Here is a 40,841-nt window from a genome sequence, read left to right as displayed (position 1 = left end):
CCCTGCCCGCTCCCGGTCCCCGCGCTCACGATACAGCCGCACTAGCCCAGCCCACTCCCGGCCCCCGCGCCATGCCAGCCGCACTAGCTCTGCCCACTCCCCGCCCGCCCGCTAAGGCGGTACTGGCGGGGGGCCATGCCGATCTTGCGTCTGAACAGCTGGTGAAAAAACTTCAGATCGGCGTACCCGACGGCGGCGGCGACCTCGGCTACGCTGCGGCTGGTGTCTGCAAGCAGGCGGCAGGCAGCGGCCATGCGGGTATTGTGCAGGTAGCCGGTGAAGCTCATACCGGTCTGCTGCCGGAACAGCCTGCTGAACTGGCGCTCACTGAGATTGGCAGCGGCGGCCAGCCCGCTGAGCGTCAGGCCGCCTGCATAATTACCTTGTATGCAGGCGATTGCTTCATCAACTGCGGTCCATTGCGGTCTGGCGCCTGCAGACGCCCCCGACTGCAGCTGCTGCCTGTAGAGGCCGGTCAGCATCCGTACGATGAGCGATGCGATTACAGCCAAATAGCCCGGGGGTCTGGCTGAGAACTCGGTGTACAGCTCCCGGAACAGCGTATGGTAGGTACCGGCGGTATCTTTTACGGAGAACCAGGACATTTGCTCTACAGTGAAATAATCACAGATTTCAGCAGCCTGCGGGTAGGCTCCGCGAAGCCCGGACATATAGCTGAGCGGAAACAGGCAGTTATACACAACCAGCGGGCGGTCCTTCTTGGTTGTTCCGGGCCGGAACACATGGCTGCGCCCGACGGGAATAAAGAACAGGGTGCCATGCTCTACCGGGACGGCCTCATCATCAATATAATGCATGCCCGAGCCTTCACTGACATAAGTAATCTCGATGAACGCATGGGAGTGCTCATGCAGCTCAAAGTTTTCGTAGGCGCGGTTCACAAACACGGGAATATCGGGTGCGAAAAACTCCTCGCCTGACATTACAAAGCTGCTGCGTCTGACTGTCATACGGATTTCACCTCTGGGGCAATGGTTAACTGACTCCATCCTACGTAATCAGACTGTGAATGTCCAGATTCCCCTCCAACAATGTCCGGAATAGCCCCCATAAGCTATTGATTTGCCCCATACAATAGACGTAGATCTGCCGGTGATGGAAGGTTCAGGAAGTTAAGGCAGTCCGGTACCGGCACGAGGTGTACATCTTAAGTTAAGGAGCGGCTGAAATGACCCAATCTACAGTGTTAAACAACCTGATGGTGAATTACAGAAAAAATCCCGAGGGGATAGACGATCCCAGCCCGCGGCTCAGCTGGCAGATTCAGGCGCAGGCAAGAGGATTCATGCAGTCTGCGTATCAGATTCAGGTAAGCGCTAATCCGGCGTTTGCGGCAGAGGAAGAGGCAGAGCTGGAATGGGATACCGGGAAAGTCATATCAGATGCCAGTGTGCACATCGAATACGAGGGCCGGTCCTTGCGCCCGCGCACCCGTTATTATTATAGAGTGCGCATATGGGATTCCGAAGATAACGCAACAGTCTGGAGTGAAGCTGCATATTGGGAAACCGGATTGCTCTCAGCCCGCAATTGGCATGCAAAATGGATAACAGCCTCTGCCCCGGGCCGGTCCGTTGAGAACAGCGGCAGCGACCCCTGCGATTATTTCCGCACAGCCTTCGAGCTTCCTGCCGGAGCCGTTTCAGCGCGGATCTACGCGACCTCCCTTGGATTGTACCGTCTATATATAAACGGGAAGCCGGCTGATGATACTCAATTTAACCCGGGCTGGACGAGCTACAACAAAAGGCTGCAGTATCAGACTTATGATGTAACACAGCTGCTCACTGCGGGTGAAAATGCCCTTGGCTGTATCGTGGGCAACGGGTGGTACAAAGGTTATCTGTCCTGGGACGGAAGCAAGGACCATTATGGTAAACAGCGCGCTGTACTCATTCAGCTGCATGTGACGCTAGCAGACGGAACAGAACAAATGCTGATCTCAGACGGCAGCTGGCGCACCTCATCTGGACCGCTGCTCATGTCAGAGCTGTATCACGGGGAAACCTATGATGCACGGCTTGAGCTGGACGGCTGGTCTTCTCCGGGCTTTGCGGTTCACCAATGGCTGCCAGCTGAACTTACGGATGCTCCGCCAGCCGGGCTGGCCGCCCAGGAGAACGAGCCGTCACGGATTGTTGAGACTATCCAGCCTGTCGCGGTTATAATCACCCCTGCCGGCGAAACGGTGCTTGATATGGGCCAGAATATGGTCGGCTGGGTCAGGTTCACGGTTGACGCCGGAGCCGGTACAGTAATCACCTTGCAGCATGCCGAGGTGCTGGACCGTGACGGGAATTTCTATACAGGCAACCTGCGCTCGGCGAAGCAGACCGTAACGTATATCTGCCGGGGCGGCGGGCCGGAGACGTTTGAGCCGCATTTTACCTTCCAGGGCTTCCGCTATGTGCAAGTAACAGGTGTGCCGCAGGATCAGCTGCTGGAGCAGTTCACCGGCTGTGTGATCCATTCGGATCTGGAGCAGACCGGCAGCTTCCGCTGCTCGGATGAACTGGTGAATCAGCTCCAGCATAATATTCTATGGGGGCAAAAGGGGAATTTCCTCGATGTGCCGACCGACTGCCCGCAGCGTGATGAAAGACTGGGATGGACGGGGGATGCCCAGGTATTTATCCGCACGGCTGCTTTTAACATGAATGTCGTGCCTTTTTTTGAAAAATGGCTGAAGGATCTCGCAGCGGATCAGGAGGCGGATGGCAGAGTACCGCATGTTATTCCCGACATCCCGGCAGCGGGCTACGGCTCCTCGGCCTGGGGGGATGCTGCCGTTATCTGTCCGTGGACGCTGTATCAGTGTTATGGGGATGTCCGCGTGCTGAAGGAGCAATATCCAAGCATGAAGGCGTGGGTGGAATACATCCGGGCCCAGGGCGATCATGAGTTTCTGTGGAACACCGGCCATCATTTTGGAGACTGGCTCGGTCTGGATGCGAAGGAGAACAGCTACATTGGAGCGACGCCCAAGGATCTGATCGCTACCGCTTTTTTTGCCTATTCGACAGAGCTGCTGGTCAAGACGGCAGAGGTAACCGGGCAGCCGGAGGAAGCGGAGAGGTACCGCCAGCTGCACAGCAATATTATACGCGCATTCCGCGAGGAATTCGTAACACCAGGCGGGCGGGTCGCCTCTCCGACACAGACTGCCTACGCAGTGGCGCTGATGTTCGATCTTTTGGAGGAAAAAGACCGCCCGCGTACGGCTGCGATGCTGGCTGAGCATGTACAAGAGAACGGGAACCACCTGACGACCGGTTTTGTCGGAACGCCTTATCTGTGCCTGGTTCTGTCCCGTTTCGGTTACACCGGCCTGGCCTATGAGCTGGTGCTTCAAAAGGAATATCCGTCCTGGCTGTACTCTGTTCTTCAGGGAGCAACAACGATCTGGGAGCATTGGGACGGAATCAAGCAGGACGGCTCCTTCTGGAGCGACGATATGAACTCCTATAATCATTATGCTTACGGGGCTGTCGGGGACTGGCTCTACCGGATTGCCGGAGGGATTGAGCTTATCGAGCCCGGCTACAAGAAAATCCGCATCCAGCCGCAGCCGGGTGAACAGCTATCCTGGGCGGAAGCTGCATACAGCTCCATTTACGGGACGATCAAGTCTGGCTGGAGCAGGCAGGCGGACGGCTCCCTGGAGCTGAACGTGGAGATCCCGGCCAATACTACGGCTGAGGTGATTGTGCCGGACGGCTATCAGGGACGGATTACAGAGAAGGGTGAGAGGCTGGACCAGGTGACGGGGATTCTAACGGTGGAAGAGAATGCCGGAGACCGGAAGCTGACCGTGGGATCGGGAGTCTACCGGTTCACACTCTATAATGGAATAGACTGACCTTACAAACAGTAAAAAAAGCGGCAGCTGAGGACTAGAGATGTAGTCTGCAGCTGCCTTTTTTGATCTAACCTGCTTTGGCGAGCTTCGCGCCGCGAACCGAAGAGGCGGCGTAGACCGCTAGTGCTGTCCAGATGAGCGCAAAGCCGGTGAGCAGAACCGGCGATACCGTTTCTTTGAACACAAATACGCTCAATATCAGCATGATTGTCGGCCCGATATATTGCACGAAGCCGAGTGTGGTCAGCGGCATCCGGGCGGCAGCCCGTGCAAAGAAGAGCAGCGGCAGGGCCGTCACCGCACCGGAGAGAAGCAATCCGGTAACCATAGGCCAGGACAGTGTCCAGGCTGTGGACTCTCCTGTGGCTGCCAGATAGATCCAGTAGATTAGCGCAATAGGCAGAACGACAGCCGTCTCCGACAGCAGGCCTACAGAAGCCTCTTGCCTGGTCTTTTTCTTGGCAAGGCCGTACAAGCCAAATGACGCAGCGAGCGAGATTGCGATCCATGGAAAACGTCCGTAGTTGACGGCGATGAGCAGCACTGCGGCGCCGGCAATCGCAATGGCGAGCCATTGGCCGCGGTTTGGCTTTTCACGGAGAAAGACGACTGCCAGTAACACGTTAAACAAAGGATTTAAATAATAGCCGAGACTTGTCTCGACGACATGCCCGTTGTTCACCGCCCAGATGAAGATGAGCCAATTCGCTGCAATCAGCAGTCCGCTGGCTGTGAGCGATAACAGCTGTGAGCGGTTGGCCGCAATCCGCTTCATGTCGCTCCAGCGGTGCTGGATGGCAACTAGAACAGCCATGAATACAAACGACCAGACAACCCGGTGTGACAGAATCTCGCCCGCAGGCACATCATTGAACAGCTTCCAGTATAGCGGCAGGACACCCCACATAATATAAGCGATAATAGCGTTGACGAGCCCGTTGTTCATGCTCACTTCTCCCTTACAATTGAAATTCCTCTTTAATTCTCTGTGCTGTCTCATCCGCAGACAGATTGGTGTTATCAATTCTTATGTAACGCTCTCTGGTGATCTCCCCTTCATGTGAGTTCAGCCGGTGCTGCTCCATTGTGGTTAACAAATTCTGCTCAGAGCGTGCGGTATCCCGTTTGGAAGGCTTGTGCTGAAGCCGGTGCGGTGTTTTGTTCCGTTCAAGCCGCTCTTCAAGGGCAGTCTCAAGCTCCACAAAGTACACTTCCCCGCCGCGTTCCTCGATGATTGTAGAGACGGAATCTATATAGTCCCAATCATTCTGCAGGTCAAAGGCCCATACGTAGGTAAAAATCATTCCGTACAGCCCGCTATCGGCAGCCGCTACGAATATCTCCTGGCGAAACTTGGTGGCAAGCCTCCACATCTCCGCACTAAATCCGAAATAAGGAGCCAGCAGCTCGATTGTAATATGGTTGTGGAACAGCTTCAGCTCCGTGGTTTTTTCCAGTGCATGCCCGATTGTCATTTTCCCGGATGCCTGCGGGCCGAATATAATGACTAGCTTCATCTTTTCATCCTCCCGGAATCGTCTGGATACATAATAGCATAAGCGAATGGACCGGGCAGTATTATTTCAGGCAAGGGGCCAGAGGGTAATGAACAGTAATATGTACTGATAATAGAAAGAACAAGGAGGCTGAAGCATGCTTATTCTCCGGATATTGGCAGGATTGGCCCTGTTTATATCAGGGCTGTTATACCTTGTACAGAGTACGGTGACCGTGAATATTGCCAGGCCCGGCACAGCGGAGACCCGAAAGTATACGAAGGGCTTTCCGCTGATCCTCTCCCGGATTGCCGGTGTTGTGCTGATGATTATTGGTGCAGTGATCTGGATCTTCGGATTTCCGCACTTTTGGTGAATGATAGTTTTATCCAAAAGAAAGATAAGATCGGACATTCATCCGGCTGTCCGCTGCTGCTACGATTAAACGGTGAGAGCAGTAACATCAGCCGCATAATGGAGGTCTGTAACAAGTGAACATTCAATTTGCTACCCCTGCTGTATATTGGACAGAAGCACTGCCTGCTGGTAATGGTAACCTTGGCGCTATGGTATTCGGCGGAATTGAACAGGAAAAGATTGCTTTAAACGAAGATACGCTCTGGTCAGGATATCCCCGTGAATGGAATAATCCGGAGGCGAAGGAGGTATTGCCGGAGGTACGGGCATTGATTGCAGAGGGGCGCTACAGTGAAGCGGACCGGCTCTGCCGGAAAATGCTCGGGCCCTACACCCAGTCGTATTTGCCGCTCGGTAACCTGAACATTATGATGGAGCACGGTAAGCCGGTTCGCCGGGGAAGCTACAGCCGCAAGCTGGATCTGTCGTCTGGTGTAATAAGCATTAAATATGAAATCGGCGGTGTCCGGTATACGCGTGAGGTATTTGCTTCGCACCCGGATCAGGTCATTGCTGTCAGGCTGACCGCCAGCCGGGAAGGGGCGCTGAGCTTCCGTGCGGGGCTTGACAGCCAGCTCCGTTACAGGGCTCTGCCGGAGCAGGATGAGTACACCATATCAGGATATGCACCGGAGCATGTGGATCCGAATTATTATGACAGTGCTGAACCCGTGCATTACGGCGAACCTGAAACAGCCAAAAGCCTGCGGTTCCATGGAAGACTGGCCGCCGTGCTTGACGGCGGAAGCCTGCGGGCTGGAGCAGCAGGGCTGCATGTAAGCGGGGCAACCTCGGTTACCCTGTACTTCAGTGCAGCGACAAGCTTCGATCCGCTGCTGCGGGCCGGCAGCCCGGACCGGAATCCCGGGGAAGTGACGGCCGGGATAATCCGGGCTGTCTGCAGGAAGGCATATGCCGGGGTTCTGGAAGGCCATGTGCTTGATCACCGCTCGCTTTTTGATAGAGTGAAGCTGCATCTGGGAGCAAGCACAGCCCCGGCTGATCTGCCGACTGACCGGAGAATTGCTGAATATGGAAGCAGTGATCCGGGACTAGTGGAGCTGCTGTTCCACTATGGCCGATACCTGCTTATTGCCAGCTCCCGCCCGGGTACACAGCCGGCCAATCTGCAGGGGATCTGGAACGAGGAGACGAGAGCGCCATGGAGCTCCAATTATACGCTGAACATTAACGCCGAGATGAATTACTGGCCGGCAGAGGTCTGCAACCTGGCGGAGCTGCACGAGCCGTTTATCGATTATATCGGCGCGCTTGCTGTTAACGGACGCAAGACAGCGGAGGTTAACTACGGCGCCAGAGGCTGGGTAGCCCATCACAATTCCGATCTGTGGGCCCAGACGGGACCGGCCGGCGCTTACGGGGATGGAGATCCGGTATGGGCATTCTGGCCGATGGGGGCGGTATGGCTGACCCAGCATTTATGGGAGCACTATCTGTTCGGCGGTGACGGGGATTATCTGCGCAATACGGCTTATCCGGTTATGAAGGATGCTGCACTGTTCTGCCTGGACTATCTGATTGAGAACGAAGCTGGTGAACTGATAACTTCGCCGTCCACCTCACCTGAGCACAAGTTCCATGCCGGAGGAGGGCTGCATGCTGTAACAGCCGCCCCCGCGATGGATCTGTCACTGATTGCCGAATTGTTCGGCAACTGCCAGGAGGCAGCTCTGCTGCTGGAGACTGATGAGGAGTTCGCAGCCCTGCTGCAGCGTACGAAGGAGCATCTGCAGCCGCTGCGCATCGGAGAGCAGGGCCGGCTGCAGGAATGGTCGGAGGATTACCGGGAGGAGGATGTCCATCACCGCCATGTCTCCCATCTAGTCGGCGTGTATCCGGGCCGGTTAATCTCCGAGAAGTCATCACCGGAGCTGTTCCAGGCTGCAAGAACCGCGCTTGAGATTAGGGGGGACGGCGGAACGGGCTGGAGCCTGGGCTGGAAAATTAGCCTGTGGGCCCGTTTTAAGGACGGCAACCGGGCGGAACGTCTGGTCTCCAATCTGCTGAATCTGGTCAGGGAAAATGAGACGGATCATCACCGCGCTGCTGAGGGCGGCGTCTATGCGAACCTGTTCGATGCCCATCCGCCATTTCAGATTGACGGGAATTTTGCGGCGACCTCCGGTATAGCCGAGATGCTGCTTCAGTCCCATCAGGGCTTCCTGGAGCTGCTGCCGGCGCTGCCGGATTCCTGGCCTGAAGGGTTCGTGAAAGGGCTGCGGGGCAGAGGCGGATTTGAAGTCGATATCGACTGGAATAACGGAAGCCTGTCAGGCGCGGCTGTTACAGCTTCGGTTACCCGGACCTGCGGCGTGCTTACCCGCTGTAATATTAGAATTACCGGAGCGGGGAATGCGGCAGTGAAGGCTGTTGTTAAGGAAGGGATAACCGAATTTACGGCTGAGGCTGGCACGCGGTATATTATCTCTGTTAAGAAATAGTCAGACACATGCAAAAAAACCTCATTGCTGAGGTTTTTTTGCGTGTTCAAGCCGCTGCTCCGGACTGAAGGTCAGCCGGTAGGCTGTCGGCGAAAAGCCTGTAGCGGTTTTGAATGTTCTTGACAGGTAAGAGATGTCGGGAATCCCTACCCGTTCGCCGATTTCTGCGAGCATAAGATTCGTGGTCACAAGCAGCAGCTTGGCTTCCTCGAGTCTTTTTTTGTTGATGTACTGGATCGGAGAGGTTCCGAACTGTCTTTTAAATACACGGATGAAGTAGTTGGGCTGCAGGTGTGCCTGCTCCGCCAGTTCTTCGATCGTCAGATTCCGGTGGTAGAAGCGCTGAATATGCGAGATGACCTGCTGAAGCGGCTCAGATACTGCTGCCGTACTGAGGCCTTGCGGGGTTACCGCGCTCCGTTCCAGATAGTATGAGATAAGCCTCAGCATAGCGGATTTGACCAGCAGGGGACCGGTGATAGAAGAATCCCTATGGTATTTCAGCAGCTCACGGAAAAGCTCAATGGGCGTGCTGTCCTGCTCCTTGCCGATCCATACCGGCGTGTGCAGCAGATCAAACAGATTACGTTCCCCGATCCGTGCGGTGAAATGGCACCAGTACTTGGTGTACCGCGGCCCGGAAGTATATGAAAAAGACTGCTTGACCCCCTCCGGCATCAGGAACCACTCACCAGGCTGCGGAGTGAATTCCGTATCACCGATTTTCAGCCAGCCCTCCCCTTCGCAGATCAGGTAGAACTTGTTGTAGTCAGGCGTGTAGTCCAGCTCCCGCCAATCGGTCCATACCTGATTGTATCCGGCAGCCGTTACATGTACCTCCACATTCTCCATATACATCCGGATCAGTTGCTGGTTATTCACAGTGTACGCTCCGTTTCTTACAGTAGTGGATTGTCTAGCCATTGTTAATGATTTTATCATGCATTGACGGAATTCATTCATTTTTTTGACGAAAAGGCTTACAGCCCTGAAACTTCCATAAATCCAATATTTACAAAAATGACTATACGTCGTACAGTTCAAATAGGGTTCCAATAACATGAAGGTGGATAAAAATGGCATACAATGAAAATGAATTGCGTGCATCATTAATTTCTACGGTTCCTGTCATTCTGGACAGGCATTATCGGTCTATAACCGGCAGAAGTTCAGATTTTGCCATGTTTATTGCAGCGAATAAGGAAATACTGGATTCAAGCTTCAAGGAGATCCTTTTACATATGATCGGGGCCTTGTTCATGAATCCCGGGAATTATACGCAGTATCTTGAGGTGCAGCGGCACGAAGGCGCCCAGCAGGGGGTGTTCATGGCGGATATATTCGGTAAGCACTTTGATCTGATGCTGGAAATGAGCAAGGATCTGAATCTGACAGCCCAGAATGTGATGTTCCGGGTGATTGAGGACGGGGTGGGCGATTCAGCGGAACGACTGCATATTAACGGCCGTCTGATGGAATGCAACTGGGTCCGGTTTACCGGTTTCGCCCAAGGCTATCTATCCAACAAGAACCAGGAGATTGACAGCCTGCATGAACAAAAGATAGCCGTTATGGGGCAGATGGCAGCAGGCATGGCTCATGAAATCCGTAATCCGTTAGCTTCTATAAAAGGCTTCGCCCAGCTGGTCAACAACCGGCTGAAGGAGCCTGTAATCAAGGCGGCAGAGCTTCGCACCTACATGGATATTACAATTAAGGAAATCGACAATCTGAATAAGCTGGTTACCGATTTTCTGGTGCTGTCCCGCAAAGGGGATATCGTAAAGAGTGACGGTGAGATTTTTAACGTTATCGAGGTTGTACACAGAGTGATCAATATCGTGAATCAGCTGATCCTCAGCGATAATATCATTCTCAATGTAGACTACTCCGCAGAGCAAGTGCTGACACTGGGAAGCGCCTCCCAGCTGGAGCAGGTTTTCCTGAATATTTTAAAAAATAGCATCGACTCCTTCACGGCCTTCAGCGGCAGAATTGACGTTACGATTACGGCACAGGCGGAGCCAAACCTGATTGTGCTGATTTTTGCCGACAATGGCGCAGGAATTCCGAGGGATAAGCTGGACCGGATATTTGACCCCTTCTTTACCACGAAGCAAAAGGGGACGGGGATCGGGTTATCCATCTGCAAGCAGTTGATCGAAACGTATGGCGGACAGATCAGGGTCGACTCCGAGATTAAGGTGGGTACAACGGTGAGGGTCAGCCTGCCCTTGGTAAACGACCCGGTCTACATGAATGAGCCTGTCCTGTAGGAGTAAGCAGGATGTGCGATAGATAGGAGAAAGAGGGAGGGGGAGATCTGCCGGAAGGCGGGTCTTTTTTAGTTGCGGTTTTACTGCGATTCCCTTGATCTGTTTGCTGCTCGGTCAAAGATTTGTACAAAAGGTCACTGGAGTCTGTTAAGAGTAGTATGAAATTTAATTAATGTATATGTTAATTGAATGGGGTGAATAGGCCCCTGTTAACCATTTATTCTTTAAATAGTTCAATCATTTCTATAACTATGGATTGACTCCATACCATTCATCTGACTATAATATTTTTGTAATTATAAATGTATTAATATATATATTAACTAAATAAAGGCTTTATAAGAGAGGAACAGGATCAATGAATAACCAGACCAAGCTGAAGGTGTACACGCAAAAGACTGGAGCAGCGCTGGGCGATATGTTCGGTATTTTCTTTGAGGACCTTAATCATGCGGCCGACGGGGGATTGTATGCTGAGCTGGTCCAGAACCGCTCGTTCGAATTCGACCCGATTGACCATCCCGGCTACCATGCGTTGACTGCCTGGGACAAGGTGGAACGCGGCGGCGGGCGGGCGCAGCTGACGGTAGAGAGCGAATCGCCGTTCCACTCCAAAAACCCGCATTATGCGGTTATTGAAATTAACGAGCCGGGTGAGGGTGTCGGCTTGTCTAATGCTGGCTTTAACACCGGTATTCCTGTAAAGGAAGGCGGGAAATACCTCTTCTCTGTCTATGCCCGGCGCACGGATAGCTTCAATGTGCCTGTACGTGTTCTTATTGAGGACCGGAACGGCGCGGTATGCGCATCGGCTGAGCTTGCTGTGGATTCTGCTGACTGGGGGAAATATGAAGCGGTATTGACCTCAGACTGCACTGATAACGCTTGCAGACTGGTTATTCTCACCGGCGGGCAGGGCAGGCTGGAGCTTGATCTGGTATCCCTGTTCCCTGAGAAGACCTATCTTGGACGCCGCAACGGACTGCGTGAGGACATTGCCGTCCTGCTGGCGGATATGAAGCCGAAATTCATGAGATTCCCCGGCGGCTGCCTTGTTCATGACGGCTCGCTGAATCCGGATGACCGGAATTCAATGTACCGCTGGAAGAATACGATCGGAGAGCTGGCTGCCCGTCCGGCAAGACGTAATAACTGGCAGTATAATCAGACACTGGGCCTCGGCTACTATGAGTACTTCCAGTTCTGCGAAGACATCGGTGCCAAGGCTATTCCCGTATTGCCGGGCGGCTATGACCCGCACCACAAGCGCATCGTTCCGCTGGACGAGCTGGGGCCGTGGATTCAGGATGCCCTGGACGTTATTGAATTCGCCATTGGCGATGCCTCCACAGAGTGGGGCGCAATCCGCAGCTCCCTTGGCCATCCCGAGCCGTTCGGGCTGGAATATATTGCAATCGGCAACGAGGAGGTCGGCGAGCCGTTCTTTGAGCGGTACCCGTATTTCCATAAGGCGATTAAAGAGCAGTACCCGGATATGCAAGTGATTAACAGCAGCGGTCCGTTCGCTGCCGGCGGCGAGTATGAGCGGGGCTGGGCTTCGGCCAGAGAACACGGCTCTGATCTTGTTGACGAGCATTACTACCAGTCCCCGGAGTGGTTCCTGGCCAATATGGACCGGTACGACAGCTTCAAGGCTGATGAGCCTAAGGTGTTCCTGGGTGAATATGCATCCTGGGGCAATACCTACTATAATGCCCTGGTGGAAGCCGCATTTATGACCCGGCTGGAACGCAATGCCCATGCCATCGGTCTCGCCTGTTATGCGCCGATGCTGTGCAATGTCGACTATGTTAACTGGAAGCCGGATATGATCTGGTTCAATAATCATGAGGTATTCGGCACACCGAATTACTATGTCCAGAAGCTGTTCATGAACCATCAGGGAGACCGGCTGCTGCAGATTGCTGCCGAGAATCTGCCGGAGCAGCCGGAGCCTGTTCAAGAGCCGGTGAAGGGAAGTATTGTCCTGGCTGCCGAGAAATCGGCTGTAACGTACAGCAACATTACGCTGACCAACAATCTGACAGGCGAGCAAAAGGTGATAGAAGCACCGGTGGAGCTCAATGACACAGAAGGAACAGTAAGCAAAGAGGAGGAGCTGCGCTCCTTCACACTGGGAGAAACGGACTGGAGTGACTACACGCTCAGACTGACTGCCCGCAAAACCGGCGGCGTCCGCGCCTTCCTGATCTTCTATGGCATGCAGGATACTAAGAACAGGCTCAACTGGGAGCTGGGCGGCTGGCAGAATCAGGACAGTACGCTGAGTGCGGTAACTGAAGGCCGGGGCTCCTGCCTGACCCAGAGCCTGTTCACGGTGGAGAATGATACCGATTATGAGCTGGAGCTGCATGTCAGCGGCCGGCAGATCACAGCCTCGATTGACGGTGCTGTGATCAACTCGGCGGAAGACCGCCAGCCGGACATCCAGCCGCTGTATTATACGGCAAGTGTGGAGGATAGTACCGGTGATGTGATCGTCAAGGCGGTAAATGTCCTTGATACTCCGCTTCCGGTTACGGTAGAGCTGCAGGAGCTGGCAGCTGCTTCATACCTGGCTGAGATTCATGAGCTGTCCGGAGTCAGTCTGGATGCCGAGAACAGCTTTGAGGAGCCGCTGAAGGTCAGCCCGTCCAGCGGGACGATTGCTTTTGAAGGCAGCAGCTTTGCTTATGAATTCCCGGGACATTCCGTTACTGTATTCCGAATCCAAGCTAAATAATCCAACATTCCTGTAAGGAGGGCTTATCTTGTCCCAATCCAAATTAACGTACACCGGCTATCTTTTAGTTCATTTTATCGGGGAGCAGCCGGACGGTGAACAGGTATACTTCTCATACAGCGAGAACGGCCTGCACTGGAAAGACCTGAACGGGGGCCGGCCGGTTCTGCGCTCGGAGCTTGGAGAAAAGGGAGCGAGAGATCCCTTTATCGTCCGTTCGCCCAAGGAAGGCAAGTTCTATCTGATTGCGACCGATCTCCGCATTGCCAGCGGCAAGGGCTGGGGCACGGCAGTTGAGGGCGGAAGCCGCGATATTATCGTCTGGGAATCAGCTGACCTGGTGAAGTGGTCAGAGCCTTGGCCGGTTACCGTCGGCGTGGAAGGCGCCGGCTGTGTGTGGGCGCCGGAGGCTATTTATGACGAAGCGGCAGACGAATTTCTGGTATTCTGGGCTTCTGCTACACAGGAAGCTCATGAAAGCGGACGGAAGCACAAAATCTACAGCGCCCGCACCAAGGATTTCCGTTCCTTCAGTCCGGCAGAGAAATACATTGAGCGTGAGAATCACATCATAGATACAACAATTATTGAGGCAGGCGGCAAGTATTACCGCTACTCCAAGGATGAGACCACCAAGAATATCCGGGTAGAGGAAGGCGCTTCTCTGGATAAGGATGCCTTCAGCTATGTAGATGCTCCTGTTCTGGAAGCGATCATGGGTGTAGAAGGCCCGGAGATCTTTAAGCTGAACGGCCGAGATGAGTGGTGCCTGATTGTGGACCGTTATGCCGAAGGCAAAGGGTATCTGCCGCTCCTGACCTCAGATCTTGGCAGCGGAGAGTTCCGGGTGCTTGAAGACGGCGAGTTTGACCTTGGTGTCAACAAAAAGCGCCATGGCGGCGTGCTGCCGGTTACCTTTGAGGAATCCAGCCTGCTGCTGCAGGCCTTCGGAGACGGCCACCAGGTGCTGCCCGGACAGTTCGCTGACCCGGATCTGGCTAAATTCGGAGACCGTTACTATCTGTATCCGACAACAGACGGCTTCACCGGCTGGTCGGGAACGCAGTTCCATGTCTTCTCGTCGGATAATCTCCGGCTGTGGAAGGACGAGGGCGTTATCCTCGATCTTGCGACCGATGATGTGCCTTGGGCAGTCAGCAGCGCCTGGGCTCCGTGCATCGCCGCTAAGGACGGCCGCTACTACTATTATTTCTGCGGTAAAAAGCCGGATGGAGACAGTGCCATCGGCGTGGCCGTTGCCGATACGCCTGTAGGCCCGTTCATTGCGCAGCCGGAGCCGCTGATTACACTTGAGCAGATCAGCCGGCTCGGGCTGGTAATGGGACAGGCGATCGACCCGTCCATCTATGCCGAAGAGGACGGCAAGGTGTATATGCTGTTTGGTAACAGCCACGCAGCAATTGTAGAGCTTGGTGCAGATATGGTCTCAGTCGTTGAAGATACGATGCGTAATCTGGAAGGGCTGCATGACTTCCGTGAGGCCGTAACCGTGCTTAAGCGGGACGGACTGTATCACTTCACCTGGTCCTGCGATGATACCGGCAGCGAGGACTATCATGTGAACTATGGAACGGCGGAGCAGCTCTACGGGCCGGTCACCTTCCTGTATACCGTTCTCAGCAAAAATAAAGACAAGGATATGCTCGGTACTGCACATCATTCCATAATGAATGACCCGGATAGCGGAAAATACTGGATTGCATATCACCGGTTCGTTACACCGCTTACCCGGTTCGATGATTATAAAGGCATTCACCGTGAAACCTGCATTGATCCCTTAAGCTTTGGCGAAGACGGGCTGATGCTGCCGGTGAAGCTGTAGAAGCAGCATGTAAAGAACCGCTATAAAGACAGATAAACCAGGAGGCTGCTATATTATGAAAGAAACTCTTACCAATCCCTTAGTCCTTCAGCGTGCAGATCCCTGCATTTACCGGCACAGTGACGGCTATTATTATTTTACCGCTTCAGTACCCGAGTACGACCGGATTGAGCTGCGCAGAGCACAGACACTCGGAGGGCTTGCCGGCAGTGAGCCGGTTGTAATATGGACCAAACATATTACCGGCATCATGAGCGGTTATGTGTGGGCGCCGGAAATTCATTACATCGGCGGCAAATGGTATGTGTATTTCTCCGCAGGCAGCGATGATGCTCCTTTTGCACAGCGCCTATATGTGCTGGAGAACGGGGCGGACAATCCGCTTGAGGGCAGCTGGGAAGAGAAGGGGCGAATCTACACTGCCTGGGATACCTTCTCGCTGGACGCTACAACCTTTGAGCATGCCGGAGCACAATATCTGGTATGGGCCCAGGAGGACCCTTCGGTTCAGGGGAATTCCAGCCTGTTCATCTCGAGGATGTCCAACCCGTGGACACTGGAAGGGGAGCAGACGGTGCTGACCCGGCCTGAATATGACTGGGAAATTATCGGCTACCGCGTAAATGAAGGGGCGGCCATCCTGAAAAAGAACGGCAGAATCTTCCTGACTTACTCTGCCAGCGCGACTAACCACAATTACTGTATGGGCATGCTCACGGCAGCAGACAGCAGCGATCTGCTGGACAGCGGATCATGGATTAAATCCCCGGTTCCTGTCTTTGCTTCAAGCGAGGAGACCAGCCAGTACGGACCGGGGCATAACAGCTTTACTGTATCGCCGGACGGATCGCGGGAGCTGATCGTCTATCATGCCAGAAGCTATAAGGAGATCACTGGAGATCCCCTGTTTGACCCTAACCGCCATGCCCGTGTCCAGCCGGTATTATGGGATGAGCAGGGTCTGCCGGTATTCGGCCTGCCGGTCCCGGACGGTAAAGAACTGGAACTCTAGTAAACGGCCGGATAGCAGATTGAATAAGATGGTGAAAATCAAACTAAACAGGATGCACTAAGCAAAATCTATAATCAAAACAGGGATGCCCCTCAGCCGTTACGGCCGGGGGCATCCCTGTTTTATAGTAAGAGATTATTGCAGATTGATGATGTTGCTGATGATGACGGCAGCCTGAGCACGGTTAGCAATGCCTTTTGGCGCAAAGGTGTCGGCGGTCATGCCTTGAACGATACCTTCCTGGGTAAGCAGAGCCACAGCGTCTTTACCATAGGAAGCAATGCTTGCTTTGTCCTTGAAGCCTGCAAGGGCAGTATCGGCATTGGCAACCGATTTACCTTTGAACTTCGTCAGAGCGTTAGCGGCGATAATCGCCATTTCTTCGCGGGTGATGGAGCGGTTAGGCTCGAACTTGCCGTTGCCTACACCATTCACCAGGCCATTGCTGACACCGGCAGCAACATAGCTGTAAGCCCAGTTGGAAGCTGCTACATCACTGAAGTCTGCGGAAGCATTCTCCACCGGAAGAGCAAACGCACGTACGATCATGGCGATGAATTCGGCACGGGTAACTTCCTTGAGCGGTGCGAAGCTGCCGTTGCCTACGCCGTTGATGATGCCTTTAGCGCTTAGCTCTTCGATAGCAGAGGCTGCCCAGGTAACTTTACCCAGATCTGTGAAGCTGCCGGCCGGAGCTGGTGTAGCTGTCGGCTGCGGTGTTGCTGATGGTGCCGGAGTTGCAGTCGGTGCCGGAGTTGCAGTTGCGATTGGTGCACCTGTACCCGGATTAACCGGCTCAGATTCCAGTACGCCAGGGTCCATGCCGTCAGCTTCGGTAGCCGCCGGAGATGAAGCGTAGATTGCATTAGCCAGTAATCTGAACTGGTTCTGCGGGTGATACTTGTTAAGCAGATCGTTAGCGAACAGAGTTACATGAATACTGTCCGTCTGGTAATCGAGAGCCAGTACCTGATCTTTGGCAGCATCGCTGTTCGGCCACCAGCCGGCTTTGAAGAAGTCATCCCCGGTTCCGTATTTCGCCAGGATTTCAGCGCCTTCCGGAACGGAAGTGATATAGGCAGCAGACACTGTGTACAGGTATTCACTTTCTTCATAAGGAGCAGTAATCAGGCTGTCCTGCGAGATTGTTGCTTTGAACAGGCCTTCATGGGCAGCGGTTCTGTTCGACTGGTTCACCGGATTGGAATAATTCAGGCCCGGCAGAACGTTCAGGGATTTAATGCTGCTAAGGATCGTACGGCCGTAGCCGATAAACGGCTTACCGCTGGCAATCAGGTTAGTACCGGAGTTAACCAGCACGTCTGCAGCAACAGTGTCGGTAGTTACCTTGAATCCAAGATCAGCCAGGATGAATGAAGGTGCTCCGGCAATTGCTACATTCGCCGGCTTAAGCAGCTTGCCTGCCTTATCGCCAGTTTCGTAGAACGGAACAACGTCCAGCAGGTATTTCGAGGCTACAGTTCTCAGATTGGATCTGGAGACCAGGAAGCTGCCTTTTTCATAGCCTGTTCCGCCGTTATCAAGCAGGGTTACGGCTTTTTTATTGGCAAGCAGTTCGTTGACGGCCTTGACCGCATCGTTGTTGCTGTTGCGGATAACATAATTTTGCGAGAACGCATATTGGCTCAGGTCGGTTGTTGGAACAATGATGCTGCTTACTTGCGTTGTTTTACCGGTAAAAGCACCGGCACTGCGGCTGATGTAACGGTCAAATCCGCGCATGTCCGCAAAGTTCTGTACTGTATCGGAATACATCGCATCGAAGTCGGATACATCCAGTCCGTCGTACAATACCAGGTTGGCATAGCCGCGTTTGGCCTGATGCATATTGACTACATAGGTTCCGGCAGGGTAAGTTACCCCGTCCACAGTGACCTGTTCAGCAGTCTGCTCAACCTTCACGCCGTTGCGGAGCAGATACTGCACCATTTTGTAGGTTTCCAGAGCATTTTTCTGCAGACTTTTTGCAATTGGAAGCACGTAGTATTCAGGGAAGAAGTTAGAATCTTCCGTAGCACGCTCACGGCCAATGGACTCATAGTCGGCATTTACCAGATAGGGGTCAACCTCTTTGTGGTCTTCATTGTTGATGCCGCGTTTGAAGATTTCAAGCTGGTTCAGGAACAGTTCTTCTTTGTTGTCCTGCACATAATTGGTAGCTGCCAGTGTTGCATAATAGAAGGCATCCAGGGAATCTTCATTCAGCTCAGGCACTTCGATGGTATGGCCGAGTGCACCCTGGTGCATTGCATAGACAGCGGTGTAAGCCGGGGATGCATCATCCCAGCCGGTAGCATTGCCGTAAGGATCGGCATAGTTTGGATCATTTTTCAGTTTCTCAGCTTCCAGATAAGGAATGTGGTAGGCATCATATTTCGTGTTGGCAACTCCGGCATTACCCATGGCGTTCGCCTGTTCAAGCATGCTGTCCATGACCAGATCGTATTCGATATTCGGGTCATGCGGAGGCGTACAAGGCTCAATCAGGAAGCCGCTCACGAAGCCGTGCATATCCAGGAAGCTCAGCGGTGTCCATTTGGCGATCTGTGCTGTAACAGCCTGAGTCTCAGGTTGTGTCTGGTAAGAGTTGTCGCGGTTAGGGTCAAGCAGAGTCGAAGTCGCACGTGTGTTCAGCGCACGGCCATCCGGATTCTCTACATAATCCAGCAGGAAAATTACATTGTCCAGCGCTTTATCGATATCCAGTGTCACTGGAACAACGTTGCCGCCTTCATCCGTTGTATCATAGTTAACGATCTTCTCTGTCATCAGAGTTTCCAGGAACTTGATAATAACGTCTACACCGTTGGCCTCATCCGCATGGATGTTGTTCAGCCAGATCGGCACTTTATAATCCTGAAGCTGGCCGTTCTTAATCATCTCCTGCAGCTGGGCAGGATCGTTGTTCATGAGCGGCAGCGTTTCGTTCAGATATTGGTCTACGGACGCTTTGTCCTTGGCAATGATGGAGAAGTGGATGGCCCGTCCCTGTGTGGACGTTCCGATCTGCTGGTACTCCACATAACGGCCGTATTTATTATTGCTGTCAGCGGTAATTTTATCAATCGCCGGCTTGATTTCATCATATGTATGATAGGTATCATACGGGTTCAAATCTACTTTCTGCTCTGCCAGTACATCACCGGCAGGTGTCTTTGCAGTCAGGTTGTATACCCCTGCAAGCTTCACATATTCAGCCCGGATACCGCTGGTAGCCAGGTTGACGCCGAAAGGCATATCGAAGTACACCAGAGCGGTTACCGTAGAAGCTGCAGCAGGCTCATAGGATACTTTGACAAAAGGATCTCCCGTATAAGCTCTAACGTTCGAAGCGTTGTTCCATTTCTTCCATTCAGCCAGCGGCTTCGTTTCTTCCGCAGTTCTGCCGAATGTCCAGGTAAGCTGTTCTGCTGTTACTCCCTCAGGAAGGGTAAGTGTAATAGGCATAGTTCTGGCATCGGTCATCGAAGCCTGATAGACTTCTTCCGATACGGTGGCTTGTGCAGCAGCCTGGGCTGTCTGATAGACTTCCTCAGATACCGTTGCGGACTGAACCTGAGGCTGTACCTCAGTGACAACAGCTCCGGCATAGGCTGACGGAATGATTCCGGATAATGTAAGGGTTAAAGCGATTAATAAGGATAAGAATTTCTTAGTCATCATGTACCTCCCAGTGTCTTATATGATAGCTTAGCTGATAGATTGCTGCCGGAATGGCAGATGGCTTCTGCCTTTGCAGATTTATGCATCCCTCCTGTTGTTTCGTACGGCAAATCTCCCATGAATATGTAATATTCACATTGCGTGTAACGAATTAATATACATGAAAAATATTTATTATACATATGGAATACTATAATATAGTATTTTAATTAAAATCGGAAGCTTTTTAATAGATTTAAGCCAAAAAATTATATTCTATAAATGATAACGCTTAAAAATTATATTGTGTGCAGTCTATTCGTTCCTCTTGAAGCAATCCGCCGAATGTCCCAGGAAATGGATCGCTGACATAGTCCTTAACGCTTATCCCGCAAACTCCGGTTGCGTCAGCTCATTACTAAGGATTCATTTTCTGGAAATAACGCCATTTTAGGCTATGAACCTTCTCTGACAAGCCTTAGAATACTATCTATCGGATGTAGGATCCGCTTAATCCGGCAGGACTGCGCAATCAAGTGAAGGAAGGCGGGGTGATCCCGTAGATGTCATTAGAGGCATATGATATTTTTATAGGAAAAAAGCTGAGCAGCAATATTTACAGCATGGACGGAATCTTATTAATCGCGAAGGACACGGTACTGCTGCAGAACCACATCGACAAGCTGGCGAATTTCCGGATCAAGCTTAGAGTTGTGGAGGAGGCTGTGGAAGATGCAGTAGAGGAAGAGGAAAAAGCTGCACAAGGACAAGCCGCGCAAGGACAAACCGGACTCCGCCCCTCCAGCATTGAATCACGGCAGAAGGCCAAAGTGACCGAAAAGCATCTGGAGGAGATTGACAGGCTGGTACGGGCTAACGGCATTGTTCCCATTGACGATGTAGAGGAAAAAATTCTGCCTTTCATTAAAGACACTGCTAAGCGGTTTAATCTGTTTCAGGTTTTCTCGGAGCTTAAGGAGCAGGAGGATTACCGTTACAAGCAAAGCATAGGCGTTGCGGTCATTGCCACCTCGTTAGGCAAGCGGCTGGGCCTGGACGATGAGGAAATGGAGCTGCTGGCGATTGCCGCCTGTGTCTATGATATCGGCATAGTCCGGCTGCCATCCTCTCTAATCACGAAGCCGGGCAGGCTGGACAAGCATGAGTTCGAAATTATGAAGCAGCATACCGTACTCGGGTATGAGCTGCTGGCGAATTCCGATGTTGATCCCCGGATTGCGCTGGTCGCCCTTCAGCATCATGAACGCGAGGACGGCAGCGGGTATCCTCACGGGATCAAAGGGGAGCAGATTGACCGGCTGAGCAAAATCGTCACTCTGGCAGACATCTACATGGCGATGATTTCGGACAGGCCGCACAGGCCTGCGGTTTCTTTTTTTGAGGTTATCAGCAGTATTCATGAAGGTATTATACATAAGCGTTTTGATTCTATTATAGGGATGACGTTTCTGGATTCGCTGCTCGCCAGCCAGGTCGGCTGCGAAGTCTCATTGTCAGACGGGAGAATGGGCCGGATTGTGCTGACTAATGCGAATTACCCGACAAGACCGCTCATTGCGTTAACGCAGAATGAGTTCATTGATTTAAGCAAAACCAGCCACGTACACATCAGGGATGTTATCGGCTGACGGGAACATGCTATGCCAAAGAGAGCAGCTTTTCTCAGGAGAAGCTGCTCTTTTTGTGCTGAATTCTGCTCCGGCAGATAAGCACGCTTATCAGATACGGTGCAGCTTCCGGTATTCACGGGGCGGCACGCCGGCAATATGCTTGAATACCTTGCCGAAATGTGTGAGGCTGTCGAAGCCGCAATGCTCCGATATGCGTGTCACACTCCAGCCCGTTTCCCTTAGCAGCCGCTCCGACTCCCTTACCCGGATGAGATTCACGTATTCCGTATAGCCGAAGCCGGTGATTTTTTTGAAGCTGCGGCTCAGATGGCTTTTGCTGATATAAAAGGCTTCTGCGATATCGTCGAGCTGCAGGGCTTCCCCGTAATGCTGGTTGATGTGGCGGACAATTTCTGTCACCTTGCGCTGTGCGGGTGAAGTCAGATTCTCCGGCTGGGCGCCGTGCTTCCGGACGGTCCTGGCAATAAAGAGCAGCAGCTCGGCCGTCACATTCTGCAGCTTGAGCGTATAGCCCGGTGTCTGCCCGTTCATCTCGTCCAGCATGGAATACAGCAGCTGCTCCACCTGCATCTGCTCCTGAAGATTCAGCCGGATTACCGGAGTGTGCCGGATAAAAGGGGCGAGCAGCAGCTCCTTCTCTTCTGGCCGCAGCGCAGCAAAAAAGCCGGGTGAATAATACACTACAATCCGTTCATGGTTCGGCCTGCCGGACTCGGAGGTTTTGTGCAGGGCATTGGATTCGACCAATACGAGGTCCCCGGGCCGGATATGGTAGGCGGTGTCTTTGACGAAATAATTCCGTTCACCCTGGAACAGATAGAAAATCTCATGCTGGAAATGGTAATGGTTGCTGTTCATTGAATAAGGGCCGGTGCGCCGGTCGAATTCAAGCTTGAAGGGGTCCAGATCGGTACCGAAGCGCAGGATATCAGGATAGAGCGGGGCAGTCATGAGGAACTCCTTTCGTACTAAAGGATAATGATCTATTATAGCAAAATAAATGGAATAAAGCTGCATTTTGCTTTTTATTGCGGAGTAATCCCACTTTTATTGTGTTAGTCTGGTTACGACTCGCAAGAAGCCTATACGGGAGGACGATATGGGGACTGATGGAATTATGAGGAAGGAAGAGCTGCTAGCCGGACTGGATAAGCTCTGGAACAAGCTGCACGGCCGGGAGGCGCAGGATGATCTGAATGTGTGGGAATGGGTGCAGGGGGTAGCGCTGTACGGGGTCATCAAGGCTTATGAGGAGACCGGGCAGGAGCGCTATTTCGGGTTTTTGCAAAAGTGGTGTGAGGACAACGGTGAGAAGCTGCGGCACGGCTCGGTGAACTGGGTTGCCCCTGCCAATGCGCTGCTTAGCGTATACAGGGAGACGGGAAATGCGCGGTATCTGGAGAGCTGCCGGGAGGTAGCAGACTGGTGTATGGAGAGGGCGCTGCGGACGCCGAACGGCGGCTTTGCCCATGTATGGGGCCCGGGGGCAGGCGGTCTGGAGGATTACAAGAACCAGCTGTGGATCGACACGCTGTTTATGGCGGGGCTGTTCATGCTGCGGTTTGGCGCCGCGGAGCGGAACGATGCCAGTATTCGCGGAGCGCTGGAGCAATTCGATATTCATATCCGCTGCCAGTTCAACCCGGAGAGCGGGCTCTTTGCCCACGGCTATCACTGCCTGCAGAACGTCCGGCTTGGAGAGCATTGGGGCCGCGGCAACGGCTGGGCTGCAGTAAGTGTAGTGGAGCTGCTGGAGCTGCTGCAGGGGCAGCCGTATGATACCACACGGTTCGGGGAGCTGTTCAAGCGGCATATGGAACAAGCGTATGAGCTCCGTATGGAGGATGGGATGCTGCGGACACTGCTGGATGAGACCGAAGCCTATATGGAGGTCAGTGCCTCCGCATTGTTCGCCTATGCTGCACTCAAAGGCTTCAGGCTCGGCCTGCTGGACGGGCGGTTCAGGGACTGGGGCCGGCAGATTACGCAGAATATACTGGCTGACCATCTGGCGGAGGATGGAACAGTGCTGCATGCATCCGGCGGTACAGACTGTCAGGATAAGGCGGGCTATCTGCGGGTGCCTTACGCGCCCAGACCGTACAATACCGGAATTGCGCTGATGCTTTTCAGTGAAGCGCTGGTTCATCACTGTTAATGCTAATGGAACAACATTACCTGGAGGTGGAAAACAGCATGCCTAAGCTGCATTTAAAATGGCTGACAGCACAACAGGCGGAGCGTACACCGGTTAGCTTTGGTACGCCGTGGAGCCAGGGGGCGCTGCAGCCCGGAGAGCCGGTGTCATTACAGGACGAGGCCGGAAACGGATTCCCCGTTCAGACGAAGATTAACGCTTACTGGCCTGACGGCTCAGTGAAGTGGCTGCTGCACAGCGGGATGCTGGATACCAAAGCAGCTTATGTTATGCAAAAAGGGGAGGGGGCAGCCCCGGGAGACCGCATTACCGCAGCCCGGGCGGCAGACGGATCGGTCCAGATTGAGAGCGGGCTGCTCTCCTGCACAATCCGCCCGGGCGGCCAGCTGATTTCGGCCCTGCTCCGCAGACAGAGCGGCCAGAAGCCTGTATCTGCACAGTTAACCGCCCTGATTGAGAACCGCAAGGAGGACGAAGGTCTTGAGACCGTTTCCATTCACAAGCTGATCGGTTACACGGACACCCTTACACTGGAGGAGGCGGGTCCGCTGCGGGCTGTCGTCAAGCTGGAGGGCAGCCACCGGTATATGAACAGCAGTGAGCGGCGGTTTCCGTTCGTCATCCGGCTCTACTTCTTTGCGGAAAGTGACGAAGTCCGGATTGTGCACAGCTTTGTGTTTGATGCGGATGAGAACCGCGATTATCTGAAGGGGCTGGCCGTGCATTTTCAGATGCAGGCTGCGGGGGAGCTGTGGAACCGCCATGCCGGCTTCACAGGGGATACGGGCATGTTCTATGAAGCCGTGCAGCCGCTTTATACCTATAACAGCAGCATTCATCCGCTCTATGAGCGGCAGCAGCGGGACGGCCAGTTTGTCCATATTGACCCGGACGCTGAACCGGCACTGCTGGAGAATGTGCGCGATAATGCGGCCTGGAGCAACTTCCGGCTGCAGCAGGACTCCTGCGACCACTACAGCATTGTCAAAAGCACCGCCCGCCGCTGCGCCTACATTCCGGCGGCGCAGGGCAACCGTTCCAGCGGAGCCGTTTTTTTCGGCAGCGAGAGCGGAATCATGGCGGCGGCGGTCAAGGACTTCTGGCAGAAAAGCCCGATGGCGCTGGAGATTAACGGCGCCAGGGAAGACAACCCCTGCCTGAGCGTATGGCTCTACAGCAGATACGCCGAAGCCTATGATTTCCGGGCGTATGATACGGAATCACATGCCTTCTCCTACGGGGATATGAATAACCATCCTCAGGGAATCGCCAACACCAACGAGCTTACGCTCAAGCTGTTTGACCGGATGCCGGGCAAACAGGCCGTGCTGGACTTTGCCGCAGATGTGCAGGGTGATGCGCTGCTGGTTGCCGCTCCGGAAGTATATGCGGACACGAGGGTGTTCGGCACTTACTGGCATCCGCCAGAGCAGGATCAGTGCCGTACGGCTGCGCATGAGCGGGCGCTGCTGGGCTTTATGGATTTTTACATCAAAGAGGTAGAGCAGCGGAAATGGTACGGCTTCTGGGACTATGGTGATGTGATGCATACCTATGATCCTGTACGCCACAACTGGCGTTATGATGTCGGCGGCTTTGCCTGGCAGAACACGGAGCTGTGCAATACCTATGTGAACTGGCTGCTGTTCCTGCGTACCGGAGACTATGATATCTTCCGGTTCGCCCGGGCGATGACGCGGCATACAAGCGAGGTGGATATGTATCATCTCGGCGAATATGCAATGCTGGGCAGCCGCCACAATGTGCGCCACTGGGGCTGTAAATGGAAGGAGCCGCGGATTTCCATGGCCGGGCATCACCGGTTCTTCTATTATTTGACGGGGGATGAGCGGATAGGCGATATTATGGATTTTGTAAAAGATGCCGACTATGCCCCGCGGATCGATCAGAGTGCGGATGCAGACGGCTGCTATCAGGTGCGGACCGGTCCGGACTGGTCCTCGTATGTCTCCAACTGGATGACCCGGTGGGAGAGATTCCAGGATACGAAGTACCGCGACAAGATTCTGACCGGCCTTAGGACGATCAAACAGGCACCGAACCGGCTGGCCTCCGGTTCTCATTTCCGGTATAACCCGGAGACCGGAGAGATGGGTTATCTTAGCGAAGGAAATTACCAGTATCACATGGTCATCTGCTTCGGCGGGCCGGAAATCTGGTTTGAGCTGGCGGAGTTGACCGGGGATGAAGAGCTGAGGGATATGCTGGCCCAGTTCGGTGAATATTTCGCCATGACACCGGAGGAGCGGAAGGTTACGTCCGGCGGCTTGTTTAATGAGAGCAATGACAAGGCATGGGATGGCCTGCGGTTTGGCATACGTATGCCGGCCTATGCCGGTTACCGTTACGGGAAGCCTGAGCGGATGCAGCAGGCGCTGGATATGCTGAACGCTGCAGCGGATCACAGCTCCAACACTCCCGGCCAGATTGATCCGGCTGGGAACCCGGTGTATGTGAAGGTGGCGGAAGCGGAATATATCCGCCCGGTCCGTGAGATCCCGTATGCCAACACCAACGGAATTTCGCAGTGGAGTCTCAATTATATGGAGACAGCCAGGCTGCGGGAGCTAATGAAGAAAAAGGGAGGCAACAACGATGCAGACAAAGGATAGTAGCCTGCTTACACCGCTTAATCTGGTATCGCCCCCGGCAGCCCGCACATCCGGAAGTATCGCGGTGGTGTGGGATAAACCGGAGGTATCCGGAGATGTCGCTTGTTACCGGGTGTATGTGAATGATGTCATTCACGGCATATGCACGGCGGCAGACTATACGGTGACCGGGCTTGCGCCTGCGCAGGAATACAAAGTGCATATCTGCGCCGTAACGGCAGCCGGGGAAGTGTCTCTGCCAAGTAATCTAATTAGGGTGTCTACGAAACCGGAAGGGGAGCAGTTCGATATTACCCGGTTCGGTGCGGTAGAGGGCGGTGAGGTGCTTAACACAGCCGCGATCCAGGCGGCCATCGATGCCTGTACACCCGGCGGTACGGTATATGTGCCGGCAGGCGTATTTTTAAGCGGTGCCATTTTTTTAAAAAGCAGCATGACCCTGTTCATCGAACAGGGCGGGGTACTGCTGGGCAGTGCGGAGCCGGCAGATTATCCGCTGATGACCTACCGCTGGGAAGGCCGGGAGCAGCTCTGCTATGCCAGCCTGGTGAATACGCAGGAGTGCAGCGGCGGCGGGCGGCTTAAGGATATCACGATTGCCGGCAGAGGGAAAATTGATGCAAATGGTGCAGCTTTGTTCAAGGCCGAAATGGCTGAAGCGAAGGGCTTCCGCGGCAGGGCAATCTGCCTGCGGAGCACGGATGATGTGTACCTGAAGGATATTACCGTCCGCCAGTCACCCGCCTGGTGTGTGCATCTGATCTACTGCAATCAGGTTACGGCTAACAACGTCAGCATATATACGAAGAATGATGAGCATGGCCGCAGGTATACAAATGTTTTTAACGGCGACGGGCTGAATCCGGACTCCTCCAGCGATATTTATATATTCAACTCCATGATTGCCAGCCAGGGTGACTGCATTGCCATCAAATCCGGCCGGGATGAAGAGGGCAGACGTGTCGGCATTCCATCAGAGAATATCCGGATTACGAACTGCCGGTTCAAAAGCGGGTTCGGCGTAGCCATCGGCAGCGAGATGTCCGGCGGTGTCCGAAATGTCACGGTCAGCGACTGTTCCTTTGAGGATGTGTACAGCATCGGAACGGTTAAAGCGCCGAGAGGACGGGGAGCAGTTATCGAGAACATCGTGTATGAGGATTGCACGCTGCGTAATTACAATCTGGAGCATGGGGATTGCGAGTGGTTCAGAGGGGCGATCAATGTCGACCAGTTCTACAGCCATAAGGAGTATGAGCCGGATCGCGTAGAAGAAGTAACTGAGGGTACTGGCATCATCCGCAATATTACATTCCGGAATATTGTGCTCGACACGAGAGCTGGCAACGCCATATTCTTGGCCGGGCTGCCTGAGCAGCCGCTGCAGAATATTGTACTGGAGAATATAGCGGCTGTCGGGAAGTACGGCCTGAAAGCCTATAATATAGAAGGAATGACAATAAATAATGTATCCGTGCTGTCCCGGCTGGATGAAGCGTATCAATTCCATAACGCCAAATAAGCTTTAGAAAAGAACAAGGCAGTCAACGTGAGGTTGGCTGCCTTGTTTATGCTGCCGCCGGTTATCAGCCCGTAGGCATGGCTACCCAGTGGCCTTCTGAAATCTCAACCAGACTGGACTGATTCAGATTATATTTGTCACCGCCGGTCTGTTCTTCCATCAATGTCCGTTTCTTGGCCGCCTCGATCTTCGGATCAGGCACCGGGATGGCTGCCAGCAGCGACTTGGTGTATTCGTGCTGCGGATTCGTATACAATTCTTCGCTTTCGGCGAGCTCGACGATCCGGCCCATGTACATTACGGCGACCCGGTCGCTGATATGCTTGACCATAGACAAGTCATGGGCAATGAACAGATAGGTTAGGCCAAGGCGCTGCTGCAGCTCCTCCAGCAGTTTGACGACCTGTGCCTGAATCGACATATCCAGTGCGGAGAGCGGCTCATCGCAGACGATGAACTTCGGCTCAACTGCGAGGGCGCGGGCGATGCCGATCCGCTGCCGCTGCCCGCCCGAGAACTCATGCGGATAGCGGATGGCATAGGCCGGATCAAGCCCGACCAGGTCCAGCAGCTCCTCTACACGCTTCTTGCGCTCACTCTTGCTGCCGGCGAGATTATGTACATCCAGCGCTTCCCCTATAATATCCATCACCTTAAAGCGCGGATTCAGCGAGGCGTACGGGTCCTGAAAGATCATCTGCATATGGCGGCGCATTGTCTTCATTTCCTGTGCATTCAGCCGGTTAACAGCCATGCCGTGGAAAAGCACATCGCCGCCGGTCGGCTCGTGCAGCCGCAGAATCGAGCGGCCGGTGGTTGATTTGCCGCTGCCGGATTCCCCGACCATACCCAGTGTCTCTCCTTCTTTGATATGGAAGCTGATATCGTTAACGGCCCGCAGCACCCGGCCTTTGCCAAGGTTAAAATGCTGCTTCAGCGATCTGACCTCCAGCAGCGGGCGTTTGCCTTCTCCTGGAATAATCAGTCCCGGCGGCTTGGGCTTCTTCTTCTCGTCCAGGCGCGGCAAGGCGTTCAGCAGCCGCTGGGTATACGGATGCTGCGGCTTCGCAAAGATCTCCTCAGTCGTGCCTGTCTCGACAATTTCCCCGTCCTTCATGACGGCGACCCGGTCGCACATCCCTGCTACAACCCCAAGATCATGTGTAATCAGAATGATCGAGGTGCCGAGCCGTTGCTGCATATGCTTCATCAGATTGAGGATCTGAGCCTGGATCGTTACATCCAGCGCCGTAGTCGGCTCATCCGCAATGAGCAGCGCCGGCTGGCAGACCAGGGCAATTGCAATCATCACCCGCTGGCGCATGCCCCCGGAGAATTCATGCGGATATTGCTGGTAGCGGACTTCACTGTCGCGGATGCCGACCTGCTTCAGAATCTCAAGTGCCTCCTGCTTGGCGGCCCTGCGGGACAGCTTGCGGTGCTTGATCAGACTCTCACTGATCTGTTCACCAATCCGGATCGTCGGATTGAGGGAGCTCATAGGGTCCTGAAAAATCATTCCGATCTCCCGTCCACGGATCTGCTCCATCTGCTTTTCCGACTTGGCTGCCAGGTTATCTCCCAGAAACACAATTTCCCCATCCTTTAAAAGTGCTGGCGGGGAAGGTAGAAGTCTCATAATGGAGCGGGCAGTAACACTCTTGCCGCTGCCTGATTCCCCGACAATGCCCAGTGTTTCCCCTTTATATACTTCAAAGCTTACGCCGCGGACGGCGGGGCGCTCTTCATCATGGCTCTGAAAGGAGATATGTAGGTTGTTGACTTTCAAAATGGGTTCCATGTTTCCACCTGCCAGTTTCGCTAAATTTTTAGGGGCTTTTCTTGACAATAAACAAATCTATTAATAAAATATACCTTATCTATCGGAATAGTACAATTTTAAATATAGAATGCAAGGAGGGCAAGTCATTATGGAGGCGGCAAAACACGGAGGCATAAATGTCGCCAAGGCAATCGGTGATTCTTACGGCAAGCTGCTGCAGAACGCCTCATACCGGTATTTCGCCCTTGTGCTGGGCGCACCCGTTAATCTGTTCACGCTGCTTGTCCACCGCAATCAAAAGGCCGGAGATATTCATACTTCTGTATTGCAGGAGGCACGTCAGGAGCTGGCGGCTTCAGGACTTCAGGAGAGGCTTGAGTCCGAATTCATTGATCAATTGCACAGCAAGGCCAGATTTTTCGGCCAGCAGGCCAGTGAAGCAGAGCTGGAAAACGAGGCGCGTAAGCTTGCAGCAGAACGGTTTGAGCTTATAGCTGCCGAACGTGCGGACAGCAGGCTGCAGGAGAAGGGACTTGCCCGGTCAACGTTTATCGGCACCTTTCAGGCGCTGCTGCAGCATCCGTTGTTTCTGCCGTTATCGTTTATTCCCGGCTTTCCCTTGTATCTGTTAATTCTGCTGTACAGCAGCCCCTATCTCAAATACATATTTGAAAGATTAGTAATGACCATCTTTGTCATCTTTGGCGTTTCCGTTCTGGTATTTACCATACTGTATATATCACCGTTTGATCCGGCAGTTAATATTCTCGGCCAGACGGCTACCGATGCGCAGATTATGGAATTCAACCGGGTGTACGGGCTGGATCAGTCCTACCTGGTGCAGCTCTGGCACAATATTAAAGGCATTGCGATGTTTGATCTCGGCAAAGCCTTTGCGGGGAATGAAGAAATTGTCTCGGCCATCGGCCGCAAATTTCCGGTGACGCTTGAGCTGACGCTGTTCTCGCTGCTGATGGCCGTTGTGATTGCCATCCCGATCGGAATTGTCTCGGCTGCACGGCCGAACTCCTGGTTTGATTATACGTTCATGCTCATTGCACTGATCGGCCTGTCGATCCCGAGCTTCTGGCAGGGGCTGATCTTTATCCTGGGCTTCTCGATCAAGCTGCAGTGGCTGCCGGCGACCTTTAATCCGGGCAACTGGCTAACCTTTATTATGCCGGTGGTGGTGCTGGGAACAGGACTTACTGCGGCGATTGCCCGGATGACCCGGGCATCCACGCTTGAGGTTATTCACGAGGATTACATCATAACGGCTACCGCCAAAGGCCTCAGCAGGCGGAAGGTGCTGCTGAAGCATGCTGTGCGCAATGCACTTATCCCGATTGTGACCGTAATCGGCCTGCAGTTCGGGGGGATGCTGGGCGGCGCTGCCGTTACTGAAAAGGTCTTCAATATCAGCGGACTGGGCAGCTATATTGTGGACAAGCAATTTATTCCCGACATTCCGGCCATTATGGGCGGTGTAGTCTACACAGCGATCACCATATCCTTAATCAATGCGATTATCGACATTCTATACGCCTTTGTGGACCCGCGTATCCGGTCCAAAATGAAACAATACTGATAGCAGGTGAACATTCATGGTTAACGCAAACGCTGAGAGGCGTGAACTTCAGCTTAAGCTCAAAACCTCCCAGGAATACCGGCAAGCGGGCTTTGCCTGGGCCGGGTCCCTTATCATTACAGTGGCCCTGCTGCTGGCCAGCTATGATTGGGAGACGCAGACGGTCAAGCCTTATGTAGCGCTTGCCTCTCTGGTTTATGCAGTGTTTACAATCCTGCAGGTGCTGGTTACTCTGCTGATCCGCAGAGATCTTAGAATCTATGGAGAAATCCGCAGTATTACCCGGGCTCTGGGCTATGTACTTCTATTGAGTCTGGTGACAGGCAATGTATTCCTTGGGACTGCAGCCTTTCAGCTGATACAGAAGCGCAAATCACCGGAGTATACGCTGGCAGTATATACACTGCTGACACAGCTTGGTGTAATTGCCGTTTCTGCAATCAATCTGTACAAGCCCTATGTGGCGGATACCTTCCTGACGGGAATGTTTATCCTGCTGGCGGTTGCCGGTTTTCATCTGCTGACCGTAATTGTAACGGCGGTATTTGTACGGCGGCGCCAGGTTCCGAAGGGGCTGCTCTGGGTAGCTTACCCGCTGCTGCTGACCTCATTGACGGGTAATTTATTCGCACTTGTGCTGGGCATCATCCTGATTGTCCGGATCCGGAACAGCGGTAACCCTGCAGTAGCCGGCTGGGAGGATGTACTGGAGCGGCTGACCCGCAATACAACAGCGATGCTGGGCCTGCTGTTCATTGCCTTTCTGTTCTCCGTCTCGGTGTGCAGCTACGTCACCTTTGACTACGGTATGGCGGTGGACAACAACTATTCGCTGATTTTACAGCCTCCGTCACTTGCGTATCCGCTGGGTACCGATAATTTCGGACGCTGCCTGTTTACACGGATTATTTTCGGGGCGCGGATCTCCCTGATTGTCGGGGTGATGTCCACTGTTCTGCCTTTGTTTCTGGGAGGAACACTCGGGGCGATTTCCGGATACTACGGCCGCTATACCGACAACATCATCATGCGTGCGCTTGATGTGCTGTATGCAATTCCAGGGATTCTGCTGGCGATTGCGATCATTGCCGCCTTTGGCGCCAATACGGTTAACCTGATTCTTGCGCTCAGCGTCGGGGCTATCCCGACCTACGCACGGACGATGCGGGCCAATGTGCTGCAGGTGTCCACCTTTGAATATGTGGATGCTGCCCGGGCCTTCGGCTCCAGCAACCGTGCAATTATCTTCAAGCACATTGTTCCGAATTCACTGGCGCCGATGATCGTCAAGGCTACGCTGACCATTGGCGGTGCGGTCATCTCGACGAGCAGTCTCAGCTTTCTGGGACTGGGGATCGAACCGCATATCCCGGAGTGGGGCAATATTCTCAAGCTGGGCAGCACCTATCTCGAGACAAACTCTTATCTGGCGATTTTCCCGGGACTGGCCATCATCGCCCTGGTGCTGTCATTCAACTTCTTCGGTGACGGGCTGCGGGATGCGCTTGATCCCAAAATGGACTAACTGATTAACAGATTACAGAAAACTCGTCTTAACCGGCGTTTTTCATAGAGATATTAATAGACACTGGGGAGGAAATTGTAATGAAAAAGAAATCCGCATTGGCGCTGCTACTGACTACGGTAATGGTCCTTGGCGGCTGCTCTGTAGCAACCAAATCCAATACAGTCGGTAATACGGCTGAGCCTGCTGCTTCTGAGGCACCGGCGACAGCGCCTGCCGGCGATGGAACACCGGTTAATATTGATGTGCTGGGCATGAGCAGCAATGAGTCCGATCTGAACATTGTCCGCGACCAGCTGACCAAGAACGGCTTCAACGTGAAGCTGAACATTCAGCCTGACTATGCAAGCTTCAAGGCCCAGGAGGATGCAGGTAACTATGATGTTTCCTTGTCCGGCTGGACTACTGTAACAGGTAACCCGGATTACGCGGTACGCTCCTTGTTCATAACCGGCGGTGACTATAGCAGACAATCCGATCCTGAGCTTGATAAGCTGATTAACGAAGCCGCTACGCAAACACCGGAAGAGTACACACAGACCTATAAGGAATTTGAGCAGCGTCTCGTTTTTGACGAGGCCCGGATTGCTCCATTGTATATTTCCCTGAAGAGCCAGGCGGTTAACAAGGAGATTTTGAAGGCGGACACTGTAAGATTGTCTAAATCCCGAGCTCTCGCATGGGAGGACATTGATTTTAACGATACTGCCAAACGCTCTGCAGAACCGCTGATTCTGTCACAGGCGGCATCTACCCTGACCTCTTTGGACCCGATCAAGGGTAATGACGGTTCGATCAACCAGCTGAATACGAATATGTATGTACGCCTGGTCAACCTGACTGATGATGACAAAATTACATCCGACGCTTCGCTGTCCCGTAACCACACTATTGCAGACGGCAACCAGGACTACTACTTTATTTTGCGTGATGATATCAATTTTGCCAAAATCGAAAATAAAAAAGCAGTGGATACCGGTGAGCGTGTAGGCGGCGACGATGTTGTCTTCTCACTGGACCGTGCCAAGAACAAGGACTCTGTGCCGGATCACCGGACTTACAGCCTGCACGAGCACATTAACACGGTTGAAGTATTCACTGACCTGAACGCTCTGGAATCCATCAAGGTGGCAGGCGGAAACGGTACGGTTAAAGAAGCTTTGGAAAAAGGGCTTGATGCACCGATCTCCGAGCTGGTAGCTGACAAAAAGCAGGCTAACAATGCACAGGGTAAATACCAGGTGGTTAAGCTGACTACGACCGAGCCGTTCCCGCAGGTATTAAACTATCTGGCGCACCAATCGGCCGGTATCGTCTCCAAAAAGCAGGTAGAGAGCATCAACACTTATAATGTAGCTACCTTCGACGTTAACAAGGACATTCCTTACGGTGACCAGAACACAGTAACAGAGGGCGATCAATACAATAACACCCTGTATACCAGCGGCCCTTACATTCTGTCCTACAAGAATGACTATGAGGGGATCTTCCTGAAGAACCCTGCATATCAAAAGGGTACAGACAACGAAGCACTGATTGATCAGGTAAATGTACGCTTTATTGCTGACGCTGACAGCACCTTGTCCGCTCTGCGCAGCGGTGAGATTTATGTGTACTACGGCGTGCCTGAAACCAAATATGACGTTGTTGAAGGCGACAGCAAGCTGCAGCTTAAGAGCATTCCGAGCAACGGGGTAAGCTACCTGCTGTTCAACACGGAGAACCGTGAAGTGGCGAAGAGTGTGGACCTGCGCAAAGCGGTGCTCTACTCCATCAATCAGGATGAAATCCTGGCCTTCTACAACGGTAAAAAGATCAAAGCCGTTTCCACCGTCAGCCCGCTGATCGACACAGGAAATGTGCTTACAGCCGACCCGGCCAAGGTAAAAGAATTCCTGGCAGCGTATCAGGCTTCCAAGTAAGCCTTCAATAAAATGCAGGGAGTCTGCCGGAACTGACATTCTTCCGGAAGATGAACCGGATTCTGTTCTATAGCTTTGCTTACCAAAGAGCGCTGCCCCTAACCGGGCAGCGCTCTTTTTGCATGCTTGGAAATTGAGGGGAAAAGCCTGCTGTATAAGGGTTCGGAAATGAGATAATGCCGCAGAAATGAGTCTATTGTGCCCTCTAAAGGCAGCCGGGTATAGTGTGGGTATTCAACCCGGGGCCGGCAGCAGCGGCTTACCGGGAAGAGAGCGCAGACAGATCTGTCAAGCCTATTGTAAGGGAAGGGATGTACATGGACCGGAGTTTTGCAGAGCGCAGAACACAGTCAATACCGCGGCCCGTTAAGCAGAAGCGGATGGCCAGGGGATTTTGGAAGGATTATCAGCTTTACCTGCTGCTGTTTCTTCCGATTGCCTACTTCATTATTTTCAAGTACGTGCCGATGTACGGTGCAGCAATTGCTTTTCAGGATTACAGCATTTTTAGAGGGGTAAGCGGCAGCGAATGGATCGGGTTCGAGAACTTCAGGGAGCTGTTCGCCATGAGCCAGTTTTATACGGTGGTGCGGAACACGCTGCTGCTGAACCTGCTGGATCTGATCGTATCCTTTCCGGCGCCGATTATTCTGGCCCTGCTGCTGCATGAGCTCAGCACGGTCTGGTTCAAGAAAATATCGCAGACGATCCTCTACCTGCCGCACTTTATCTCCTGGATTATCATCGGGGGGCTGGTTTATCAGATTTTCTCGAACAACGGCGGTCTGGTAAATAACCTGATTACGTCGCTTGGATTCGAATCCGTACCTTTTCTGACGGAGAAAAATCACTGGCTGCTCGTCTACCTGGGAACCGGGGTCTGGCAGAGTGCCGGCTGGGGGACGATCATCTATCTGGCGGCGCTGACAGGAATCAATAAAGAGCTGTATGAAGCAGCGGAAGTGGACGGAGCGGGAAGATGGCGGAAAATGTGGAATATCACGCTGCCGGGTATCCGTCCGACCATTGTAGTCATGCTGATTATGGCGCTCGGTAAAATTATGACGATCGGGTTTGAACGGCCGTTTGTGATGGGGAATACGCTTGTCATGGATTATGCGGAGGTTATCAGTACCTTTGTATATAAGGTGGGCCTGCAGTCGGCGCAGTTCTCGCTGGCGACCGCGATGGGACTGTTCCAGGCGCTGGTCGGACTAATCTTTGTCATCGGGTCCAATGCGATCGCGAAGAGGATGGGGGAACAGGGACTATGGTAAGAGCGGCAGCAGTCAATAAAATCCAGCGGACGACCAAGGTGTCTGACGTGCTCATCATGATTTTCATCGGGCTGACCGTGCTTCTGAGCATTCTGCCGTTTCTGAATATCATTGCGGTTTCCCTCAGCTCAAAGGAAGCGATTATTTCGGATAAAGTAACAATTTTTCCGGTCGGCTTCAATCTGGAATCCTACAGACTGGTGTTCGAGGATGTGCGGATGCTGAAGTCGATGGGCATTACTATCTTTCTCACGCTGGTCTATACCCTGCTCAGTATGGTGATGAGTATTTGTGCAGCTTATCCGCTGACCAAGGAGCATTTGAAGGGCAGATCCTTTTTCTCGATGCTGATTATCTTCACCATGTTCTTCAGCGGCGGAATGATTCCCGAATATCTGCTGGTGAAGCAGCTCGGCATGCTGGACAGCCTGACCTCGCTCATTGTTCCGGGCATGATCAGCGCCTTCAATCTGATTATTCTGCGGACGTTCTTTACCTCCATTCCGAAGAGCCTGGAGGAGTCCGCCTATCTGGACGGAAGCTCCCATATCGGCACCCTGCTGCGGATAGTACTGCCGCTGTCACTGCCGGTCCTGGCGACGCTCAGCCTGTTCTATGCGGTATCCAGGTGGAACACGTACATGGATGCGCTTTTCTACATCACGAATTCGGAACTGTATCCGATTCAGCTGAAGCTCTATCAGGTGGTCATGAACAGCATGGTAACGGACCTGACAGCGCAGGAGGGAGCCATCCAGACGGAGGTTGTAGCCGAAGGCATCAAGGCGGCCAGCATCATGTTCGCCACCGTGCCGATTCTGATCGTGTATCCGTGGCTGCAGCGGTATTTTGTATCCGGGACGATGGTCGGGGCGGTCAAAGAGTAGGTTAATCATTCCGCGCTTGCGGAAGTGAAAGACATATTGCACAATATCAAGACAAAGGGGAGTATACACGTGAAAACAAAGCAAAAGAAATGGTTCACGGCATCAGCGGCGGCCCTGGTTCTGGCAGGCGTCCTGTCAGGGTGCTCCGGTAATACGAATTCCAATGAGGGCGCATCCTCCGCCTCTTCTTCGCCGGCTTCCGGGGGAGAAGCCGGCAGCACCAAGCCCAAAGATCCCGTTACGCTGAGAGTGGAAGTCTTCGACCGCGGTAATGCGCCTGCCGGTGCCGGTCCGGTCACTGACAACTACTGGACCCAGTGGATTCAGAAGAACTTCGGCGATCCGAATAATATCAAGATGGAGTTCGTGCCTGTCCCGCGCAATCAGGAGGTGGATAAGCTGAATGTGCTGATGGCAACCGGCGATGCTCCGGACCTCGTGTTTACCTATGACATGAATACCATCTACAACTATGTCAAAGACGGCGGTTTAACGGAGGCCGGGGCACTGATCGACGAATACGGCCCGAATCTAAAAGCCTTCCTCGGAGACGAGGTGCTGGCTTACGGCGTGTTCGACGGCAAGCAGTATACCATTCCGGCCAAACGGCCGCTGCAGTATACCCAGTCCTCCTACATCCGCAAGGATTGGCTGGATAAGCTGGGCTTGCCGGTTCCAGCGACTACCGGACAATTTTACGAAACGATGAAAGCGTTTAAACAACAGGATCCCGGACAGGCGGGCAATAAGCTGATTCCCTACGATTTCAGCGCCATTGACGGGACTACCTATACAAGCCCGATGGTACTGATCAACTCTTTTGTCGGCAAGCTGTCTGAAGAAGAGGAATACATGTATACCTCGACCAGCTACATTCCGGAAATCTCCAAGCCCGGCTACAAGGAGGGGGTTCAGTTCCTGAACAAAATGAATGCGGAAGGCCTGATCAATCCGGACTTTGCCCTGGATAAGGACGGCAAGCAGTTCGAAAGCGATGTTGCCAACGGTTATGTCGGCGCCTTCACCGCACTGGCTGCGCATGCGAGCCTGATGGGGCCGGGCAAGGTGTTCGATACGCTGAAGCAGAATGTTCCGGGTGCGGAATATGTAGCTATGGACCCGTTCACGGACGAGGAAGGTAAAACGCCGAAATCGCTGTATGATCCGATCGGCATGCATATCCTGATTCCGAAGACAAGCAAGCATGCAGCCGAAGCCGTCAAATATCTGGACTGGATGTCCCGGGCCGATGTGCTGTTTACGCTCCAGAACGGTAACGAAGGCGAGCATTATAATCTTGAGAACGGGTTCCCGGTAGCCGTTACCACGGATGAGGCGAAGAAGACCTTCTATAATAACAGCGACATTGCCATTATCTCGAACGGCAAGGATTTCGGGTCCCAGGACAAAAATATCGAAGCGGCCTCACTCCAGACACCGGATTATAAGGAGCTGTCCAAGCAGACCATTCTTAACGCCCTCAAGGACGGCTACTCGCTGGTCCGGTTTGAACGGCCGATTGAATCGGAGATTAAATACGGTGATACCATCAAGGCTAAGGCAACAGAAGCCATTGTAAAAAGCATCGTAGCCAAGCCGGAAAAGTTCAGTGACACCTATGACGCGTATGTGAAGGAATTCCTTAAAATCGGCGGACAGCAGGTTCATGATGAACGCAAGGCGGCTTATGCTGAATTGAAAAAGTAACTGCAGGTTAAATGGCGCGGCAGGCCCCGGGATGTATATGGGGCTTGCCGGTATTTTTACGTATAAAGGACGGGGAAGAAAATGAAAGTCAATAACAACTACATTATGCGAATGCTATTATCCTATCTGCCTATTTTGTTTGTCACCGTGAGCATTCTGACTTTCATTTTTTTCTCAATCATGAACCAGTTTAATGTGAATAATGCGCTTCAGGCCAACCGGCTGTCGGCCAAATACGTAGTTAATATGACGGATACAACGCTCAAGGGCATCTCCTTTGAAGCACAGCAGGCGATTGATACGGGCGGTACGCTGCAGCAGTTCCTGGATGCCCCGTCCGACGGGGCGCTGCATTTTGATGCCTCGAACATTCTGAGCAGCATGATGGTCCGCTACGGCCTGATTGATTCGGTCTATCTGTACCGGGCACGGGACAGCGCCGTGCTTGATCAGAGCACGATCCGCCCGCTGGAGCAGTTTCCCGACCAGGCCTATATCCGCACTGCGCTGGAGCAGGCGTATACCGGAGTCTGGTCTTCGCCGCGCATGAAGGAGAGTGCGGACATCCGGGGAGCTGTGCAGGATAAGGTAACCTCGCTGGGCTTCAAAATCCCCCGGAATTCCGGCAGCCTCGGCTACCTGATCATCAATGTCAAAACCTCATCGCTGCGCTCGTATATCGGCCAGGCGATTGACTATTCCATTACGGAGGCGGAGCTGTATGATGCGGCGGGCCGGGCTTTTTTCGGGGAGGAGGAGACGCTTCCGGGGAAGACCAGGCTGAGTGTAGACATTGAATCGGACTATACGGGCTGGACCTACCGGGTCGGCATCCGCGGCGGCCAGCTGCTTGATGTGCTGTTCCACGGGAGTACGGTCTGGGTGCTGCTTGGCTTTGGGGCAATCGCTTTTGCCATCGGTACGACCTTCTATGTGACCCGGAGGAATTACAGGCCGATTGAAATGATTCTGCACCGGATCGAGCGGTTTTCGCAGGCCGTTAAAGCATCTGAATCCAAGGGCGGCGCGAACGAATTCGCCTTCATTGACCAGGCGATTGAGCGGCTGATTACGAACAATATGGCTTTTCAGGAGCAGCAGCAGGAGCATCTGGTAATCCGGAGACAGCAGTTTCTGCAGACCCTTTTAAAGGGGGAATACGAGGATGACCGGGACGCCTGGGAGCAGGAGCGGCAGCATTTCGGCCTGACCGGGGGCCGTTATATCGTGGGCCTGCTGGAGCTGGACCATTATGTGGACTTCTGCCTGAAATACAGCCCGAGTGACCAGTCCCTGTTCAAATTTATTACAAGCAGTGTCGCCAGTGAGGTAGCGGGACAGAGCGGTCAGCGGATCGTCGTGGAATGGATCACCAGGAACCAGCTGGTCCTGCTGCTGGCAGATGAGACAGGCGGTATGCTGGAGCAGAATATGCTGCAGATAGCGGAGCAGGTCCGCGCCTGGGTGGAGAGCCACCTGGAGTTTACGGTGACTCTTGGAATCGGGACGGCAGTGGACAATGAGCCGGAGATAGCAATGTCGTTCGAGGAGGCCTCCGCCGCTGTCAGCCGCAAAGTGTCGCTTGGGCTGAACCGGGTCATCGGCTTTGTTGAGGTTAAGGAGAACAAGGACGGCGAATGGTTTGTGTACCTGGAAATGATCCGCTCGGTGGTCCGCCAGCTGCGGATGGCGGAGTCCGGCTGGTTACATGAGCTGAGCGGGCTGTTCGGCGAGATGGGTGTTAACCGTCTGCGCAAGGAGGATGTAGAGCGGCTGCTGCATTATCTGATTTTTCATCTGGAATATGAGCTGGAGCGGACATTGCCGGAAATCAGCGGGAGCTGGCAGGAGAAGGCCAAGCCGGGGCTGCTGGCTTCTGTGGAGCAGTCGGATACGCTGGCCCAGCTGGAGCGGGATTTCGCTGACATTATCACCCGTTTATCGGTCGTGATAGCGGAGCTGTCCCAGAGCCGGCGGTACAGCACACAGATGAGGGAAATCCGCGATTATGTCGCTGCGCATTTTCTGGACCCCAACTTGTCGCTTACGCTGCTTAGCGACAAGTTCCAGATCAGCCCCAAATATTTAAGCCAGCTGTTCAAGGAGAGCATCGGCCAGAACTTCAGCGACTTCCTGATCGGGCTGCGGATGGAGCATGCCAAGCAGCTGCTGCGTGGCACGAACTCCACGGTGCAGGATATTTCACATCTGCTCGGCTATGCGGGTGCGACCTCCTTCATCCGCGTGTTCAAAAAAATCACCGGTATCTCGCCGGGCCAGTACCGGGAGCTTCAGTCCGGCAAGGCCGTTTCCGCAGGGGATGCGGAGGAATAGAGGCTGCTGCGGGAGAGGCGGGGGGATGCGCTGTCCGGCTGAATGTGGCGGATGAAGGGCA

At 53.4% G+C, this 40,841-nt stretch carries 25 protein-coding genes; 18 read left to right on the top strand and 7 right to left on the bottom strand.

What is annotated here, in order from left to right; translation table 11 throughout:
• Positions 1 to 83: 83 nt before the first annotated feature.
• Positions 84 to 971, bottom strand: a complete 888-nt coding sequence (locus BN3772_RS12885; protein ID WP_042199866.1) for an AraC family transcriptional regulator — start codon at positions 969 to 971, stop codon at positions 84 to 86.
• Between the two features lie 218 nt (positions 972 to 1,189).
• Between BN3772_RS12885 and BN3772_RS12880 the strand changes: the two genes are divergently transcribed.
• Positions 1,190 to 3,880, top strand: coding sequence for a glycoside hydrolase family 78 protein (locus tag BN3772_RS12880; RefSeq protein WP_042199865.1), 2,691 nt, complete (start codon positions 1,190 to 1,192; stop codon positions 3,878 to 3,880).
• A gap of 67 nt (positions 3,881 to 3,947) precedes the next feature.
• On the opposite strand, the gene rarD is transcribed toward BN3772_RS12880, so the two are convergent.
• Together rarD and BN3772_RS12870 are read right to left on the bottom strand one after the other, a co-directional pair.
• The gene (gene rarD, locus BN3772_RS12875) at positions 3,948 to 4,826 is read right to left on the bottom strand and encodes an EamA family transporter RarD (RefSeq protein WP_042199864.1); all 879 of its coding nucleotides are present in this window, start codon (positions 4,824 to 4,826) and stop codon (positions 3,948 to 3,950) included.
• 13 nt (positions 4,827 to 4,839) lie between these two features.
• Entirely contained in the window at positions 4,840 to 5,397 is a 558-nt protein-coding gene (locus tag BN3772_RS12870; protein WP_042199862.1) for a DEAD/DEAH box helicase family protein, read from the bottom strand.
• Positions 5,398 to 5,533: 136 nt separating this feature from the next.
• On the opposite strand from BN3772_RS12870, the gene BN3772_RS12865 reads away from it, so the two are divergent.
• The gene (locus BN3772_RS12865) at positions 5,534 to 5,752 is read left to right on the top strand and encodes a hypothetical protein (protein ID WP_042199861.1); all 219 of its coding nucleotides are present in this window, start codon (positions 5,534 to 5,536) and stop codon (positions 5,750 to 5,752) included.
• Between the two features lie 115 nt (positions 5,753 to 5,867).
• On the top strand, positions 5,868 to 8,255 hold the full coding sequence (locus tag BN3772_RS12860) for a glycoside hydrolase family 95 protein (RefSeq protein ID WP_042199859.1): 2,388 nt from the start codon (positions 5,868 to 5,870) through the stop codon (positions 8,253 to 8,255).
• Between the two features lie 21 nt (positions 8,256 to 8,276).
• Here the strand turns inward: BN3772_RS12860 and BN3772_RS12855 are convergent, their stop codons facing one another.
• Positions 8,277 to 9,137, bottom strand: a complete 861-nt coding sequence (locus tag BN3772_RS12855; RefSeq protein ID WP_042199858.1) for an AraC family transcriptional regulator — start codon at positions 9,135 to 9,137, stop codon at positions 8,277 to 8,279.
• A 194-nt stretch (positions 9,138 to 9,331) separates the two neighbouring features.
• Here BN3772_RS12855 and BN3772_RS12850 point away from each other — a divergent pair, with 194 nt between their 5' ends.
• From BN3772_RS12850 to BN3772_RS12835, 4 genes are all read left to right on the top strand, one after another.
• Entirely contained in the window at positions 9,332 to 10,531 is a 1,200-nt protein-coding gene (locus BN3772_RS12850) for a two-component system sensor histidine kinase NtrB (protein ID WP_042199856.1), read from the top strand.
• A 358-nt stretch (positions 10,532 to 10,889) separates the two neighbouring features.
• Positions 10,890 to 13,274 carry an alpha-L-arabinofuranosidase C-terminal domain-containing protein gene (locus BN3772_RS12845; protein ID WP_042199855.1) on the top strand — a complete coding sequence of 795 codons (2,385 nt, stop codon included), beginning with the start codon at positions 10,890 to 10,892 and terminating at the stop codon, positions 13,272 to 13,274.
• Positions 13,275 to 13,302: 28 nt separating this feature from the next.
• Entirely contained in the window at positions 13,303 to 15,117 is a 1,815-nt protein-coding gene (locus BN3772_RS12840) for a glycoside hydrolase family 43 protein (RefSeq protein WP_042199853.1), read from the top strand.
• Between the two features lie 55 nt (positions 15,118 to 15,172).
• Positions 15,173 to 16,129: a glycoside hydrolase family 43 protein gene (locus tag BN3772_RS12835; protein WP_042199852.1), complete on the top strand. Its 957-nt coding sequence runs from the start codon at positions 15,173 to 15,175 to the stop codon at positions 16,127 to 16,129.
• 135 nt (positions 16,130 to 16,264) lie between these two features.
• On the opposite strand, the gene BN3772_RS12830 is transcribed toward BN3772_RS12835, so the two are convergent.
• On the bottom strand, positions 16,265 to 19,810 hold the full coding sequence (locus BN3772_RS12830) for a M14 family metallopeptidase (protein ID WP_052380487.1): 3,546 nt from the start codon (positions 19,808 to 19,810) through the stop codon (positions 16,265 to 16,267).
• A 545-nt stretch (positions 19,811 to 20,355) separates the two neighbouring features.
• Between BN3772_RS12830 and BN3772_RS12825 the strand changes: the two genes are divergently transcribed.
• Complete coding sequence (locus BN3772_RS12825; protein WP_052380486.1) at positions 20,356 to 21,441, top strand: HD-GYP domain-containing protein; 1,086 nt, start codon at positions 20,356 to 20,358, stop codon at positions 21,439 to 21,441.
• Between the two features lie 90 nt (positions 21,442 to 21,531).
• Here the strand turns inward: BN3772_RS12825 and BN3772_RS12820 are convergent, their stop codons facing one another.
• The gene (locus BN3772_RS12820; RefSeq protein ID WP_042199851.1) at positions 21,532 to 22,395 is read right to left on the bottom strand and encodes a helix-turn-helix transcriptional regulator; all 864 of its coding nucleotides are present in this window, start codon (positions 22,393 to 22,395) and stop codon (positions 21,532 to 21,534) included.
• A gap of 148 nt (positions 22,396 to 22,543) precedes the next feature.
• On the opposite strand from BN3772_RS12820, the gene BN3772_RS12815 reads away from it, so the two are divergent.
• The 3 genes from BN3772_RS12815 to BN3772_RS12805 are packed head-to-tail and all read left to right on the top strand — an operon-like array spanning position 22,544 to position 27,757.
• Complete coding sequence (locus tag BN3772_RS12815) at positions 22,544 to 23,602, top strand: glycoside hydrolase family 88 protein (RefSeq protein WP_042199850.1); 1,059 nt, start codon at positions 22,544 to 22,546, stop codon at positions 23,600 to 23,602.
• Between the two features lie 38 nt (positions 23,603 to 23,640).
• A complete protein-coding gene (locus BN3772_RS12810; protein ID WP_042199849.1) occupies positions 23,641 to 26,235 on the top strand; it encodes an exo-rhamnogalacturonan lyase family protein in 2,595 nt (864 codons plus the stop codon).
• The gene (locus tag BN3772_RS12805) at positions 26,219 to 27,757 is read left to right on the top strand and encodes a glycosyl hydrolase family 28 protein (RefSeq protein ID WP_042199848.1); all 1,539 of its coding nucleotides are present in this window, start codon (positions 26,219 to 26,221) and stop codon (positions 27,755 to 27,757) included. Before BN3772_RS12810 ends, BN3772_RS12805 begins: the two co-directional genes overlap by 17 nt.
• Positions 27,758 to 27,821: 64 nt before the next feature.
• On the opposite strand, the gene BN3772_RS12800 is transcribed toward BN3772_RS12805, so the two are convergent.
• Positions 27,822 to 29,558 (bottom strand): ABC transporter ATP-binding protein, encoded by a 1,737-nt coding sequence (locus BN3772_RS12800; RefSeq protein ID WP_042199847.1) that lies wholly within the window; start codon positions 29,556 to 29,558, stop codon positions 27,822 to 27,824.
• A gap of 130 nt (positions 29,559 to 29,688) precedes the next feature.
• Between BN3772_RS12800 and BN3772_RS12795 the strand changes: the two genes are divergently transcribed.
• From BN3772_RS12795 to BN3772_RS12765, 7 genes are all read left to right on the top strand, one after another.
• Positions 29,689 to 31,128 (top strand): ABC transporter permease subunit, encoded by a 1,440-nt coding sequence (locus tag BN3772_RS12795; protein WP_042199846.1) that lies wholly within the window; start codon positions 29,689 to 29,691, stop codon positions 31,126 to 31,128.
• A gap of 16 nt (positions 31,129 to 31,144) precedes the next feature.
• Positions 31,145 to 32,653: an ABC transporter permease gene (locus BN3772_RS12790; RefSeq protein WP_042199845.1), complete on the top strand. Its 1,509-nt coding sequence runs from the start codon at positions 31,145 to 31,147 to the stop codon at positions 32,651 to 32,653.
• A gap of 80 nt (positions 32,654 to 32,733) precedes the next feature.
• A complete protein-coding gene (locus tag BN3772_RS12785; RefSeq protein ID WP_042199843.1) occupies positions 32,734 to 34,575 on the top strand; it encodes an ABC transporter substrate-binding protein in 1,842 nt (613 codons plus the stop codon).
• A 317-nt stretch (positions 34,576 to 34,892) separates the two neighbouring features.
• The gene (locus tag BN3772_RS12780) at positions 34,893 to 35,852 is read left to right on the top strand and encodes an ABC transporter permease (RefSeq protein ID WP_042199867.1); all 960 of its coding nucleotides are present in this window, start codon (positions 34,893 to 34,895) and stop codon (positions 35,850 to 35,852) included.
• Between the two features lie 56 nt (positions 35,853 to 35,908).
• Positions 35,909 to 36,739 (top strand): carbohydrate ABC transporter permease, encoded by an 831-nt coding sequence (locus tag BN3772_RS12775; RefSeq protein ID WP_425280437.1) that lies wholly within the window; start codon positions 35,909 to 35,911, stop codon positions 36,737 to 36,739.
• A 69-nt stretch (positions 36,740 to 36,808) separates the two neighbouring features.
• Positions 36,809 to 38,446, top strand: a complete 1,638-nt coding sequence (locus BN3772_RS12770) for an extracellular solute-binding protein (protein WP_042199841.1) — start codon at positions 36,809 to 36,811, stop codon at positions 38,444 to 38,446.
• 81 nt (positions 38,447 to 38,527) lie between these two features.
• A complete protein-coding gene (locus BN3772_RS12765) occupies positions 38,528 to 40,780 on the top strand; it encodes a helix-turn-helix domain-containing protein (RefSeq protein WP_042199839.1) in 2,253 nt (750 codons plus the stop codon).
• Positions 40,781 to 40,841: the final 61 nt, after the last annotated feature.

Source organism: Paenibacillus camerounensis (assembly GCF_000723885.1).
Taxonomy (GTDB): domain Bacteria; phylum Bacillota; class Bacilli; order Paenibacillales; family Paenibacillaceae; genus Paenibacillus_AQ; species Paenibacillus_AQ camerounensis.
This window is presented reverse-complemented; position numbering and strand designations above follow the sequence as displayed.

Excerpts from the sequence above, each read along its gene's own strand:
- BN3772_RS12870 (WP_042199862.1), bottom strand. The coding sequence starts at position 5,397 with ATGAAGCTAGTCATTATATTCGGCCCGCAGGCATCCGGGAAAATGACA.
- BN3772_RS12790 (WP_042199845.1), top strand. The coding sequence starts at position 31,145 with ATGGTTAACGCAAACGCTGAGAGGCGTGAACTTCAGCTTAAGCTCAAA.
- BN3772_RS12815 (WP_042199850.1), top strand. The coding sequence starts at position 22,544 with ATGGGGACTGATGGAATTATGAGGAAGGAAGAGCTGCTAGCCGGACTG.
- BN3772_RS12785 (WP_042199843.1), top strand. The coding sequence starts at position 32,734 with ATGAAAAAGAAATCCGCATTGGCGCTGCTACTGACTACGGTAATGGTC.
- rarD (WP_042199864.1), bottom strand. The coding sequence starts at position 4,826 with ATGAACAACGGGCTCGTCAACGCTATTATCGCTTATATTATGTGGGGT.
- BN3772_RS12800 (WP_042199847.1), bottom strand. The coding sequence starts at position 29,558 with ATGGAACCCATTTTGAAAGTCAACAACCTACATATCTCCTTTCAGAGC.
- BN3772_RS12830 (WP_052380487.1), bottom strand. The coding sequence starts at position 19,810 with ATGACTAAGAAATTCTTATCCTTATTAATCGCTTTAACCCTTACATTA.
- BN3772_RS12820 (WP_042199851.1), bottom strand. The coding sequence starts at position 22,395 with ATGACTGCCCCGCTCTATCCTGATATCCTGCGCTTCGGTACCGATCTG.
- BN3772_RS12810 (WP_042199849.1), top strand. The coding sequence starts at position 23,641 with ATGCCTAAGCTGCATTTAAAATGGCTGACAGCACAACAGGCGGAGCGT.
- BN3772_RS12845 (WP_042199855.1), top strand. The coding sequence starts at position 10,890 with ATGAATAACCAGACCAAGCTGAAGGTGTACACGCAAAAGACTGGAGCA.
- BN3772_RS12825 (WP_052380486.1), top strand. The coding sequence starts at position 20,356 with ATGTCATTAGAGGCATATGATATTTTTATAGGAAAAAAGCTGAGCAGC.
- BN3772_RS12765 (WP_042199839.1), top strand. The coding sequence starts at position 38,528 with ATGAAAGTCAATAACAACTACATTATGCGAATGCTATTATCCTATCTG.
- BN3772_RS12865 (WP_042199861.1), top strand. The coding sequence starts at position 5,534 with ATGCTTATTCTCCGGATATTGGCAGGATTGGCCCTGTTTATATCAGGG.
- BN3772_RS12835 (WP_042199852.1), top strand. The coding sequence starts at position 15,173 with ATGAAAGAAACTCTTACCAATCCCTTAGTCCTTCAGCGTGCAGATCCC.
- BN3772_RS12885 (WP_042199866.1), bottom strand. The coding sequence starts at position 971 with ATGACAGTCAGACGCAGCAGCTTTGTAATGTCAGGCGAGGAGTTTTTC.
- BN3772_RS12850 (WP_042199856.1), top strand. The coding sequence starts at position 9,332 with ATGGCATACAATGAAAATGAATTGCGTGCATCATTAATTTCTACGGTT.
- BN3772_RS12780 (WP_042199867.1), top strand. The coding sequence starts at position 34,893 with ATGGACCGGAGTTTTGCAGAGCGCAGAACACAGTCAATACCGCGGCCC.
- BN3772_RS12795 (WP_042199846.1), top strand. The coding sequence starts at position 29,689 with ATGGAGGCGGCAAAACACGGAGGCATAAATGTCGCCAAGGCAATCGGT.
- BN3772_RS12880 (WP_042199865.1), top strand. The coding sequence starts at position 1,190 with ATGACCCAATCTACAGTGTTAAACAACCTGATGGTGAATTACAGAAAA.
- BN3772_RS12775 (WP_425280437.1), top strand. The coding sequence starts at position 35,909 with ATGATTTTCATCGGGCTGACCGTGCTTCTGAGCATTCTGCCGTTTCTG.
- BN3772_RS12805 (WP_042199848.1), top strand. The coding sequence starts at position 26,219 with ATGCAGACAAAGGATAGTAGCCTGCTTACACCGCTTAATCTGGTATCG.